The sequence below is a fragment of the Snodgrassella sp. ESL0253 genome (genome assembly GCF_013344965.1).
GTDB lineage: Bacteria > Pseudomonadota > Gammaproteobacteria > Burkholderiales > Neisseriaceae > Snodgrassella > Snodgrassella alvi_B.
Map to the genome: position 1 here is coordinate 1 of NZ_JAAEDQ010000013.1, position 57,190 is coordinate 57,190.

Below are 57,190 nucleotides of genomic sequence, written 5' to 3' on the forward strand. Positions count from 1 at the left end.
GGTAACCGAAGAATGGCTAACCATTTATAACACCGAAAGACCTCATGAAGCACTAAATAATATGACGCCGATTGAGTATAAAACACTAAAACAAGCAGCATGATTTTCTACGTCAGTTTTGTACTAAGTTTTGGGGTATTTACAAACCTGTAAATACCCCAAAACTTAGTACAAAACTGACGTAGAAAATTACGCAGCCGGTTTCAACGTGTTTATTGTTTAGTGCTTCATAAGGTCTTTCAGTATTACAAATCATTAGCTATTCCTCGGTTACTCTCCTGCTTGTGCCAAATTATTAACAAGATATAAATCTAATACTTTTTTGAAATACTGTAAATACCTCATTGTTAATACACACATAATGTGGGACTGTACTATTTCAGGGGGGTAGTTACAGATGCTTTTTTCGGTTCTGAGGCCGTTATGTTCAAAACGTTATCTGTGATGCTTCATATAATCTCGATAGTAAGGATTTTCCACGGGGTGATCAGTAAGATTACCATTTTCATCTATATAACGTCCGCGTTCATCTACAAGATATTGAGCTGGAATTTGTGCGTATTTCTCGTTAGCGGGATAAACTATTACTTTGCTGCTGGTATACCCATTGGCTTCCAGTTGTTTCTGGTAAGCAGGGATATTGGTACCGCATCCACATAATGCGATAAAACTTGCCATCGCTAAAAATTTCATCTTGTTTTCCATCATTTTCTTTCCTTATACCTGGTTAAAATCTTTGCTTGAATCTAAAACCCTTTTCTTTTCATGCATTCTCTATTAGCGGGATCATATACCTGACTTAACCAATCCTGCATTTCTTTTGAACCAGGACTTTTATTTTGAGGTTCAGGAATAGATTCAAGTTCCTCAAAGCACTCGGAATAAGCTTTATTTTTTTCTTTCGACCACGTATCCCAACCTGGTCCATTCCAAAAACGGACTACTGATTCATAACAGCCGGATAGTCCAACACAAAAAATACCTATTAATAAAATATTAATTTTACGTTTCATTTTACCTCACTCCTTGCCTTGGTCTTGAGGGTTTGACTAAAACCGGTAAAGAAGGATTATTGCGATTTTGATTATGATTTGTACCAGATGTTATGGTGTAGTAGTTGGGTAAAAACACTCGGGAAGTTCGACTACAAAACCCAAGCAGTATAGTCTCTGCTTGAATCTAAAATCCTTTTCTTTTCATGCATTCTCTTTCAGCAGGATCATATACCTGACTTAACCAATCCTGCATTTCTTTAGATCCAATATATTCATTCTTAGGTCGCGGAAGTGAACGCAATTCTTCAAAGCATTCATCATAGGCCTCACTCTCAGCCCTAGACATATGAGGTCCTCCATTCCAAAAACGTACTACAGATTCATAACAGCCGGATAGTCCAACACAAAAAATACCTATTAATAAAATATTAATTTTACGTTTCATTTTACCTCACTCCTTGCCTTGCTCTTGAGGGTTTGACTAAAACCGGTAAAGAAGGATTATTGCAATTTAGATTATGATTTGTACCAGATGTTATGGTGTAGTAGTTGGGTAAAAACACTCGGGAAGTTCGACTACAAAACCAAAGCATTAAAATCTCTGCTTGAATCTAAAACCCTTTTCTTTTCATGCATTCTCTTTCAGCAGGACCATATACTTTATTTAACCAATCCTGCATTTCTTTAGATCCAATATATGCTTTTGGTTCTTTAATAGATTCAAGTTCTTTAAAACATTCTTCATGAGCTTTATGTTCAGCTTTCGATATATAAGGCCCTCCATTCCAGAATCGAACTCCCTTCTCATAACATCCAGATAGTCCAACACAAAAAATACTTATTAATAAAATATTAATTTTACGTTTCATTTTACCTCACTCATTGCCTTGCTCTTGAGGGTTTGACTAAAACCGGTAAAGAGGGGTTATCGCGATTTAGATTATGATTTGTACCAGATGTTATGGTGTAGCGGTTGTGTAAAACACTAGTGGGTTTCGACTACAAAACCCAAGCAGTATAGTCTCTGCTTGAATCTAAAATCCTTTTCTTTTCATGCATTCTCTTTCAGCAGGATCATATACCTGACTTAACCAATCCTGCATTTCTTTTGATCCAATATATTCATTTTTAGGTCGCGGAAGTGAACGCAATTCTTCAAAGCATTCTTCTCTAGCTTTTTTTTCTGCTTTAGACGAAAAATCCCAACCGGGACCATTCCAAAAACGGACTACAGATTCATAACATCCAGATAGTCCAACACAAAAAACACCTATTAATAAAATATTAATTTTACGTTTCATTTTACCTCACTCCTTGCCTTGGTCTTGAAGGTAGCACTAAAACCGATTAAGACGGATTATTGCGATTTTGATTATGATTTGTACCAGATGTTATGGTGTAGTAGTTGGGTAAAAACACTCGGGAAGTTCGACTACAAAACCAAAGCATTAAAATCTCTGCTTGAATCTAAAACCCTTTTCTTTTCATGCATTCTCTTTCAGCAGGACCATATACTTTATTTAACCAATCCTGCATTTCTTTAGACCCAATATATGCTTTTGGTTCTTTAATGGATTCAAGTTCTTCAAAGCATTCTTCTCTAGCTTTTTTTTTAGCTGGAGGGGGTTCCCAACCATCATTATTCCAAAACCGGACTACAGATTCATAACAGCCAGATAGTCCAATACAAAAAATACCTATTAATAAAATATTAATGCTGCGTCTCATTTTATTTCACTCCTTGCCTTGGTCTTGAAGGTGGCACTAAAACCGGTAAAGAGGGATTATCGCGATTTAGATTATGATTTGTACCAGATGTTATCGAAACTCAGGAACTATTTCTCCGAGCGCTCTTCTTTCTTCTCGCCGTTTTTCCGCTTGCCTTGATTCATAAGTATTAAAAGTAGGGGTTCCGCGTTTTTCCATACATCCATCATACATTGCTGAATTAAAAACTCCATTTTCATAACCTTTCCTTGCAACCCGATTTTCCGGCTTCGAGGCTAACTCCCTACAATATACATCATTTTTTTTCCTCAGTTCCTTTATTTCTGGTGATTCAGCATCGTAGTAAGCTGCACTTCTTTTTTGTTCTTTTATAATAGAGGCTCTTTCCACATAATAGCCATTATACCAGTCGGATATGCTACAGCCAGTTAATAGCAGGATGAAGCCTGTTAGAAGCAGTAATCTTGTCTTAGCGCGGTGGATCTGCATGATATCTCTTTCCTTCAAAGTTAAAATAACGTTTGCCATGGATTTCATGTATCGGTATCTGGGTGGTTTTAATATGCTACCCAATACTCTAACCAGCCACTAAACTTATTTTTACTGATTTTCAGGTACTATCTCTCCTCGCGCTCTGCGCTCTGCGCGCCGTTTTTCGGCTTGCATTGAGGCATAAATTCCATATGGTGGTGTGCCTCGTTCTTCCATGCATCTGTTATACATTCCTTCATTAAATACCCCATTCGGATAACCAGTCCTTGACTCCCGATTCTCTGGTTTGGATGCTAACTCTGTGCAATAGGCATCATTTTGCTTTCTCAATGCTTTCATTTGCGGTGATTCAGCCTCATAATAAGCATGACTGTCTTTTTGATCCTTTATAATGGCAGCTCTCTCTGCATAATAGCCATTATACCAGTCGGATATGCTACAGGCATTTAATGCTAGGGTAAGGCTGGTTACTATTAGTAATTTTGGTTTAGCGCGGTGGATCTGCATGATATCTCTTTATTTATAAGATAAAAAATGATGCTACTATCACACGCGCTTTACCAATACTCAGGTATTATTTCTCCGCGCGCTCTTCGCTCAGCGCGGCGTTTTTCCTCTTGCCTTGCCTCATAAGTACCAAAAGTAGGAGTCCCTCGTCTTTCCATACAACCTGTATACATTGGTTCATTAAAAACTCGGTTTTCATAACCTATCTCCACAACCCGATTTTCCGGCCTTGAGGCTAATTCCGTACAATAAGCATCATTTTTTTTCCTCAGTTCCTTCATTTCTGGTGATTCAGCATCGTAGTAAGCTACACTATCTTTCTGCCCTTTTATAATAGCTGCTCTTTCCACATAATAGCCATTATACCAATCGGATATACTGCATCCGGTTAATAGTATACTTAAGCCGGTTAGAAGCAGTAATTTTAGTTTAGCGTGGTGGATCTGCATGATATCTCTTTCCTTCAAAATTAAAATAACGTTTGCCATGGATTTCATGTATCGGTATCTGGGTGGTTTTAATATGCTACCCAATACTACTAACCAGCCACTAAACTTATTTTTACTAGCCCCCAGGTACTATCTCTCCTCGCGCTCTGCGCTCGGCACGCCGTTTTTCGGCTTGCATTGAGGAATAATCGTCATATGTTGGTGTGCCTCGTTCTCTCATGCATGTTTCATACATAGGTTCATTAAATACCCCATTCGGATAACCAGCCCTTGGTTCCCGATTCTCTGGTTTGGATGCTAATTCTGTGCAATAGGTATCATTTTGCTTTCTCAATGCTTTCATTTGCGGTGATTCAGCATCATAGTAAGCTGCACTTCTTTTTTGTTCTTTTATAATAGAGGCCCTTTCCACATAATAGCCATTATACCAGTCAGATATGCTACAGGCATTTAGTGCTAGGGTAAGGCTGGTTACTATTAGTAATTTTGGTTTAGCGCGGTGGATCTGCATGATATCTCTTTCTTTATAAAATAAAAAAGATGCCACTATCACACGTGCTTTACTGAAACTCTGGTACTATTTCTCCGCGCGCTCTTCGCTCAGCTCGCTGTTTTTCATCTTGCCTTGATTCATAAGTACCAAAAGTGGGGGTTCCGCCTTTTTCCATACATACAGAATACATTGGTTCATTAAAAACCCCATTTTCATAACCTATTTTTGCAATCCGATTTTCCGGCCTTGAGGCCAGATCAGAGCAATATGCTTGATTTTTTTTCCTCAGTTCCTTCATTTCTGGGGATTCAGCATCGTAGTAAGCTGCACGATCTTTCTGCCCTTTTATAATAGCTGCTCTTTCCACATAATAGCCATTATACCAATCGGATATACTGCAGCCGGTTAATAGTATACTTAAGACGGTTAGAAGCAGGAATTTTGGTTTAGCGCGGTGGATCTGCATGATATCTCTTTCCTTCAAAATTAAAATAACGTTTGCCATTAACTTCATGTATCGGTATCTGGGTGGTTCTAATTGGTCTATGTGTCCATTTATCTAAGGTGGTCATCTTACCTTGTCTATCAACCAGATTGATATACCCATCTGCATCGATGACCACTGCCTGAGCGACGGTTGGATTGATATTTCGTCCGTTTTCATCCTTTTTGGGTTTGACTACGGTATCTCTAATTTTATCAAATTCTGGATTTGGAATCGGTTTACCGGTGTTTTTATCAATATATTCGTTACCATCTAGATCCTGCAAATACTCGTTAAGATAGTAGTCACCATTATAACTGCTGTGGCTGTAACATGAGCCCAAGGGGTTGCCGACACATTTTCCGGCGGTTACTGGGTTAAAACCGACTATTCCGCCAACAAAGTCGGTATTGTTGTTGCCTAGGAATAAGGTGCTGTTGATGCCATCTGCATCGATATAACCATTTTTCTGGAGCATTTCATATTCGCCTCTTATGTGTGCTGCCGGACCGACATATTTGTTTTTTACGATGGGGGTACCGATTTCGTCCTTTTTATTCTGCAGGTAAGCGGTGCTGACTTTATCGGTCATTGAGCCACGACTGTGGTTATTTCCCATGATTTCTGTGCCAGTCTGCTTGGCCAGTAATCTCAATGCAGCATTAGTTTTTTCTGCATTGGTTAATGGCAGTCTGCCTCCGAGCCATTCGTTGAGTTTGTCGTAGAATGCATAAAAGCCGACTTCGCCTAAGCCGGGGATAACTTCTACGGTGGGGTTGTTGACCACGACATAGAGGTTGCCTTTGGCCGCTGCTTCGGGGTTTTGTTTGATGGCATTTCTGAATGCGGCATCTTCGTTGTTGTAGATGCCCGGATTAGAAATCAATATTGATTTGCCATCCATGATTTCGCCGTAATCATAAATCTGGATTGCGGTTCCTTCAAATGGGGCATTTTTATTTTCTTCTTTAGTTAATTTACTTTGTTCACCGGCTGCTATGGCATCGTTAACGTTATTGATGTCTTTACACTGGTATTGAGCCGCGGCACCTGAGCAGGTGATTTTGTAAACTTTTCCGGCCGTTATGTGTTTGGCTGCGTTTTTGGCATAGTCGGCATGCAACGCAGCAGTTTCTAATGCTGCGGTACCAATATCACCTGCCCATAATATGCCGAGGGCGGTATCCAGATAGGCTATATTCTGTTCCATTCTGCGCCCTTCTTTTTCTAATTCGATGCTTTTTTCGGTTCTGAGGCCGCCATTTTTTCTCCGCTCTTCTTCAGCTTCTTCGTATTTTTTGCGCGCCTGTTGTAGTAGTTCTTTTTTCAGTTCCTGCCGGTTTTGGTCAAATTCCTGACTCACTTCGCGCTGTAAATCCAGCTCTTCCTGTACTTTGTCTTTGTCAAAGTTGTTGGCCAGATAGCCGGCTTTGTCGGCATAGTTGTCGCTGGTGATGTCGGTATGGATACCGGCGATGGTTTGGGCGGCGTTTTTGCCGGTTTTCTGCTGCTGGGCGGTTTCATCGGTGATGATAATGTTGTTGGTGTTGATGCCGCTGTGGGTGGTGCTGCTGTCATGGCCGCTGTCGTGTCCAAAGCCCAGTGATTTGTTTACGCCGTCTTTGCTCTGTCCTGTCCAGCCGCCGCCATAGTTTCCGCTGGCTCCGATGCCGATGCTGCTGCCTTTGTAGTCACTGTGGTTTTTGATATCGCTGCTGGTGAGACTACCAGTAATAAGCTGGTTTTTACCCGCCGCTTCGGCTGCCTGGGTTGAGGTGATGATGGCGCCCTTGAGGTCGGTATTGCCTTTGACTTTGATCTGGTAGCCGTTGTCGCCGGCAATGATGCCGCTCTGTTCGGTGACGCCGGCATAATCGGCTTTGATTTTGCTTTTGTTGTAGTTGGCTGTGCCGGATACGCCATAGCCTACGGTTATCTGGCCGCCGATGCTCTGCTGTTTGCTGTCGTATTTGGCTGTGTCTTGCAGGCTTTCAATGTTTAGTTCGGCTGCATCAATGCTGACACCTTTGCCGGTTACCTGAGCGCCTTTGATGTTGGTGGCACCACCGCTAATCAGGCTGGTGTTGCCACTGAGGCTGCCGATATGGCTGTTGCGGTAGCTGGTTTCGTCGCCGTTAGCATGGCCTTTGCCGCGGTTGGCTCCTGCGGTAACGCCGAAGGAGGCGCCACCGGAGCCGTAGTTGATGGCTACGCCGGCATTCCAGCCGCTGGATTTGTTTTTGCTGCGCTCGCTGTGGCTTTGTTCGGCAGCCAGCAGGTTGATTTGGTTATCTGCCTGTAAGTGGGTGCCTTGGTTACCACTAACGTCGGAACCGATGATGTTGATGTTGGAATCTTGGCCGGCGCCGGTGGCCAGCAGGTTAACTTGTCCGCCGGCATGGATGTTGCTGGCTGAGGCGACGTTGTCTACGCTATGGCTTTCGCTGCGGCTTTTTTGTTGGCCAACAGTGATGCTAACGCTAACGTTTTGAGCAGCAGATTGAGGATTTTTACCAGCATCGGCTATGGCCTGACCGGCTTTGTAGCTATCCATGCCGGCGTTAAAGGCGGCCATGGCGTTGACGCGGTCGTTTTTGCTTTTGCCTACGCGTTTGATGGCAGTATTGGCATCTTGAATGGCGCTGACAATAGGCACGTTGACGGCAACGGTGAGGCCACTCTTTTCAAAGGTATGGATGTTGTCGCGTTTGTGCTGGTCCTCAGCTGCGCTGATGTCGATTTGTTTGGCGATGACGTTAACATCGCCTTTGGGTGAGGACACGCTGCTGCCGCTCTGGCTGTAGTGGTTGCCGGCAATGATGTTGGTGTTGCCGCTGAGGCTGCCGATGCTGCTGCCACTATGGATATGGGATGTGTTGGTGGTGTCGTCGCTTTCTTTCTGGCTGCCGATGCTAAAGCCGATGCCGCCGCTACCCATAAGGCCGGATTTGGTTTCTTTGTGGTACTGGCGGTCGGTGTAGTGGTTTTCGGCTGCGCTGATGTTGACATCATGACCGGCAAGCAGGGTGGTGCCGTTGTCGGAGATGATGTTGCTGCCGCGCACGTTGATGTCTTTATCGCTGCGGATGTTGACTCTGGCACCGGTAATGTTGCTGCTTACGGCTTCGTCATAGTTGGCCTGATACTGATCCAGTGTGGTTTTTTTGGACAGGAAGCCGCTGGATTTGTCGTAGGTGGAATGATCCAGCTCGGTTTGTTGCCGCCCTTCGCTGATGTTGACGCCGTTTTTGCCATACAGGTTGACGCTGCCGTTGTAACTGTCGATGTCGCTCTGACGGATGTTCAGTTGGTCACCGGCCAGTAGGTTGATGTCCCCTACTGCGGTGATGTTGGTGCCTACTTCGCTTTGATAGTGGTTTATCCAGTGGTTTTTGTCGCTGCGCTCACCTGCTGTCATATGGGTGGCGGTGGTGACGGTACCGAGGTTGATGCTTCCGTCACTGGCGCTAAGCTGGGTGATGCCGTTGGCGCCGGTATTGATGATGTCGGCGCCGTGGGTGTTGATGCCATGGGTGCCGGATACGCTGAGGATGCTGTCTTTGGCGCCAGTTACGTACAGGCCGGCGCTGCGGTCGATAACGGTACCACCATTGCGGTTGTCGCCATAGCTGGCGGTGGTGGTGGTGAGGTTAATTTGGTCGGCTTTGAGGCTGAGCAGGTTTTGGGCGATGGCTACGCCACCGTTGAAGTTGATGCTGTTATCGGCTTTAAGAGCCATTTTGTTGGCGCTGAGGGTGCCGCTGTTGTTGATGTTCTGGGCGCCAAGGTTGACGATGTTCTGCGCTGCCAAGGTACCTTGGTTGTCTATGTTGCCGCTGTTTTGCAGGTTGATGTTGCGCGCGCTGATCAGGCTGCCGGCACTGTTGACGTCGCTGGCGCGGGCAATCAGGTAAACTTTGGGCACGAGGACGGTTTGCTGGCTGCCATCGGCCAGGGTGACGGTCTGGTTAACCAGCCAGACGATGTCGCTGGTCAGTTGCGCCATCTGTTCGGCGCTCAGGGCGATGCCGGGGGTCAGCTTATACTGTTGCGCATAGGTGATGCCGGCATTCATCAGGGCTTTGTATTGTTCTTCGTTGTTCTGATAGCCCTCCAGACGGCGATAGCCGGTCAGGTTGGCGATTTGTTCGTTAATCAGGTATTGTTCGTAATAGCCGTCGCCCAGCCGTTTCTGCATTTTGCTCGGGTCCTGGCCGAGAGCACTGAGCATGTAGTCGCTGCCCAGCCATTTGTGCTTGTTGGTAAAGGCGGGATCGGTTTCTACCAGATAGCCGTTATTATTGGGGTTGATATGGTACAGGCTGTTGTTGGGCAGTCTGGCGTTGGCATTGGTGTTGGTGTTGATATCAGTCAGGGTTTTGATTTGTTGCTGCTGTTGGGCAATGTTGTTGTTGCTGGTATTGGTTTGGTTGTTGCTATTTATGTTACCAACTTCATGGCCGGTTGGATTGGCTGCGCTGGCTACGCCCTGATTACTACCAGTAGTTACGTGTTGCTGGATGGTGCTGGCCGGGGTATCGAATTCGTGGCTGGTGATGATGGTGCGATCATATGAAGTTTCACCAGTGGTTTTTATTTTACCTTTGGATAGTTTGGGATTTTTGTATTTATATCCTCCCTGCTCACCATGCTCTTCAATCCGCTGCTGCCCTTTGGTTTCGCGGTTTTCAAGATTCAGGTTTTCTGCACCTTTAAGTGTGCCTCCTACGAGGATGCGGCTGTTGTGATTGAGCCAGTGATCGCCGCTGATGGTTAAATCTCCGCCGATGATGATTTCACCCGGGTCGGTTTCGGTGACTTTTTGTTTGTAGATTTTGCGGTTGAAATCCCACCAGTGTACGTTGCTGGCTGAGTATTTTTCCCAGACTTTTTTGCTGCCGTCGTTGAAGGTGAAGCTAAGTTTTTTTCTTTCTCTTTTAAAATTGCCGTCTACGCCATGTTCCCAGATTTCGGGGTTACCTTTTTCTTGATATTGTTTTACTCCTTTGTCACTCTCTAGGTATTCTTCTACTTTGAAGTGGTTATTGAGGTTGTGTAATTCTTTGACGGCGATGTTGCCATCGCGCTGCGCTTCGATGCGCGCGCTACCATTAATCAGGCTATCAGCCATGCCTGTGGCCTGATGCTGTTCGTTTAAGGCACCGCCAATGGCGATATCACCTCCGCTCGACAGGAGGGCATGTTCTTTGTTGATGATGTTGGCAGCACCGATGTCCAGCCGCTCACGCGCAGCAATAACCGCGGCTTTGGTTTCGCTGCCGATGGTTTCTTCCTGGTTGATTAGGTTATGGGTGCCGATGGCAACATGGTTGCCATAGATGCGCCCGCTGCCGATGTTGTTGATGCTGTTGCCAGACTGTACCAGGGTGGTGCCGTTACTGTTGATCAGGCCACGGTTAGTGATGCTGTCTTGTGCCTGTAGTTCGGTATTGTTGTTACTCTGGATGATGCCACTAGCCTGGTTGTCGATATTGGCGGCGTTAAGGATTACGCTGTCGCCACCGCTAAGGGTATGGTTGTTGCTGATATTGCCCTGGCTGCTCAGTTGCAGGCGTCCGCCAGCTTTGATGTCGGCATCGACGTTGAAGTTATCATGCAGCTGGATGGTGGCGTGACGGCCGGCACCGATGCTGCCTGGGTTGTTGAGCTGTTTGCTTTGGATGGTCAAGTCGTTGCCAGCCAGTATTTTGCCGTTATCGCTGTTGTCGATGCTCAGGCTTTGTTGGTTCTGGTCGTGAATCTGGACGTCTTTGGCGCTGCTGATTTGTCCCTGCCGGTTGTCTAGCTGCTGGTTAATCTGCGCCGTCAGTTGTTGGTTGGCGCGGATGGCACCGCTGTGGTTATTGATTGTATCTGTGTGTAGCTGAATGCTATCGGCATCAATGCTGCCTTGCTGGTTGTTGAGGCTGTGGTTATGGATGCTGGCTTGTTTGCCGGCAATGATTTTGCCTTGGGCGCTGTTGTCTAGGGTGTTGCTGTTGAGTTGTAGTTCGCCAGCACTGCTGATTTGCCCTTGAAGGTTGTTGATGTGTTGGCTGATCTGCGCACTCAGGTGCTGGTTGCTGCGGATGGCTCCGGCATTGTTGTTCAGGCTATCGGTTGTTAGGTCGATGCTATCGGCATCGATGCTGCCCTGCTGGTTATTGAGTGCGCGGGTGTGCAGCTCGGCCTGTTTGCCGGCGCTGATTTTACCCTGGCTGTTATCTATATCACCGGCGGTTATGTTGAGGTCGCTGTTGCTGCCGATTTGGCCGTTCTGGTTCTGTAGTTGGTTGCGCACGCTAAGTTGCTGTTTGCCCGCACTGCGGATGGCGCCGTGTTGGTTGTTGAGCTCGTCGCTAGTTAGTTGCAGGCTATCGCTGTCGATGGCGCCGCTGCTGTTGTTCAGGCTGCCGGTTTGTACTTCGCTCTGGCCACCACTCCACAACTGGCCGCTGTTGCTATTGTCTAGCTGGTTGCTGTGGATTTGCAGTTGTTGCTGCGCGGCAATGGTGCCTTGGTCGCTGTTGTTCACTTGAGCACTGTCGATGGCGATGCGCTCGGCTGATTGGATGCGTCCTTGGCGGTTGTCTAGCTGGCTGCTGTGGATTTGCAGTTGTTGCTGCGCGGCGATAAGGCCATGATCGCTGTTGTTCAGTCCGGCACTGTCGATAGCCATGCGCTCGGCTGACTGGATACGGCCCTGGCGGTTGTCCAGCTGGTTGCTGTGGATTTGCAGTTGTTGCTGCGCGGCGATAAGGCCATGATCGCTGTTGTTCAGTTCGGCACTGTCGATAGCCATGCGCTCGGCTGACTGGATGCGGCCTTGGCGGTTGTCTAGCTGGCTGCTGTGGATTTGTAGCTGGCCGCTGCTGCTGATCTGTCCTGCGCGGTTGTCCAGCCGGGTGGTGTGGATATCAGCCTGTTTGGTATTCAGGGTGCCTTGATGGTTGTCTAGCAGTTCGCCGCTGACTTGCAGTTTGTTGAGATTCAGGGTGCCCTGATTGCTCAGGCCATTATGAGTAGTCAGGTCGATGCCGCCGTTGGCAATGATCTGGCCGTTTTGGTTATCAATGTCGTTATGGCTGATGATTTGCCCGGCGCTGAATGTTTTGTTGGTGGGTGTGGGCGCTGCTATGGTCTGGCCGGCACCTTCGGCGATGCTCGGCGCTTTGCTCTGCTTGTCTGCTTCCACTGGCGGCTGCGCTGGTTTATCTGGCTGCGCCGGGTTTTGTTCTGGTACGGTTGGTTGTGGCGCATAGCCAATCAGGCTGTTTTTTTGGTTGTTGAGCCGATCCAGTTCCAGATTTAATCCTTGTTGTCCGCTCTGGATGATTTTACCATTCTGGTTGTGGATGCTGCCGCTGATGATGTCAAGGCGGCCGCCGTTGATTTCGCCACGGTTGCTCAGGCTGTTTTGGTTGCGGATATGCACTTCGTCGGCGCTGGTTAGCAGGCCGCTGTTGCTCAGTTGCTGGCTCTGTAGTTGCAGTTTGCCCTGGCTGGAAAGGGTGCCACTGTTATTGATGCTGTTGGTTTTAATGGTGGTGGCTGCTTTGTCGGCTGCATTGGTGCTTTTATCGGCTGCGATGATGCTGCCGCTGTTGCTCAGATGGCCATCGGCGCTGATGGTGACACTGCCAGCACCGGCAAAAATTTGGCCAGCGTTATTGATACCAACGCCTTTGTCGTTGCTGATCAGGACGATTTTACCGGCATACATGCCGCCCAGTTTGCCGGTATCAATGGCGATGCCGGGCTTGGTGTCGCTGTTGCTTTGGGTGGGGGTGATGTGCTGAGTTTCGGCATCAATATGATTGCTGCCGCTGATAATGTTGAGGTTATTAGCCCAGATGCCGGCGTTGATTTGCGCTGCTTTGCTGAGGATGTGGGTGTAGTCGCTGTCTCTGCTGTCAAGGCCTTTGCCGTTGATGCTGATGTTGCCCTGATTGATTTGGATGCCGTTGATTTGACCGTCGCTGATTTGAGGTTTGCCAGTAGTTAAGGTGACGCCGGCAGCATTGATAAAGCCGCCACCGTTGATGTTGATGCCGGCCGGATTGGCCATGATGACTTCGGCACGCCGTCCGGCTACTTCGATGTAGCCGTTAAGCTGACTTGGGTTGCTGCTGTTAATCTGGTTGACGATGATGCGAGCTTCGCCAGACGCTAACCACGGGTTGCCCTGTATCCAGCCAGCCTGACGGGTTTGGGTGCTTTTGCGGCTGTTGTTGAGGATGGCACCTTTCTGGTCGACGTCCATCTGCCGGTATTGGTTGATAGATACGCCGCGTTTGCTCGGGGTGCGGATGTTGATCTGCGGGGTGCCATTAGCACTTGGCAGGATGGTCGGCTGCTGGTTTTTAGGGGCGGATGGGTCGGCATGAATTTCGGCTGCTATGACATTGTTATTTACCAATACGCATAAGCCCAGTCCGAGCAGGATGGAACCGGTTAAAATGGGTAATTTGGCCAACAGGCTGATGATGATGTTGCTGCCGCTGCTCGTGCGGTCGGCACTGGTTTTGCCGGCACTGGTGGTGTTTTCGGCAACGGCTACCATTTGGCCACGGTGTTTGTTGTAGATAACTTTGTAGCGGTTTTTGTTCATTTTTATACCTATTTTGATAATTTAAAATGTTGACTGATGAGTGTGGTTTTTTGTTAACACTGCCTGTAATAAAGTGATTAATCTTTAATTAAACTGGCAAAATTCAGTGCCGACAGTGCTGCAAGCTGTTGAGATACAGTTAATCTGGCGTCACTGAATTGATGGTAAAACTGATTTTTGAATATTTTTAAAACACAACGAGTAAATGGCATAAATAACTAATTAGCCATATACTCTTAGCCCTGAGACTACGCAGCTAATAGTAAATTCTTTGTAGCTGTTTGTAATTAAGTAATATTTATAGCAAATTAAACACATTCATAAGCAGGTGATTTCACCTAAATCAACGTTCATTAATATCTCCTATTGAAATACTAAACAACTGAATTGATTAATTTTTGCAAGCTATGACTGTAAATGTTTTATAATTATAATTACTAATCTAGTTCTTTGCCATTATTATTTATTAACAGTTTTCTGTTTTAAATAAATAAAATATATCGGGTATGATTAAAGCATCAGGAAATTATAAATAGGGTGCTGTTGAAAGATAGCAGGTAAACTGGCTCGAAACTTTAAGCAGCAGTCTATGCTGTACCCAGTAGTTTAGGTATATGTATTAATATCATTGCGTGCTCAATAAAAGCTGTTTAGTAAATATAAAAAAATCTATATTTTGGTAAGCGTATATCACTACAAAACTATTTATAGTTAATCATTATTTAAGCATTGATACCAGATTTAATTATCAATGTATTCATATATTTATCCTTGTACAAAATATTGATTGCTGTAAGCCAGAATGCTAGACATTTCTGTTCAGGTCAGCTACAACTGAAGGTATCTGTTTAATTGTATTGTTGATATTAATATGCCCTACTTAATCGTTATCGGCTTGCTCACTGCTTCCAATCTGGTGATGACTATTGCGTGGTACTGGCACATTAAACCCAGTAACTACAGTTTTCCGCTCTGGCAGATTATTCTGATTAGCTGGGGAATTGCTCTGTTTGAATATTGTCTGGCTGTGCCGGCCAATCATCTGGGCGCGCATTGGGGTATCAAGCCGTTTCAACTAAAAATTATTCAGGAAGTAGTCACGCTGGTGGTGTTTACTCTGTTTGCTATTCTTTATCTGAAAGATGAATTTCGTTTTAATTATCTTATGAGCTTTGGCTTTATACTTGGTGCGGTGTATTTTGCTTTTAAACGTTAATTGGCCAAAGAAAAAGGACGCTGCTGCGTCCTTTTATGATGATAGTTATCAGGCTTTCGGTAAAGTAACGCCGGTTTGCCCCATATATTTGCCAGCACGGTCTTTATAGGAAGTGGCGCATTCTTCGTCACTTTCAAAAAACAGTACTTGTGCTACACCTTCGTTGGCATAGATTTTTGCTGGCAGCGGTGTGGTGTTGGAAAATTCCAGTGTCACATAACCCTCCCATTCGGGTTCAAACGGGGTAACATTCACAATAATACCGCAGCGTGCATAGGTTGATTTACCCAAGCACACCGTTAGAACATTACGCGGAATACGGAAATATTCCACGGTACGTGCCAAAGCAAAAGAGTTTGGTGGAATAATGCAATAATCGTCTTCAACAGTGACAAAATTGCGTGTATCAAAATTTTTCGGGTCAACAATGGTGCTGTTGATGTTGGTAAAAATTTTAAATTCGCGTGCGCAGCGGATATCATAGCCGTAGCTGGAAGTGCCATAGGAAATGATTTTTTCACCGTTTACCTGTTTAATCTGATTCGGCTCAAACGGTTCAATCATGCCGTGCTCTTCGCTCATGCGGCGTATCCATTTGTCTGATTTAATACTCATGACAATACCCTTGATAAATTTAGCGCATTATACCGAAGCCTATGTCGCCGTTGCAGGCAAATTGCGGCAATTTACGCCAGCTTATGCCATTATTCGGGTAACCAGCCACCCAGATGATGAACTAGCTCAGCCAGCAGATCACCTAATGCTTCAGCCATCAGAATCTGCGAGGCAAAGGTGATGCTCTGCATATCATCGCCCTGTCCGGCTGCTTCTTCCTGAATCACATCCAGAAACTGAATACGCTTCAGGGTAAAATCCTGCGTCAGCACGAAGCGCACTCTATCCTGCCAGCACAGCCCCAACTGGGTCACAACCTTGCCGTTTTTCACCAGATTTACTACTTCCTCAGCAGTTAAATCCTGATGGCTGATACGCACTACCGGTGCTGCATCGCCCAGGCCTTTAAGTTCACAATCACTATCCAGCTCAAAATGGCCGGCAGCCGCACCATTTAACAGCCATTCGGTCATCAGGCTTCCCGGCGACTGCTGGGTGCGCGGTAATTTTGCTTCCAGCCCGCCAAGTGCATCACGCAATTTGGTAAGCAGCATTTCTGCCCGATTGGCATTGGCCTGATTAATCAATAATAATCCGCGCTGGGTATCAATGATTGCTTCTGTCTTGCCGCTTTTGGTAAATGCACGTGGTAGCAAGTCATCGGTGATGGTTTCTTTCAGCTCCATCTTTTCTTTGCGACCAACATTGCGGCCTTCGGCTTCACGGATTTCATTGATTTTTTCTTCCAGAATATCGCGCACTACCGCTGCCGGTAATACCTTTTCTTCTTTTTTCAGCGCAATGCGCCAGGTATTTTGCGCCGGAAATACCATTTCCGGACTAAACGATACCGGGCTGGCAAAGCCAATACTGTCCCAGTCCAATCCCATACAGGGTTTGAATTCAGCTTCGGCCAGCTTGTCTACCAGTGTTTCCAGCTCTGGCAAATTTTCTTTATTTAGCGGATAAATACTTAATTGCTTAAACCACATGCGTTATTTCTTTCACATCCAACAGGGAAAGAAGTGATTATACGGCAGCCTGAGCATAAGTGTACTACCCATACAGTCTTGCAAAATCAATAATCATTCATCGGTATGATTAGATCACCGGTATTAAGTGTATTTAACACTTTTCAATGGTTATTGCTGTTAACAATATTTATTAGTTAATGTTTCTGGTGATGTAAATGTACAGAAAACAACACCAGCTCTGCAAATATTCGATTTTCAGCTTTGAAATCGACAATATATTTGGCTTATGCATAAATACTGTCGTACTATCTGAGGATATGTTTGCAATCATTTTGTATTTTCCGGTTAATTTTTTATCAAGCTGTTATGTTCAATTGAGATAGTTTTTTTAACCTTTGGATTAAAGTGGAATGGCGTTTTTTAAAATGGCGTTTTTTACTTGTATTGTGATTATTGGTATTTTAATGGTGATATTCTCCAGTAAAAAAAACCATATACAGCCAGCACCTAAGCCACGCAATCGTACGAATAAAAATAAAGCTACAGCCACACTCCACAACGCTGGCAATAAACCAGAAAATCCAGCAAATAACAGCCTGCCACAACAATCTTCTGCCCAAGCTAATGTTAGTACGGTCATTGCTGAGTTAATGGCACAGGATAATGAAAATAAACAGTCTGCTGACACAGCAGTAGATGATGAACTGGCAACTTTTACGATTACCTCTGGCAGCCGCACCAAAATTTCTGGTTCTGAGAATACTGAGGAAGGCCGATGGCTGGCACCAGATACATCTATTACTATCCACAACCGAAAATTAGCCAGAGGATTTATTTTCTATGGTAACAGGCTGAAAGGATTAAATGGTTACAGTTTAGAAGATTGTCTGATTGACCCGGCTCTGCCTGCATTCAGGCCAATGGGTATTGAAAACTATACTGAATTTTATACCGATGCCTCATTGTGCTACTGGCCAAGTTATACTGGACTGTCACAACAATGTCGTGGTGTATACCTTGACTGGCTGGCATCAGACCGCTCTCACCAAAATATGCCAATAGGATATGTATTCCTGTATTTTTATGGGCTGGAGCGGCGCATTATTGCCAATAAAGATGCCATCCATTCGATAGAGGTAAAGGAATATCTTGAAATCTTTCATGAAATAGTACGTTTGCGGCAGATTTATGGCAGTAATAATTCTTTCAATAATTATTCAGGTAATTTACTGGCCTTAATGATTTATTTACGCCCAAGTATCACTAAACACCTGAAAAATGAATTGTTTCAGTTTTCCAATGAATTGTTTTTTAAATTGATACTGGCGGTAACGGTAAAAAATGAAAAGCCAATAAAAGCGAGTCTGGCACTAGACTGGTTGCGCTACTCACCTGAATATTATTTCAGATCAGCCGCACGGCGCTGTAAAGAGGAATTTCAACAGCTTTTCTTTCTTAAATTTAAAGAATATTTTGCTGACGGAATGTTGATTAAGCCAAATAAAACCAGGTTAAAAATAGATTATCAGGCTGCCAATCGTTCCGCTGGCTATTATCAATGGGATAATACCAATCTACCAGACCCAAGCATATTAAAAACACCCTTAAAAAATTTAATTGCTATTGCTGAACAATGCACGGATCAACTGGGCGACTATAGTCGATATTTAGCCAGAGAAAATTCTTCCCGCGACGATTTTGACGCTTTAATGCTGTTACCGGTTGAATTGCTCAATGCAAACAATTCGCCTGTTATTAGCCAGTTCAGGCAATGGGTTAACCATGTTTTGCTGGAGCAGAATGGATTGGCTTCGGTACGAGATTTCTGGAAAAATATCCGTACTGATTTACCCAAAGCAATCAATAAAAAAGAAAATGCGCTGATGCAGCGGGTAGTAAGCAAATTCGGACTGGCTATGGTTCCTGATAGTCGAATTCAGCAGATTAAAATCAATCCCGATGGTTTTGTTGTATTGTATCAATTGCAGAATATAGCAAATTTGCTGCCAAGTCAGGAATTCCGCTCTATCGAGCTGCTGTTAAGACTGGGCGTGCTTGTAGCAAATATTGATGGCTTTATTCATGATAAAGAAAAAGAGCTGCTAAGATATTTTATTGATTCTAATAAATACTTGCAGGATGCAGAAAAACAGTACTTGCATGCTTTTCTTATCTGGTGCCTTAATAACACTTATGGCATGCAGGGTTTGAAAGACAAAATAGAAAAACTGGATTCCAGCCAGAAAAAAATCATCAGTAATCTGCTTATTTACATTGCGCTGGCAGATGGTGTGGTTGAAACCAGGGAAATCAAACAGATTGAGAAATTATATACAGCTTTAGGATTGGATAAATCCACAGTTGCCAGTGATATTCATACATTGTCTGTTTCTACTGCCCAATCTGTGCAAACGCAGCCGGTAACAATATCTGAACATACCAAAACTGCCGCAGACAAACCAGAAAACTTAATTCTTGATGCTGCTGTTCTCAAATTACATGAAAGCCAAACCAGTGATGTGCAGTCGCTATTAGGTGCAATTTTTGCTGATAATGAAAAAGAGGAGCAGCAACCTCCACAGACCGAAATACACGATAGTCAAAAGCTCGACAACACGCATCAACAGCTCTTTGACATTTTAATTACTCAGGAGCACTGGACGCATGACGAATATCTAGAGCGATGCAAACAGCTTAATTTATTGCCAGACGGCGCCATTGAAACCATCAATGAATGGGCATATGCATGCGTGGATGCACCGCTGATAGAAGAAGATGATGATATTTATATAGATTTTGAAATACTGGCCGAGCTGCAAGGATAAGATGATGACAGAAAAAAGAATCAGAGCAAAAGAAAGAGACGCGATTATTCAATCCCTGAAATCAGGCGTTACCCCGAAAATTGGTATACAGCATATTCAGGTAGGCCGCGTTAATGAACTGAAAGCCATGATACAGGATATCAAACGCATTGAAGACGGTGGCGCCGCTTTCAGGTTGATTATTGGAGATTATGGTTCTGGTAAAACGTTTTTTATGAGCGTGGTGCGTGCAATTGCTCTGGAACAGAAATTTGTAACTCTGCATGCCGATTTATCCCCAGACCGGCGTGTGCATGGAACCAACGGACAGGCTAAAAGTCTCTATTCTGAATTAATGAAAAATATGTCTACGCGCAACAAGCCGGATGGTAATGCTCTGACCAGCGTTGTAGAAAAATTCGTTACTCAGGTTCAAAAAGAAGCTGATAGCATCGGCAACAGTGTGGAACAAATCATTCATCAGAGACTCGCCGCTATTTCGGAAATGGTTGGCGGCTATGATTTCGCCAAAGTCATTGAAGCCTACTGGAAAGCCAGTGAACAGGATGATGAGCAACTAAAAGCCTGTGCGATTAAATGGCTGAGAGCTGAATACAGTACCAAAACCGAGGCACGTAATGATTTGGGTGTCAGAACCATTATTGCTGATGCTTCTTTTTATGATGCTTTAAAAATCATGAGCCTGTTTGTGCGACAGGCCGGTTATAGCGGATTACTGGTTAATCTGGACGAAATGGTCAATCTGTATAAACTTACCAATACACAGGCCAGAAAATCCAACTATGAGCAAATACTACGCATATTAAATGACTGCTTGCAGGGAAATGCTGAATACATTGGCTTTTTATTGGGCGGAACGCCAGAATTTCTGCTTGATCCCCGCAAGGGTTTGTACAGTTATGAAGCGTTGCAAACACGGCTGGCAGATAATAATTTTGCCAAACAGGCCGGGGTAATCGACTACTCATCCCCAGCCTTGCATCTGGCCAATCTGACACCAGAAGAATTGTATATTTTACTCAAGAATCTGCGCCATGTTTACGCTTCCGGAGACAGCAGTAAGTATCTTGTACCGGATGATTCTTTAACTGCATTTCTGGTTCATTGCAGCCAGATAATCGGCGATGCCTATTTCAGAACCCCACGCAATACTATCAAGGCTTTTCTGGATATGCTTGCTGTAATTGAACAGAATCCGGAGATTTCATGGCAACAACTGCTTGAATCTGTGGAGGTGGAAGAAGAAAAAGCTTCTGATATTGAAATTGAATGCGAAGATGATGATGACCTGACTGGTTTCAGACTGTAATGGAAGGCTATCATTTACTTAACCAGCAGGTAAAAAAATGGATTTACCAGCAAGGCTGGAGCAACCTGCGCGAAATTCAGCAACTTGCCATTGCACCCATACTGGCAGGAAAAACCGATGTTTTAATCAGCGCTTCAACAGCAGCAGGTAAAACAGAAGCAGCGTTTTTGCCTGCCTGTAGCCGGTGCATGGATATTCAGGATGGTGTAAGTATTTTATGCATCAGCCCTTTAAAAGCATTGATTAATGACCAGTACCGCCGTCTGCACAGTTTGGCAGAAATCGTATCCATGCAGCTTACCCCATGGCATGGTGATATTCCTGCAAATCAGAAAAACAAACTAAAAAAATCCCCTGCGGGCATCATCCTGATTACGCCAGAATCGCTAGAGGCGATGCTTATTAATGATGCAGGCTGGTTTCGAACTGCTTTTCAGCCATTACAATATATCATCATTGATGAATTTCATGCTTTTGTTGGCCGGGAAAGAGGCCAGCAATTATTATCACTGTTAACCCGTGTTGAGCACCTTCTGGGGAAACTAAAAGACCCCATTCCCCGTATTGCCTTAAGTGCCACGCTAGGCAATTTAAGCAGCGTTCCATTATCGCTACGCCCAAACCAGCGGCTCAAATGCCAGATTATCCGCGAAACACATACCCGTTCGCTAATCAATTTGCAGGTACGCGGCTATCTGGAACCCAAACAGCAGGTTCGGGCAAAAGATGATCCGGCCAAAATCATCAAAACCACCGCCTTTAACCAGATTTGTCTGGATATATTTCGTTTTTGCCGTGGCAGTAATCATCTTGTATTTGCCAATAGCCGCGCAAAAAGCGAGGCAATCTCGGTACACCTGAGTGATATGTGTGAACAGAAAAATCTGCCTAATGAATTTTTTCCACATCACGGCTCTCTAGACAAATCACTGCGGGAATCATTGGAAAAACGCTTACAGAAAGACACTCTCCCTACTACAGCAGTCTGTACCATGACACTGGAGCTGGGTATTGATATCGGTAAAGTTAATTCAATTTTACAGGTAGGTTGTCCACATTCGGTATCTAGCTTACGACAGCGGGTTGGGCGCAGTGGCCGGCGTGGTAATGCCGCTGTTTTACGTATGTTAATAGCCGAACGGGAAATAACAGAAAAATCCGATTTAATTGATTTGTTACACCTGGAGCTGATTCAGTCACTGGCTATGGTGCGCCTGTTAATCGGCAGTAAATGGTTTGAGCCAGCCGATCCCGGTTTGCTACATTTCTCTACCCTCTTGCATCAGATTCTGGCCATACTTGCCCAATGGGGCGGCATCAGAATAGAACAACTTTATCAATTGTTATGCAAAGAAGGCCCTTTCCAGAACATCACCACCAACCAGTTTAAAGCCCTGCTCAGCCATATGGGTTTACAACAATTAATTACCCAAACACACAATAATATTCTGGTTTTAGGTGAACATGGCGAAGCACTCGTTAATCATTATACTTTTTATAGTGTTTTTTATACGCCAGAAGAATACCGGGTAATATCAGAAAATAAAATACTTGGTTCAATACCGATAACGGGATTGCTTACCATCGGGCAAAATATTATTTTGGCCGGACAACGCTGGCAAATAATTGATATAAATACCGAAGAGAAAATCATTCTGGTTCGGCATGCTGGAGGCGGAACGCCACCTATATTTGAAAGTAATAGTCTAAATATTCATGATGTTCTTCGTGAAGAAATGTATCGAATATTATGTGATGAAGATTTCAGAATACCGGTTGCCCATAAAAAAGCAGACTTTACTGATAATAACGCTAAAAAGCTGTTTAAAGAAAGCTGCTATGTATTCAAGGCTTTTAAACTGGCAACAGAGAAATTAATTCAGTTTGGTGATACAGTTTATTTATTGCCATGGAAAGGCGATAAAATTGTTAATACCCTTTTTACCTTACTACTGCGGGAGAAACTATCAGTAGATATCAATGCAGGAATCATTACTATAGCTGATACTTCTATTGAACAGGTGAAAGCCGTATTGCAACAACTTGCTCAAGCCCAATTGGGTGAAGCCTGGACACTTGCAGAAATTGTGCCAGAAAGAAAACTGGAAAAATATGATTCTTATCTGCCTGAAAATCTGCAATTGATGAGTTATGCAAGTCAGGCTTTTGATATACCGGCAACCCAAGAATGGTTACAACAATTTGCAGATACCAAGTCTGAATTCAGCCAAACATAAATATTAACGATTCAAATCACAGCTAAAATGGCCATCCGGCAGCTTATATTACAATCAAATCCTGAAAATCATTTCTGCCGGCACGGTGCAAACAAATCCAGTTGTGTCTGGTATTCGCTGGTTTTCACATCCATTAATCCCAATACCGAATGAAAAATATTATCGTGTGAAAACGCCTGCCGCCGCGCATGCTGGCGCAGACAATGTATATCCAGCTTGCTTGTGCGGGCAAAATCATGATTGACCCACAACAGCATGGGTATATGGGTTTGTTCCGCTGGTGCAATAGCATAAGGTGTAGCGTGCAGATACATACCATTTTCTCCCAGTGATTCACCGTGGTCAGAAAAATACCACATCGCACTGGCCAAACCAGTTTGGCTTTGCAATAGTCTAATAATTTCTGCCAGTATATGGTCTGCGTATAGCACTGTATTATCGTAGGTATTGCGTAACTGTTCAGTCGTACACTGCTGAATCTGGTTGGTATCACAGGTAGGCATAAAATGCCGGAATGCATCTGGATAACGCTGGTAATAAGCCGGCCCATGGCTGCCCATCGTATGCAACACCAGCACTGCATCATCAGGTAATCTGGCCATTACGGTACGCAAATTAATCAATAGACTTTCATCCAGACAGCCATCACCAGTGCATTTTAAATCAGGTGCCCAATCCCGCATATCCACATGACGGATACGCTCGCATACTCCCTTGCAGCCACCATCATTATCACGCCAGAGCACATCCACACCTGCGCGTTGCAAAATATCCAGTAAACCTTCCTGATGTTTGGCCAGATTGGCTTTATAGTGCTGGCGTGGCATATTGGAAAACAGACACGGTAAAGAAACTGCTGTGGCAGTACCACAGGAAGTTACCTGCGGAAAATTAATTATATTCTCTCCCATTGCTGCCAGTTCTGGCGTGGTCTGACGCTGATAGCCATTCAGCCCCCAGCTCTGCGCCCGCGTGGTTTCACCCACCACCAGCACCAGCAAACGCTTTTGCCCACGGCGCTGATGGCTGGCATCCAGCCCAATCCGCTGTAAAGGCCGATGCGCATCATATGCGTTATAAGCAGTTTTCAGCGCAGCACCAATTATATTCGTTGGCACAATTAAATGATTAACAGCTTTATTATTACGGAAAAAAGAAATATAGCTACCGTAGGCCAGCAGAATTATAGTAACCACTATAGCCAGAGAAGCAGCTATAGCAACCACCCGCCTACCCAGCTCACGATACCATGGGCGTGCATAGCAGATGCTCACTCCCCAGCAATACCACTGTGCCGGTAACAACCCCGTAATGCCCAACCACATCCAGAATTGCGGCGTTAACCAGGCACCCGCCTCACCTAGATTAGTCTGAAGAATATTTTGCAGCATATTGGCATCAAAATAAACATTCTGCATCATCACTGCATAGCTCACCGCGGAACTCAGTAATAACAGCAGTGGCACCATCAGCCGATGCAGATATGGCCAGAACAGCAATTGCATACAGAAATTCATTGCAGCCAGCATCAATATGGGCACAGTTAACCAAAAAATGACATTATTATTATTCAGGCTCACATGCTGGAACAGATAATGCCAGAAACCCATATTCAGTATCACTAAAAGATAAGCGCTCAGCAATAACACTATCCGATTACTGCTTATTACCCACTTAGACTGCATCACCAGCCCCTGTTAACCAAACAGAAACAAGTGTAAAAAAACAGCCTTAAGTGAAGCTTAAGGTAAAACGCGCCAACAGCCAGTGACGTTGTGATACGGTAGCATTATATTTCTGCAAAGTACCATTTTGTACTTATCAGGAGTCTGAAATGAGTCAATCATGGCATCATGAACAGCATTTTTCCAATCGTAATAACTGGTTACGTGCCTGCGTTCTGGGCGCAAACGATGGCCTGATTTCTACCGCCAGCCTGCTCATGGGGCTGGCTGCCGCCGAACCAAATCAGCATACACTACTTATATCGGGCATAGCCGCACTCGTTTCCGGAGCAGCCTCGATGGCGGCCGGAGAATACGTTTCTGTTTCCAGCCAGCGCGATACTGAAGCAGCGGACTTACGTAAAGAACAGGACTCTCTTATCCGCTATCCGGAAATAGAACTGGAAGAACTCACCGATATTTATCGTCAGCGCGGATTGAACGAAACTCTGGCGCAACAGGTTGCAGAAGCCTTAACCAAGCACAACGCTCTTGAAGCCCATGCCCGTGAAGAAATCGGTATCACCGAAGTAAGCAAAGCCAATCCCCTACAGGCAGCACTGGCCTCAGCCCTGTCCTTTGCTTGCGGTGCCTTACTACCAGTATTACTATCCCTATTAAGCTCAACCGTATGGCTGATGAGTACACTGGCTATCACTACCATAATCGGCCTTGGTATTCTTGGCTGCATCTCAGCCTATCTGGGTGGCGCGCCCAAACGTCCGGCAGTGACCCGGATAGTTGTACTGGGTGCTCTTGCTCTGGCATTAACCAGTATGATAGGACGAATTATCGGTATTATTATCTGAAAAAAGTATGCGTATACTGATTCTTGAAGACGACAACGATATCGCAGATGGCCTCAAGGCCGGCCTGAGCCAGCATGGCATGGCCTGTGATGTCTTTGCGTCTGGCCGATTGGGAGAGCAGGCCTTAAGTGCTGCGCCATACGATGCTGTAATTCTTGATTTAAGTCTGGCAGAAACAGATGGCATGGAGGTACTCAGCCATTGGCGCAATCAAGGTATTAGCACCCCCGTACTGATCCTCACTGCACGGGATGCCCTGCCCGACAGACTGGCCGGCCTTAATGCCGGCGCTGACGACTATCTAGGCAAACCCTTTGCCCTCGACGAAGTAATTGCCCGCTTGCACGCTCTTATGCGTCGCAGTCAGGGCATTAGTTGTGCCGAAATCAGCTTTGGCCAGCTTAGCATTAATCTGAATAGCTGTAGTGCCAGCCTGTACGGCCAGCCTCTGAATCTTACCCAGCGCGAATGGTTACTTTTACAACTATTTGTAACCCATCCACAACGCGTATTCAGCCGCGCCCAGATTGAAGACAACCTGTATAACTGGGAGCAGGAAGTCGAAAGCAATGCCGTAGAAGTCCACGTACACCATTTACGCAAAAAAATCGGTGCCACTATCATCCGTACCCGCCGCGGGCTTGGCTACCAGCTCGGAGAGGCGCCATGAAAGCAACCACAGCCATTAGTCGGCGTTTACTTATCTATCTTGGCCTCACCTTACCCATTCTGTGGATAGTCACCGCCTTTATCAGCGCGGCAGCCGTTATGCATGAAATAAACGAAGCCGGCGATACCCAGATGAGCCAGCTGGCACAGCGCCTCATGCATACCCCGATTAACCTCGACAGCAACTACAACCCAAATTTACCACCTATACCCAAATCACAGCGTGGACTTATCGACAGCAAAGAATCTGGCTATGCTATCTGGTATAAAGGGCGGCTAATTAATGCCGATGAAACCGGCCAGACCATTGCCTATAAAAGCAATTATCAGGGCTTTATCAATCAGGGATACTGGTGGCAAAGCCATGCATGGCGTATCTTTTACCTGCATGATGCTCGGTTACAACTGGAAGTTGCCGTAGCATTCAGCATGCATGAACGCCTGCAAACCGTATTACGCGCCGTGTGGTCACAACTGGCCGTATCCATCCTTGCCCTGCCCTTACTGCTCTGGCTAATCGCATGGGGTGTACGCCGTGGTACCAAACCGCTCCAGACTTTAGCGCAAACCCTATACCAGCGCGACCCGCATAGCGTTAGCCCGATATCCGGCGCCGTGCCAACCGAAATCCAGCCCATAATTACCGCACTGAACGACTTACTCCAGCGCATCGAACAAACCCGCACACGCGAATTACGCTTCACCGCCGATGCCGCCCATGAACTGCGCAGCCCGCTGGCTGCACTCAAAGTACAAACCGAAGTCCTTGCCCTAACCAATCTGGACGACGCCCAGCAACAGCGCGTACGCAATATTGAGCACAGCATAAACCGCACCACCCACCTGGTCGATCAGCTCCTCACCCTCTCCCGTCTTGACCCCCTTACTGAACCGCCCTACACCGCCGCAGTAAACTGGACAGACATCACTAGCGAGGCCATAGAAAGCGTAAACCTGTATGCACGCGAACGCCATTGCCGCATCCAGCGCCAGTTTCAAACTGAGCCAGCAGCCGTACTACCACTATCCGGTGACCATACCCTGCTTACCATCCTTATCCGCAATCTGCTCGACAACGCCATCCGCTACAGCCCTGAACACAACACCATTAACATAACACTGGCTGCCGACACTATCACCATCACCAACCCCGGCAACGGCGTTACTCCCGAAAACCTGCAACGCCTGCGTGAACGCTTTTTCCGCCCGGCCGGACAGGAAAGTAGTGGCAGCGGATTGGGATTGTCTATTGTAGATAGTGTTGCGCAGTTGCATGGGCTCAAAGTAGAAATTAACAATCTTAAGAATAAGCTGGGGCAAAGGATTGGGTTTCAAGTAGAGATACATAACCAAATGAATCCACTTAGAAACTTTATTGCCACATGCACATACAGTTAAATTATTTTTAAGAAAACAACTCCCCCCTTAAATATCCCCCGAGTAAATAAGCACAGATCAATAAGTACATAGATAACTAGAGCACCAAATAAAATTCATAAGAATTTGTATTGGTTAAAATTTTATTATATTATATTACAATATATATTACAATTCGAATCAAAAAAAATAAATTTAAATTACATTTCGATGTATTTTTTAATAAAAAATACTGCAATTGTAGAAACATCTTTTTAATATTAATACCAAAATTTTGTGCTAAATTAAATGTATATGAATAAGGAGCAGCTATGAATAATAGTGAAATTATTAATATGGAAAACAAGGATTTACACATGGAAAATTCAAATCCAGAAGTCGACAGCCAACTAAAGGGGCATGCTATTGAAAAAAGATCAAGGAAATCTTTAAGAGAGCGTTTAGAGCAAAAATTTAAAGAAACTGATATTAAATCTTATGAAGAAAAGGATTATTGGGATCGAAAAACAATGAATGGTTTTGCCACTATTCCAAGAGTATTACCTATTACGATGCAAATTTTGGATGTCTTAACTAAAGGGAAGCCCATTGGGCATACATATTTTTGCTTATGGGCCAGACAACCAGATTTCAGCTTTATGAAAATTGATAATCCAACAGCATTTGCTATTGAGGCAGGTTTCACTCGTGAAAGAGCAAAAGATACATGGAAAACAAGAATGGCTAAATTAGTTGAATACGGCCTAATAAAAAGCTATGAAGGACATACAGGCCCATACCATTATATATTGCTAAGAGACCCAGTAAAGGTAATGAATGAATTAAATGAAAAAGGAGAATTTCAACAAACTTGTTTAAAACATTTATATGCACGATTTAAAGAAAGAGCTGAAGAAGTAGGGGCAAGTTATGAATAATTGCCCCACCCCAATTGAAACTTTAGTAAAAAAGAAAGGAAGTAAATATGTTGATACAAATCCTTATTGAATTAGGAAAACTCTTCAATTCAATCAGTAATTTTATATCATTTTTAATTTACATATTCAGTAAGTTCTCTTAAGTACTAACAACAACGACAGGGTGCTGCAACACCTTGTCGTTCTGTTTCACTAGCAGTTTAAACAAATTATTTCTTTTTATCCAGCTTTTTAAATTATTGCTCCAACTCGCTTAACAGCAACATTGAAAATATCTAGCAAGCTGGATGATTTGTATAATTTGCCATTTAGAAATGAAATAAATCTAAATAATGTCAGTAATAATTGTATTAAACTAATCACTTTGTATGACAACTTGTGATTTACTATATTCGCAAAAAATTTAAATGCATTATTGAATTGTAATCAAGGATAAACATAGCCACAACAGACAAAATCACATGATAAATAAAACAATTTAAGCTCAACTGCCAATTTGTAGTAGCAAATAATAGCGGGATTGATAAACCGGAACTAAAACTAGCAGAACGAAGCCTCACTGCTATTGATCATCATTTGAAAGCTCATTAATAGCATATACACATGAGACCACATAAAATACAAAGCATTCACGCTTGACTTGTCTAGTTCTTCGGGCTGCTGAACCCATGTAGTCTATTGAAACCAACAGCATATTTAGCAGTAAAATTGCACCAAACTTACAACGCAATAGGCTTTCAGTAGCACATTATTTGGTAGCTTAGTAGTCTGATTGGCCTGATCAGGCTGCGATTAATACCTAGCTTTCCAAACAAAAATTTAAAAATTACTGTTCATGTATTACCCGGTAGGTGGGCTGATTTTCCTCAATTTCGATTTTTTTCAGCCTATCACAACTGGGCGTACCGACGAAGTCTTTAAACGGTGACTCCTGCTCGTTTTTACAACTCTGTTTCAGGCGTATTTTATCAAACTGAGAGGGTTTATATGCAAATACATTGCTAATTGAAAATAAAAACAATAGTGTCATTACAATGTAAGTTAAATCAGTTTTCATTTTTCTTTATTCCTCATCAAAAAGATAAAAATTTAACCTGTATAGCCTTTCTTTACTTGTTCAAAGCAGTCTGAATGCTAGATAAGCTATCCCGAACTGCATAGTGATTAGTATCACTTCCTTGATATATGGCACGATAGGAACCATAATCAATCACTTTATTAATCATATTACCATTAATAATTGCCTTATTACCATCAGCTGCGGTAACTATAAAATAAGCCATATTTTCCACCTTTGAAAATTAATATTTATATATTAATATTATAGTAACAAACCTATACTAATAAGCCAAACTTTAATTTAAAATAAATTTAATTTATATTTACTTCATCGATTGATTTGCTTCTACAAGACAATTATTAAAAATTAATTTGTGAAAATAGAATTTATTTAAATATGATTTTTAAATTATACATTTTGCCTTAAAGATAAAATGAATAGCACCAAAATCTGCAAAATGACACTATAGTAATTCTATTGAAAGCTATTTATTGTAGCCATTAAACCTGCTAAAATTGTCTACTCTATGTGAGATTTGTAGATATAAGCCCGCTCACATAAATTGACACCTATATGCGCACTGAGGGAATAATCCACACTCATTTGCTATTTATGCGCCTATCGTCTAGTGGCCGAGGACACTGCCCTTTCACGGCGGCAACCGGGGTTCGAATCCCTGTAGGCGTGCCAAAATCGAATTAAACTGGATTTTATTTTTTCACTAAGTATTGATATTCTTTTCAAGACCAAAAATAATTGAATTGATAACACTATTTGTGCAAATGGATAGAGCAGTATATAAATTAATATTTGAAATGTTTTATTATTGAAATAACTGCTTGAATTAATGGATTTTTGCATGGAACAATAAAATAAAAAAACAGCGCTTTAAAAGCGCTGTTTTTTTATTTTAAATAACACAATTATTTTTTCAGAATTTGTCTAACTAGAATCATTATGGCTGAAACAAAGAAAACCAGTCCTAATACCTGACTCATTGTATCCCAGTTGTGCAGATTCAATGCCAGAGGCGCTTCACCCTCTCCTAGAGCAATAGAAGCAACAATTATCATCGCCATTACTACGCCAACGATACTTTCACCAACGATCAGGCCAGCTGCTAATAAAGTACCGCGACGGTCTGTGGCTTTCAGTTCACGCGCCTGAATTTTTGGATCTGTATGACGTTTTCTGATATGGCGCATACAAAAGTATGAAAGTACGGTGCCGATAAAAATTGGCATATTTACAGAAGCAGGCAGATAAATACCCATGCCTACAGCCAGTGGAGGAATACTCAAGCCCGGACGAAGACGTTTTACTACTATATCCAGAACAATCAGGAATATACCTAAACATACACCAGCCATGATGTAGGTCCATTCCAGATTATGCGAAAAAATGCCTTTGGCGATTGTGGTCATCAGGGTTGCCTGAGGAGCAGAGAGCGCCTGAGTGGCATCCATACCAGAGCGTGGCAAGGCTCCGGTAAAACCGTAAGCGTTGTAGAGCAGTTCCAGTACAGGTGAAATAACGAGGGCACCAACAATACTGCCAATAATCAGTGCTACCTGCTGCCGCCACGGTGTGGCCTGTATCAGATGGCCAGTTTTTAAATCCTGTAGATTATCATTGGAAATGGTGGAAATAGCCATGACTACTGAAGCGGTAAACAGCGCCAGTGCGGTCATAAACTGATTGCCACCAGCCATGGAAAAAATACCACTGGACTGACCGATTACCATAAATACCAGAGATATGATAACGATGGAGACAATACCGATACTGGATATCGGGCTGGAAGAGGAACCAATCAGGCCGGCCATATAGCCACTGGCTGCGGCCACGAGAAAACCAATGATAAAAGCCATAATAGTGGCACATGCGACCAAAGCACAGGCCATACCGAAAGAAATCGGTGCGCTGGCAATAAAACTGTAGAAGGTAGCAATCAGAATAATCAGAGTTATCAGAATTATCAGCAACATGGTTTTGGGCGATAAATCCTGATTTACCCGTTGTTGTGATTGGCTAGTATCCGAACCGGAGCTAAAGGCCTGAAAAGATAATTTCATGCCTTCAAGCATGGGTTTGAACAGGGTTATTAATGTCCATATTGCGGCCACAGCGATGGCACCGGCACCAATATAGCGGACTTTGGTAACCCATAGATTAATGGCGAAATCCACCATCTGAGCATTTTCCGGCATGGGAGTGGTACTGGTGAAATACGGTACCGCTATTCCCCATGAGAAAAACATACCCAGTAATACGGCAATACCGCCGGTAATGCCAACCAGCCAGCCGGCTCCCAATAAAGCCAGAGAGAATCCCATTGGTACCTGAAACACTGCACCGCCTACTTTAAACCAGGCACTGGCACTTTCGCTGACTACACGCAACCCACTAACCAGAAAGCTGAAAATACCTGACAATATGCCGCCGGTAACAATCTGTTTAACCCCGCTTTGCGGTGTGTCGTCTTCGCTTTCCTGTGGTTGATTGTGGTCACCAGCCTTCAGAATTTCAGCGGCCGCCAGACCTTCCGGATAGGGTAAATCACTGTTGACTACGAGCACATGGCGTAATGGCACGGTGAAGATGACACCAAGAATACCACCGGCAATACAAATAAGAGTTGTTTGCCAGAATGGAAACCCCTGCCAGTAGCCAATCATTAACAGGCCGGGTAAAACAAAGATTATTGACGACAGGGTGCCGGCAGCGGATGCCTGTGTTTGCACCATGTTATTTTCAAGAATATTTGAACCCCGAAAACATTTCAGTACAGCCATGGATATCACGGCAGCAGGTATGGATGATGCGAATGTCAGGCCAACTTTCAGCCCCAGATACACGTTAGATGCAGTGAATATTACTGTGATTAATGCACCTAAGATCATGCCGCGAATGGTAAGTTCCCGGTATTGATCGACCGCCGATGAGGTGGTTGAGGGGTGTTGCATGTAATAACTCCATAAAGATGCGACCCAGAATGATAGCAATAATATTAAAATTTCTGGATATTAATTTATCCTTGCACGACCGCCATTTTGGACAAAAAGCAGCATTGTACAAACTGGTTTGTGTTTTTTCTTTAGATTTTAAGAATATAGTGTAAATTATGTTTTTTTATTTTTTTATTATGTTAATTAAATTTAAATTTATCCGCATTATCTTTCTTCTTTTTCGATGGTGATTTCTTTTCTGGCTGTTTATTGTCAACCATGATGCCGGTGTCTATACTAGCTATTTTTGTCAAGCTGTGTATTTGTCATGTCTTTAGTTCTGGTTTTACAAAATGCTGCTTTGCGCCAGTGTAATTTATCCGCTTTACATACGATTATCCCGCCAACACCAGAGTATACATTTGATGATTCTGTACTGCGGCTGCCAGTTAGTGCGGATTTTCAGCTAGCTGAATCAGTGCAGGCTCAATTACTTGAGCAGCAGATTGATTTTGCCATTGTGCCAGACCAGAGTTTTGCTGATTTGGGCTTGATTATCAGCGATATGGATTCCACGCTGATTACGATTGAATGTGTGGATGAAATTGCTGCCGGTGTGGGCTTGCAGTCACAGGTTGCGGCTATAACCGAACGTTCCATGCGTGGTGAAATTGATTTTGAGCAGTCATTACGTGCGCGGGTAGCGCTGTTAAAAGGTTTACCGGTTACTGAACTACAGCGTGTATATGAAGAGGTGCTGAAATTGTCACCGGGTGCGGAATGGCTGTTACAGCAGTGTCATGAGTATGGCGTTAAGTTTATGCTTGTTTCCGGTGGTTTCACCTATTTTACTGAACGGTTACAACAGCAATACGGGCTTGACTATACTTTTGCCAATCAGCTGGTTGTCAAAAATGATGTGCTAACCGGCGAACTGGCTGGCAGAATTATCGATGCACAGGCCAAAGCCGATTTACTGGCTGAATATAAGGATAAACTTGGACTGGACAATTTGCAGGTTGTAGCAATGGGTGATGGTGCCAATGATATTCCGATGTTACAGGCCGCTGGCTTTGGTGTGGCCTATCATGCGAAGCCGAAAACACAAGCGGCTACTTCAATCAGTGTACGCTTTGGTGGCCTTGATACTGTGCGCAAGTGGTTCCGCTGATTACCACGGTTATCTTTCAGCACATTTACTATTAGAAATATCTTTACATCTTTAGCAGTATTGCTGAATAAGATTAAATAACTTCAGACTATGCTGTCTTGTTTTTGTTACCCTTTTTTTCTTTGACTATCCCTGAAACAGAGGGCACACCATACAAAGTAATATAGCCTAAATAATCCATTTGCGCATATTCTGCTGATTTTTTCACAGCTTGCAGAAAATTATTGATAAGAAAATAATTTTCTAATTTAAAATTCTCTTCTGGCTGCCCAACAGTCATACTTACTGGTATTTTTTATTTTTCAGTTTATCCCCTTTGGAAGCATAAGCAAATTGATAACTGAATATCTGATCAAACCAGATTTTTAAAATGGCTGGCATATTAAACCAATATATCGGGTACTGGTGGATAATAAGTTTGTGCCTGAGTAAGGCTGCCTGTTCGGCGCTGATATCAATCTGATAATCAGGGTATAAATGATGAATACTCCTGATTTCAAGGTCAGGCATTTTTAAGGCTAAATCTGTACTGATTGCCTTATTCGCTACTGAATGGTCAAAATCCGGGTGAACAAGAATCATCAGTACCATGATTATCCCCTCTTTGAACGAGCACTATAAAAGTTTTATCTACTCCAATTAGTTCAGTAGTATTTTAAAAAAGGCTATAACTCTTTATTATTTGCGTAACAAGCAAAAAAATTTGGTGAGCTCAGAAGAAACATGCCCGATATTACGGAGATAACGTTAAGCTTACAACTCAAACAACTGGAAAGAGATGGTTTGATTTCCCAAACAGTAAAAACAGTAAAAGGGAATAAACCGCCGATGCAGGTTAGCTATGCGCTTGCTGATAAAGGCCAGTCGCTTAGCCCGATTTTGATGGCATTATCCGAATGGACAAAAGAGATTAACTACTCCGGTTAAATGGCTTTATCAGGCTATAACAGGTAAATCATCAGGCCAGTATTATCGTCTAAAGTATTTTAACCGGCATAGGTTGTCTGGTATTCAGTATATTTTATTTATTCTGGATAAGGTTAAATCTAGCATAATTCCTTGATTTACCCATGAATAAAGTTGACTAAAATTGTCGGGTATTAGATAATTCACCTATTGTCAATCTATTTCGGGTTTTGTCATGCGTTTAACCACCAAGGGGCGCTTTGCTGTCATTGCCATGCTGGATTTAGCCATGCATGCGCAATCTGGTGCGGTAAACCTGACTGCAATTAGCGAACGCCAGCGCATTTCCCTGTCCTATCTTGAGCAGCTGTTTGGCAAATTACGCCGTGCCGGGCTGGTAGAAAGTATTCGTGGTCCGGGTGGTGGCTATGTTTTAAGTCATGATGCTGCCCAAATCAATATTGCCGACATTATTGCTGCGGCAGAAGACACTCTGGATGCTACGTTATGTGGCGGCAACGCTGATTGTCAGGATGGTACGCCCTGTCTGACGCATGACTTATGGGCCAACTTGAATAAAACCATAGACGGCTATCTGCGTGGGATTACTTTGCAATGTATTCTGAACCAGCAAACCTACCGTAATAACAGTAACGAACAAAAAAGCAGCCTTGAGCAGCCGATCACTCTGATAAATCTGCATTAACTCCTGCGCTGCCATGGATATTAAATTAAAGAGAACACGACAATGACCGTAAAACTTCCTATTTATCTGGATTATTCAGCTACTACGCCGGTTGACCCGCGCGTGGCAGAAAAAATGATTCCGTACCTGACTGAGTTATTTGGCAATCCGGCCTCCAACAGCCATGGTTTTGGCTGGCAGGCAGAAGAAGCAGTTGAAAATGCGCGTAATGAAATTGCAGCGTTAATTGGTGCTGATTCAAAAGAAATTATTTTCACTTCTGGCGCAACTGAATCCGATAATCTGGCCATAAAAGGTGCCGCACAATTTTATGCCAGTAAAGGTAAACATCTGATTACGGTCAAAACCGAACATAAGGCCGTACTGGACACCATGCGCGAGCTTGAGCGCGAAGGTTTTGAAGTTACCTATCTGGGTGTACAGGAAAATGGCCTGATTGATCTGGCTGAACTAGAGGCAGCTATTCGCCCGGATACGACTCTGGTTAGCGTAATGTGGGTGAATAATGAAATTGGCGTGATTCAGGATATTGCGGCCATTGGTGCTATCTGCGCCGAAAAAGGCATTATTTTTCATGTTGACGCAGCACAGGCTACCGGCAAGGTGCATATCGACGTAAAAGCCAATCAGATTGGTTTATTGAGCATGTCGGCACACAAAACCTACGGGCCTAAAGGTATCGGTGCTTTATACGTACGGCGCAAGCCGCGTGTTCGCCTGAATGCCCAGATGCATGGTGGCGGGCATGAGCGCGGTTTCCGCTCCGGTACGCTGGCCACTCATCAGATTGTCGGCATGGGCGAAGCATTCCGGCTGGCACGGCTGGAAATGGATAAGGACAATGCTCATGCCAAGGCACTGCACGAGCGCTTTCTGAATGCTATTAAAGATGTCGAAGAAGTGTATATCAATGGCGACCTGCAACATCGTGTTTATCAGAATCTGAATATCAGTTTCAACTTTGTTGAAGGTGAAAGCCTGATTATGGCGGTTAAGGACATTGCCGTTTCCAGTGGTTCTGCCTGTACATCAGCCAGTCTGGAACCGAGCTACGTACTGCGTGCACTTGGGCGCAATGATGAACTGGCTCACAGTTCACTGCGAATTACTTTCGGGCGCTTTACCACTGAAGCCGAAGTGGATTACGCCGCAGAACTGATTAAATCCAAAATTGGTAAACTACGTGAGCTGTCACCGCTATGGGAAATGCATCAGGAAGGCATTGATCTGAGCAGTGTAGAATGGGCAGCCCATTAATCCGTCTACACGGAAACAATCTTCTTCTGCCCTGTTGGCAAAGCAGGGCAGTACACTACAATATAGGTTATTTGCTGCGAAGATAGAAAAGATTTTATTTTCTCGAGCATCAAAATAATTGTAAAAGGAACACATCATGGCCTACAGCGATAAAGTCATTGATCATTATGAAAATCCACGCAACGTCGGTTCTTTTGAAAAGGGCGACCAGAATGTGGGCACAGGGATGGTGGGCGCACCAGCCTGTGGAGACGTTATGAAATTGCAAATCAAGGTAAGTGATAACGGTATCATTGAAGATGCCAAATTCAAAACCTATGGCTGTGGTTCTGCCATTGCCTCCTCCAGCCTGATTACTGAATGGGTAAAGGGTAAAAGTCTGGATGAAGCACTGGCTATTAAAAACAGTGCCATTGCTGAAGAGCTAGCCTTACCTCCGGTAAAAATCCACTGCTCTATTCTGGCCGAAGACGCTATTAAGGCTGCTGTAGCTGATTATCGAAAAAAACATAACGAGTAACATGATGATTTTTGGTAGTACCGCAAATAATGACGAATCCACTACTGAAAATAATGATAATCATCAGGTTAATGCAGTACGCCTAAACAATATCAAAATGTGTACCAGACAATATTGTCTGGAATGTAGTGAACCAATATCACTCGAGCGCCAGACTCAGTACACTGGCACGCGTTTTTGCGTTAATTGTGAAGAGAAAATAGAAATCAAACGCTGTTTTCTCTCTTCATATAAACGCCGTTTTAACCGTAACAAATCCTGAATATGCCTTGCGCTAAATTCAGGAGAAGTTTAAACAGGAGAGAACATGATTTCTCTGACTGAAAAAGCTGCCCAGCACATTAGTAACTATCTGACCAAACGTGGTAAAGGCGAAGGCATTCGTCTTGGTGTCAGAAACAGTGGTTGTTCGGGCATGGCTTATACTCTGGAATTTGTCGACCATATCCAGCCAGAAGATTTACTTTTTGAGCAACATGGTGTCAAAGTATTTGTTGACCCCAAAAGCCATGTCTATCTGGATGGCACCGAACTTGATTTTGTCAAAGAAGGTTTGCAGGAAGGTTTTAAATTTGCCAATCCCAATGCCAAAGACGAATGTGGCTGTGGTGAAAGCTTTCACGTTTAAGCAGTAGCCGTTTTTGTCTGAAAGCTATAAATTTGCTGGCAAATACCGCAGCCGAGGTCAAAACAGCCAAATTTTATTTTTCTGAAAAAGCAGAATACCGGTAAAAACTCGGTTTACACCGTCTGGCCATCTCTGCTTCAACCCTGTTGTCACCCTAAGGTGAGCTGCATGAACCAATACTTTGCACTTTTTCAATTACCCGAACAGTTTAATATTGACGACAAACAGCTTGAGCAGAATTATCGTCTGCTGGCCGCACAATGTCACCCGGATAAATTTGCGGCCAAAAGTGCTTTCGAACAAAAACAGGCAATGATGTTGGCAACCACGGTAAACGAAGCTTATCGTATCCTGAGCAATCCATTAGATCGTGCAGCGTATTTGTTACAACAGCAGAATATTGATGCAGACGCACCTGAACACACCCATTTTCCAGCCGATTTCTTAATGCAACAAATGCAATGGCGTGAAACACTGGAAGATGCCCGTGCCGAAGCTGATGCGGCAACCCTACAGGAGCTGGCCGCAACCATTCAGCTGCAACAAGACAGATTGTATCGGGAGCTGAATACTGCTTTCACGCAGAATCAAACGGAAAAAGCGGCCGAGCTGGTACGTCAGGGGCGTTTTTTACAGAAATTACAGACAGAAATTCAGGCAGCACTGCCCTGATACCATCAACGTTATAGCAGCAAACATGGTTTGAGAAAAAATCAAATCGTTAAGTAATTTTTAAAATCAGGACAAAATTCAGATTATGGCCTTATTGCAAATTGCCGAACCCGGCCTATCCGCCGCCCCGCATGAACACCGCCGTGCCGTTGGTATTGATCTGGGTACAACCAATAGTCTGGTAGCCACCGTACGCAGTGGCCATGCAGAATGTCTGGCAGATGAACAGGGGCAGATTGCACTGCCCTCAGTTGTACGTTATCAACAGGATTGTCCCCCGGAAGTAGGCACAGATGCATTAAAAGCCCAGCGCATTGATCCAACCAACACCATCAGTTCCGCTAAACGTCTGATTGGCCGTACCCTTGACGACATCAGAAATCAATCTGAAACCCGCTATTTGCCTTATCATTTTACTAATGATGAGCGCATCATCAATATTCACACCCGCGCCGGTAATAAAACCCCGATAGAAGTTTCTGCTGATATCCTGCGCGTACTGAAAACACGGGCAGAAAACAGCCTGGGCGGTGAACTTGCCGGTGCTGTTATTACCGTACCAGCCTATTTTGACGATGCACAGCGTCAGGCAACCAAAGATGCCGCCCGGCTGGCCGGTTTGCATGTTCTGCGGTTACTGAATGAGCCAACCGCAGCCGCCATTGCCTATGGTCTGGATAATGCAGCAGAAGGAACATTCATCGTTTACGACCTCGGTGGCGGAACATTTGATGTATCGGTTTTAATCTTAAGCCGCGGCCTATTTGAAGTTAAGGCAACTAACGGCAATAGCGCCTTGGGTGGTGACGATTTCGATCAACGCCTGTTCTGCTGGTTACTGGAACAGAATAAACTATCACAGTTAAATGCGCAGGATAGTGCACTATTACAATCGCTCTCGCGGGCAGCTAAAGAAACCCTGACCAATGAAGCATCAACCACTATTGCAGCTACCCTTTCCGACGGCCAGCAGATTCTCACTGATATCAGTCGCGATACCTTCCATCAGTTAACGCAGCCACTGGTAGCCAAAACACTGGAACCAGTTAAACAGGCCATGCGTGATGCCAATATCAGCAAAACTGATATCAAAGGCGTAATCATGGTGGGTGGTGCTACCCGCATGCTGCATGTGCAGCAGGCAGTAGCCACCTTCTTTGGCCAAACGCCGCTGAATAACCTCAATCCCGATGAAGTAGTGGCACTAGGAGCTGCCATGCAGGCTAATGTGCTGGCAGGCAACAAAAATGATGATGAATGGCTGCTGCTGGACGTAACCCCATTATCACTGGGTCTGGAAACTTATGGCGGGCTGGTAGAGAAAGTGATTCCGCGTAACAGCACCCTGCCAACTGCGCGTGCACAGGATTTTACTACCTTTAAAGACGGGCAAACAGCCATGATGATTCATGTGCTACAGGGAGAACGTGAGCTGGTAGCCGATTGTCGCAGTTTGGCACAATTTACCCTGCGCGGTATTCCGCCGATGGCAGCCGGAGCTGCTCGCATACGGGTTACATTTCAGGTAGATGCTGATGGCTTGCTATCGGTATCTGCCCGCGAGCAAACCACAGGCGTACAAGCTCATATTGAAGTGAAACCTTCCTATGGGCTAGACGATACCGTTATTACCCAAATGCTGAAAGACAGTTTTACCCATGCACAGACTGATGCCCAGCAGCGTGCCCGTGCCGAAGCCACAGTAGAAGCAGAAAGCATTATTGCAGCGGTTAACGGCGCCCTGACACTGGATGCTGATTTACTCAGCACCGATGAACAGCAGGCCATTCAGACAGCGCTAGAACAAACCCAACACCAGATTGAGCATGGCAATGCACAGGATATCCGCGATGCCATACATAGCCTGAGTCACGCAACTGATGAATTTGCTGCCAGACGCATGAACCGCAATATCCAGCGTGCCTTACAGGGTAAAAACGTCAGTGAAATCTAAAATTTTAACCGCAGACACATTAAAATGTTTGCCTATACACAGGAGATAACAAAATGTTAAAACTATATTACATAGCCGGTACCTGTTCATTCGTACCACACGTAGCCCTGCAATGGAGCGGGCTGGAATACACTGCTGAAGAAGTAGGTCGCGACAAAGTTAAATCCGCCGAATATCTGGCCTTGAATCCACAAGGCCAAGTACCTTTACTCACAGACGGTAACTGGGCACTTAGCCAGAACATTGCCATTATCGATTACATTAATGACCTTGCGCCCAACAAAGGCATTTATGGTGCCACGGCTGACAATGATCCTAAAGCACGTGCCAAAGCACGCCAGTGGTTAGCTTTTGCCAATAGTGACTTGCATTCAGGATTTAAGCCTATTTTTGGTGCAGCCAGAATGATTGAGGGCGAAGAAGCACAAAGCAAACTTCAGGCCAATGCCTGTGCCGCAGTAGCCAAAATGTTTGCTTCGGTTGATACCGTTCTGGCTCAACAGGATTACTTAACCGGTAACAGCATCAGTATTGCCGATGTTTACGTTTATATAGAAATGCGCTGGGCACAAAGATGTAAAATTGACCTGAGCCAATACCATAACCTGAATGCATTTTATCAGCGCGTAGAAGCAGACGCCGGCGTTGCTGCTGTAGTGAAAGCTCAAAGACTGATTTAATACCAACCTCGGCGTGGCTGATTTCACTTCTTAAAGCCAGCCACGCCTGCATTATTTAGAAATACGGAACCACCATGCCCAAAATTACTGTACTGCCTCATCCTCAACTCTGTCCTGAAGGAAAAGTACTAGACAATATTCCCTCAGGAACCAGCATTTGTGATGCATTACTTGAGCATGATATTGAAATTGAACACGCCTGCGAACAATCCTGTGCCTGTACAACCTGTCATGTTGTTATTCGAGAAGGATACGACAGCCTGCCTGAACCAACCGAGCAGGAAGAAGATTTACTTGATCAGGCTTGGGGGCTGGAAGCAGATTCACGCCTGAGCTGTCAGGCACGACTGGCTAACAGTGATGTTACTATCGAAATTCCCAAATACACCATTAACCACGCGCGTGAAGAGCACTAATATCAGACAGTACTGATCAACCATACTGAAACTCTTTTATATTCTTTTGCCAATCACCCTCATTAAATACAGATTTACACCATGAAATGGACTGATATACACCGCATTGCCGAAGAACTGGCAGACCGCCATGAAGACATTGACCCTGTCAACATTCGCTTTACCCAACTGCGCGAGCTGATACTGGCCTTACCAGAATTTGATGACAAGCCTGAACACTGTGGCGAGCGCATACTCGAAGCAGTTCAGCAGGCATGGATTGACGAAACTGCCTGAGTCAATATACATCAAACCACCAAGATGCCAGAAACAATTTAGACTCAGCAACAGTACTCAACTATTTGCTGCCAAACCGGTTGGCCATTCTACGGAGTAAACATTAGCTTTAGTGAATCGAAAAAAAGGAAATAATCATGAGCCTTAAAAACAGATTAATTGAACACACTCATACTTTGAATGATGTGCAAACTGATCATCCGTTTAAGAAATTTCCTGATTATAAAGTACTTCGACATAAAAGTAATGGCAAATGGTTTGGTTTAATTATGGTAGTTGAGAAAAATAAATTGGGCATTAATTCTAATAATATGGTGGAAATAATTAATGTAAAATCCGATCCAGAATTGATTTTTACAATAAAAAATAGTTCTGGATTATTTCCAGCTTATCATATGAATAAAAAAAACTGGCTTACAATAATGTTGGACGGTTCGGTACCATTCGAACAAATAACAAGTTTATTAGATTATAGCTATAATTTAACTCTTTAAACTTTACGAATAATACACCGCACCAATTAATCAATTTTAGTTTAAATTAAAAATAAAAAAACATTGATCCATTTCTTATGGCCAAGCAGCTTATCCAACTTAAAAACTGAAAAATCTAAACCTTTTCCGTTTTACGGCGTTGCAGACGCCAGCTACAAAACTGCCAGCAACGACTAAATACATGGCGATAGACCAAAACCGCACATAATAAACAGCCGCCAGCCGAACCGGCACAAATCAGAAACATAGTTAGCAACTGAAAGCGAATCGCCTGATCCGGCGAAGCACCAGCCAGAATCTGGCCGGTAATCATGCCCGGCAGGCTCACCAGCCCTACCACACTCAACTGATTAATCGTTGGCAACATACCGGCTACTACGGCTGCGCGCGCAGTATCTCTATAGGCTTCCCAGCCTGTGGCACCCATAGACAGCATCACTTCTACCCGCGCCTGTTGTTGGCGTAAATCCTGCGTTAACCGATCCAGACACAACGCTACAGCCGTCAGACAATTACCCAGCACCATGCCTAAAATAGGAATTACATACTGCGGTGAATACCACGGCCGGATATGCAGTACCGCATACAGCCCTACTGCCGCACTCAGCCATGAAGCCAGCCATACCGAGGATAAAGCATCCTGAGTCAGACCATGGTAAACATAGCTACCACGCGAACGCGCCGAAAAACCGGCTATCACAGTCATTACAACAATAATCAGCAGTACCCAATACCATTGATTGGCCGCAAATATCCATTTCAGCAGCAAACCAACAATAGATAATTGCACCACAGCCCGTATTGCCGACACCAGAATCCGTTTAGTCAGCCCCAGCTTCAGCCATAATGAAACACCGGCACTCACCAGAATCAGCAGCGAAGCCAAAGCCAATTCTGCAATGCTAATATAATTAGTCCCTTGCATCATTGCCTCCCAGCTTGTGGTGATTTTCTGGTATGGGTGATCCTACCGGTATCTAGATACCAAATTTCATCACCCACTTCCATCACCTGCTGCTCACTATGCGAAATCCACATATAAGCTGCCTCAGGATTAGCCTGTTGCCACTGATTGACCAGCTTTTGTACCGCACGGGCAGAATCTTCATCCAGCGAAGCGGTTGGTTCATCCAGCAGCAAAACCGGCGGCTTTAATTGCAATATGCGCAACAAACACACCAGCTGTGCTTCCCCACCAGACAAATCCGTTACATCACGTTCCAGAAAATTCTCATCCTTGCCCAAACCCTGCAATATCTGTTGTACATAATCTGGCTGGAACGTTTTATGCTGATAATGATGCAAACTAAAAGGCAACAGCAGATTATCACGCACCGTGCCCGGTATCAGTACAGCTTGCTGCCGCACATAGGCAATCTGGCTGCGATGGCGCGCAATACACTGCGCATTCAAGCGCACAGGCTGATCATGACAGTACAAGGTACCCGCAGCAGGTAAATCCAGCAAAGAAATCGTACGTAAAAAAACCGATTTTCCTGCCCCTGATGCACCACTGATAGCCACACGCGCGCCAGCCATAAGCTGAAAATCGATATCCTGCAATAACATCCTGCCATCATCATGAGCGCGCTGACACACACCCTTACCGGATAAAACAGGCGTATTCATGATGCACTACGCAATTCTTTCGGCAGAACAAACATAATATTTTCCTCCACACCAGCACCTTCGGTAACTGTAGGATATCCCCAGGAAACAATAGTCTGTACAACATCATTCACCAGCACCTCCGGTGCTGAAGCACCGGCAGTAATGCCTACCCGTTGCTTCCCGCTGAACCACTGCATTTGCAGACAACCGGCATTGTCAACCATATAAGCATCAACACCAAGTAAAGCTGCAACTTCACGCAAACGATTACTGTTCGAACTATTGGGAGACCCCACCACGATCACCACATCACAGGTAGCAGCAAGCTTCTTTACCGCTTCCTGACGATTAGTGGTTGCATAACAAATATCCTCTTTGTGCGGACTTTTAATATTAGGAAAACGCTGTTTCAGCGCGGCAATAATCCCACTGGTTTCATCAACCGAAAGCGTTGTCTGGCTCACATGCGCCAGCTTGTCTTCATTGCGCACCTGTAAACCGGCCACATCAGCAACTGTTTCCACCAGTAACATCGCACCTGGCGGCAATTGCCCCATCGTTCCTTCAACCTCAGGATGGCCTTTATGGCCAATCATCACAATCTGATAGCCCTGCTCATCAAGCCGTGATACCTGCTTATGTACCTTGGTTACCAAAGGACAGGTAGCATCAAAAATGCGAAAACCACGTGCCACTGCCTCCTGCTGTACAGCCTGCGATACACCATGAGCCGAATAAATCAACGTAGCATCCGGCGGCACATCATCCAGATTTTCAATAAATACCGCGCCCTTATTGCGCAGATTATCAACCACAAACTTATTATGTACCACTTCATGTCGTACATAAATTGGTGCACCATATTCTTCCAGTGCCCGTTCCACAATGCTGATAGCACGGTCAACACCAGCACAAAATCCACGCGGATTAGCCAGCAAAATCTTTTTGTCACTCATTAAATTTCCCGTTACTTGGCTGATTTCACCATAGGACGAATCAATCAGACTGCCTTTTGCTTTTGATGAAAAATACTTTCCAGCACCAGCAACACCGCCCCGACGCAAATCAGGCTATCAGCAACATTAAATGCCGGATAAAACCAATTATGGTAGTAAAATAACAGAAAATCAACCACATGCCCATGCATTAGCCGGTCAGCCACATTACCAGTAGCACCGCCGATAACCAGCGCAGCAGCAATCTTACCCATCGTCCCGAATTCATCCCGAATAATGGCACGCAACAAGTAAATACAGATTACCAGCGCCAGCCCCATAAAAAAGAACTTTTGCCAGCCACCCGCATCAGCAAGGAAGCTAAACGCTGCGCCCGGGTTGTAGGCCAGAGTCAAATCAAAAAAGCCCGGTATTACCGGAATTCTTTCCAGATATTGCACATGGTGCAAAACCGCGTACTTCGACAACTGATCAGCTATCAAGCCCAGAACGATAATTGCACCATACAAAAACATTTTTTTACGTTGCATAACTTTCCCTAAAACCACAACAGGCGTGGCCGACCAAATCTGCCACGCCTGAGTCTTTCAAATCATGCCAGCATAAGCGGCAACAAAAGAATCATCATCTTGCGTCAAGCATACAGCCGTTGTTCACCAGCACCATCAATATTAAGCGCACAACGGCCACAGATAGTCGGGTGCTGCGGGTCTGTACCGACATCATCAGTATAATGCCAGCAACGTTCACATTTAGTGCCCTGATCCACAGTCACAGTAGCGGATAGCTCAGCACCCTCTTCCACCGTTACCTTAGCCACCATCAGCACAAAACGTAACTCATCACCCAAGGCACTAACAAAAGGCAGAATTTCCGCCGGCACCCGAATGGCTACATCTGCCTGCAATGAAGACCCAACACTCTTGTCAGCACGCAACGACTCAATTGCCGCATTCACCGTATCCCGTACCGCACGGACAGCCTCCCATTTCTGCATCAGATCGGCTACCTCAGCTTCAGCCATAGACGGGAACACATGCGTAGTATGGTACAGCACACTATCCTCATCATTACCCGTCAATACCGCCCAGGCTTCCTCAGCCGTAAAGCAAAGAATCGGGCTCAGTAACAACACCAGATTACGCGTAATATGATACAGCGCAGTCTGAGCACTACGACGGCCATGACTATCAGCCTGCATCGTGTACAAACGGTCTTTCAGAATATCCAGATAGAAAGCGCCCATGTCCTCGGAGCAGAAATGCACAATATCCTGTACCGCAAAATGGAAGGCATAGCGAGCAAAATAATCACCAGCCACACGTTCCTGTAGCTGCTGTGCCAGTACTAGAGCATAACGATCCAGTTCCAGCATATCCGCAGCAGCCACAGCATCCGTATCCGGATTAAAATCACTCAGATTAGCCAGCAAAAAGCGCAACGTATTACGCAAACGACGGTAGCTTTCAGAAACCCGTTTCAGAATTTCATCAGAAATCGCCAGCTCGCCAGAATAATCCGTAGAAGCCACCCACAAACGCAGAATATCCGCGCCCAGACTGTCATTCACTTTTTGCGGTGCGACCACATTACCCACGGATTTAGACATTTTCTGCCCATTACCGTCCACCACAAAACCATGAGTCAACAACTGTTTATACGGAGCACTACCAACCGTAGCACAGGCAGTCAGCAGCGAAGACTGGAACCAGCCACGATGCTGATCCGAGCCCTCCAGATACAAATCAGCCGGCCAGGCCAATTCTGGACGCTGGCGCAATACCGCATAATGTGTACTGCCAGAATCAAACCATACATCCAGCGTATCCGGCAACTTGTCATACTCATCCGCATCTGCGCCCAACAGTTCATGCTTGTCCAGCGCAAACCATGCCTCAATCCCGTGCTGCTCAATCCGTTTAGCTACCTCTTCCAGCAACTCAGCCGAACGCGGATGTAGCTGGCCGGTTTCCTTATGTGCAAAAAACGCCATCGGTGTGCCCCAGTAACGCTGGCGAGACACCACCCAGTCCGGACGTCCTTCAATCATCGCTTCCAGACGCGCGCGTCCCCAAGCCGGAAAAAACTCAGTTGCTTCAACCGCATCCATGGCCTTATTACGCAGCGTTTTCCCATCTGCGCCATCCTTATCCATACCGATAAACCACTGACCGGTTGCCCGATAAATCAAAGGCGTTTTATGGCGCCAGCAATGCGCATAGCTATGCGTAATTTTACCGTTAGAGAGCAACTTACCCTCTTCGGCCACCCAGTCAATCACCACCGGATTACCTTCCCAGACCGTCATACCTGCCACACGTGGCATATCACTGATATAGCGTCCTTCAGCATTCACCGGGTTATACAACTGAATTCCATAACGCAGACAGGCAAAATAGTCATCCAGACCATGCGCCGGTGCCGTGTGCACCATGCCGGTACCAGCTTCAGTAGTCACATGCTCACCCAGCAACACCGGAATATCCCGATCCAGAAATGGGTGATTCAAATGCAGATTTTCCAGTTGCCGCCCAGCCACCTCAGCCAGTACCGCCGTATCATCAGCACCAAAACCATATCGACCCAAAGCAGCTTCTGCCAGCTCTTTAGCCAGCACCAGCTTACCTTTAGGCGTATCAATCAGCTGATAAACCACCTCCGGCCCAACACAAATCGCCTGACTGGCAGGCAAAGTCCACGGTGTTGTCGTCCAGATAACACCATAAGCCTCACCCAATACCTCATTTAATCCAAAAGCCTGAGCCAAAGCAGCGTTATCCTTAAACTGATACGCCACATCAATCGCAAAAGACACCTTATCCTTATACTCTACTTCGGCCTCCGCCAGAGAAGAACCACAATCCAGACAGAACTGCACTGGTTTTTCACCACGGTACAAATAGCCACCCTGCTGAATCCGGCCCAGAGTACGCACAATATCTGCCTCAGTTTGATAGTCCATAGTCAGATAAGGATGTTCCCAGTCACCCAGCACACCCAGACGCATAAAATCCTGTTTCTGCCGGGCAATCTGTTCGTGCGCATATTCACGGCATAACTCACGGAACTTTGCCGCCGGAATATTCTTGCCATGCTTCTTCTCAACCATCAGCTCAATCGGCAAACCATGACAATCCCAGCCCGGTACATACGGCGCATCAAATCCGGCCAGCGTCTTACTGCGAATAATAATATCCTTCAACACTTTATTCACTGCATGGCCAATATGAATATCACCATTAGCATATGGAGGACCATCATGCAGAATAAACTTCGGCCGTCCGGCAGCCAGCTTGCGCAGCTTCTGATAACGCTTCTGTTCATACCATGATTTCAACCAGCCACCTTCACGCTTGGCCAGATTACCGCGCATCGGAAACGGCGTATCCAACAAATTTACAGTTTTACTATAGTCAGTCATGACCTTCTCTTCAAAATATATCTAATTATCTGATAATACAATAACAATACAATTCAACAATTTTTTACGGCCACCCAAACACCTCCCGGCAATTCAGGTAGCCTGCCATATTCGTGCCGCGTCCATATCGGCAAAAATCTGCGCCTGCAACGCCGTCAGCGAATCAAACTTCAACTCATCACGCAACTTGTGCAAAAAATGCACCTGCAAACGCTGCCCGTATAAATCATCAGCACAATTAAAAATATGCACCTCAAGCTTCTGCTGACTACCCGCACATACCGTCGGGTTTTTACCAAAACTGGCCACGCCCCGCTTACGCCCGAAAGCACCAACCACATCCACCACAAACACCCCGTTCAGAGCATAATGCAAAGCTGGCAAATGTATATTGGCTGTCGGACAGCCCAGCTCACGTCCCAGCTTGGCACCGTGTTTCACCCGACCGCTGAGCGTATACTCATGCCCCAGCAACAACTGCGCATAAGCCAGATTACCAGCGACCAGCGCCATCCGCACCGCCGTACTGGATGCGCGCACATCCTCAACCAGCACAGACGACGTATGCTCCGTCACAAAACTGGTCTGAGCCTGCAACAAAGCAAAATCGCCACTGCGGTGTGCGCCAAAGCGAAAATCATCACCTACCAGCAAATAGCGCGCAGATAACTGTTCCACCAGCATCTGCCTGATAAAATCCATCGGCTGCATGGATGCAAACTGCTGGTTGAAACGCAAAACATACACCGCATCCACACAGCCACTTTCAGCAAGCAAATTCAATTTGTCACGCAGAGGCGTCAACCGGAAAGGCAAAGCTTTTCCTGCCTGCTGCGCAAAAAATTCCTGAGGTTGCGGCTCAAATATCATCACCACCGAACCAAGCCCGCGCTGACAGGCTTCCTGGCGTAAACGCAGTAAAATATGCCGGTGCCCACAGTGCACCCCATCAAAATTACCGATTGTTACTGCCGTACCACCAGACCAATCCGGCTGCTGCCCGCTCCCCAACCAAACTTGCATACAATTCTTGAATAAATCAAATAATAAAACACATCATTGTAAACATTTCAGCCAACCTTAGCCAGCGCAATTAATCAGCATTTTCCCGCCCCATCAACCAGCAAATCCGCTTTATTCTCAACAGCAAACAAAATTTAATACAGTAACAACAGCATTTCTTGCTAAAATAGCGCCCACTTAACGCTAAGGCTTACCATAGCCAGCTGCAACACCTCAAAAACCACATTAGGTAACACAATGGCCTTTCGTTTCGACATCATCTACGAATACCGCGAAATGTTTTATTACGGTGCGCTCACCACCCTTGGCGTCACCCTGATTTCCACAATCATGGGCACCTTGCTCGGCCTGATATTCGCCCTTGCCCGCGTCATCCGCATCGAAAAAGGCGGCTTACCCATGCGTGCACTGGTATGGGCATTTCGCCAGATTTCACTACTGTATGTCACCATCTTTCGCGGCACCCCCTTATTTGTCCAGATTTTCATCTGGTACTTCGTCTGGTTTCCGCTCCTTATCAACCCCACCGATGGCCTGATTATCAGCGGCGATCTGGCCATCGAACTGCGCCGCAGCTACGGCGCACTCATTGCCGGTATACTAGCACTTTCCGTTAACTCCGGTGCCTACATCACCGAAATCTTCCGCGCAGGTATTCAATCAATAGATCGCGGCCAGTTTGAAGCTTCACGCTCCCTTGGCCTCAGCTACACACAAGCCATGCGCTACGTTATCCTGCCTCAGGCCATTCGCCGCATGCTGCCGCCGATTGGTAACGAATTCATCACCCTCCTTAAAGACAGCTCCCTGCTTTCCGCCATCGCCGTAGCTGAGCTGGCCTTTGCTGCCCGTGCCGCAGCCGGACGTTACCTTAACTATGACACCCCACTCTATACCATCGCCATCATTTATCTGATTATGACCATAGCTCTAAGCTGGTTCTTCTCATGGCTGGAGAAAAAATACAATAAAGGCTATCAGCATTAACTCATAGCAGTTGCAGAAAACAGATAAAACCAATCAGACAGGGCTGCCGGAACTATCCGGCAGCCCTGTTTTTATTCAACGCCCACCCAAACATCCATCAGACAAAATCAGAAGCATCACACTTATTAAGTAAGCACAAACTCAACAAAATTCAATCAGAATAAAACCAAAGAAAAATCCTTTACTTAAACACCAAAACACAACCAAACACCCACTTATCAGCAATAAAAATAATTATCCGCCCTCTGTCAATAGTAAGCACATTAAATATAACCAGTACAATTATTCAATACTTGACTTTAATTAAAGAAATTGCTTAACTAATTATCTACATACATATCTCAATAAGATGAAAGAGAGAAACCATGAAAGCCGTCAGATTACACGCCAAAAATGATATACGTATAGACGAAATCGAAAAACCAAAGCCCAAAGCTGGTGAAATACTGATTAAAATCGGCGCAGCAGGTGTTTGTCATTCCGATTTACATCTGATTCATATGGGCATACCTGACGGAGCACCGCCATTTACCCTCGGGCATGAAAACGCCGGCTGGATTGCCGAGCTGGGCGAAGGCGTTACAGACTTTCAAATAGGTGAAGCCGTCATGGTCTATGGACCGTGGGGCTGCGGCCACTGTGCACCCTGTCAGCAATCCATGGAAAACTACTGTGAACACCAGTCCGAATCTCCCATTCTCGGCGGTGGTCTGGGTACCAATGGCGGCATGGCCGAATACATGATTGTACCGTCCAGTCGTTTACTGATTCCCCTGCATGAATTGCAACCAGAACAAGTTGCCCCCCTTTCCGATGCAGCATTAACCCCATACCATGCAATCAAACGTTCCGGCAGCAAAATAACCCCCTCATCCTTCGTCTTTGTCATTGGCATTGGCGGTTTAGGACATATGGCCGTACAAATCCTGAAAAAAGTATATTCTGCCACCATTATTGCTGGTGATATTGCCGACGACAAACTGGAATTAGCCAAAAAATACGGTGCAGATTACGTAGTTCGCACCGATAGAGACACCAATAGCGTTGTCGAAGAAATTACCCACATCACTGGCGTCAAAAAATGTGCCGTTGTCCTCGACTTTGTGGGTAATAATCCAACGCTGACCTTAGGTGCACAAACAGTCGGCTTAAACGGAGACTGGACTGTAGTCGGACTGGGAGGCGGCAAACTTGATTGGCACTGCATGAACCAGCCATGGGGCGCATCACTCTGTACCCCTTACTGGGGTTCACGCGTCGAACTGATGGAAGTACTGGATTTGAAAAGAAAAGGCCTTATCGACATCGAATACACCACCTATCCCCTGTCTCAAGCCTTGGAAATATACGACAAACTCTCTAAAGGGCAAATCAAAGGCAGAGCAGTACTGATTCCTTAACCTCCTTAACAACAAACGGGCTGAGGGATTTTATCAACCTCAGCCCGTTTTACATACAAAACATCCACCCGCTTATAACCATTTAAACTGAATCATTTACCATTCACCATCCAAAAAATCATCCAGTGCATCTTGTATAGAAGGAAACCATGGCAGAAAAGGCGAGTCCATTTCCGCAATAACCTGTTCGGAATAATATTTTTTCTAATCTAATATATTCTTAATCACATTATCTTCATAAATATGATCCAGCGTCACCACAGCAAACTGGTGCTCACCTAATCGTTCAATAATATTTGCTCGACATAAAAAATTATTATATTTCAATAAAACCTTATGTTCCATAAACATAGCTCACCCGCAGTCACATAATTTGTTCATTCAACTCCAAATAAACTACACATCTATCCGTTCATAACACCACTGATTGAACTCATCCCAAAAGCCAGAGCAAATTGCAGATATTCCCGTTTATTTGAATCCACATACCGCATAAACTTCTTATCATCATTAACAATATCCGAAACACATTGCAGCACCTGCATATGGCTGCCACTTGTCAAAGCATGTATTATCTCCGTAATAAAATCAATATCAGTAACATCAATAAATGGAAAACCAAAATGACGAACAAAACCAGCCAGACCAGTAAGTTTCTAAGCTACATATTAAGACACCAGCCCGAAGCTATAGGTCTTACCCTGAATCCAGATGGGTGGGTAAACATCGACACCTTAATCAAACAGGCAAATCTACACGGAAAAACATTAAACAGAGAAATAATTGACCAAATAGTACAGACCAGCGATAAAAAACGTTTTACCATTTCCGAAAATGGCCAGAACATCCGCGCAGCGCAAGGACACTCCACCAAACAGGTTGATATAGCATATAGCGAGCAGAAACCCCCTGAATTTCTATATCACGGTACAGCTACAAGATTCTTAAACTCAATAAACCAGCAAGGGCTGCTACCGGGGAGCCGTCACTACGTACATCTGTCTACCGATGCCGAAACCGCAACCACAGTCGGCGCGCGTCATGGAAAACCCGTTATTTTGCAAATAAACGCTTTAACCATGTTTCAAGCAGGCTATAAATTCTATCTGGCCGACAATGGCGTATGGCTAACCCAAACCATACCGGCAAAATATTTCCATTTATATCAGCACAGAAATCAGCCTGATGCAACAGTATCAGATTTATAAATAGCCCTAAAAAGAATACAACTACAGAATAAGAGCAGAAAATATTAACCTATTCAATATCAAAATTTTTAAAACAAAGCGATTCAAATACTATCCCTTTATCGCCCCAGTAAACATAAATCTCAGAATTCATGCCAAATAAAATACTCATATCAAACATATTTCAAAAACTTATAATTTTGATTTTAAATTTTCCAAAATTTCAATCGAAGTATTCAACTCATCGAAAGGTTCAAACTGATCCCTTATTTTATAAAGCACAGGCAATAAAGCAATATCACCCAAATCTCCTGCCGCCTCAACCAAGTCATCATATACCGGTTCCTTACCTAATTCATTCATCAATACCTGAGTTACCCGTTTATCACGCAACTTAGCCAGACCAACCATTGCATCAAAGCGAACATCAAAATCACCATCCTGCAACAATAAAACCAGGCAGTTTCTAATCTTAGGAGTATCATATCCGTTCATATGAACAGCAAATACAGCCCAATCTCTTACTGAGCTATGACTATCGTTCAATAGCTTGATTAACAACGGTATTGATGCCTTACTCTTAAAAGTTGATAAAGCAAAAGCCGTACTTTCTCTCACATTTACAGATTTATCCAATACCGTGTTTTTAGCCAATTCCAATAACAAACCAGCATTTTTATTATTCCGGCGACAACGATGCCCGAAAGACGACACCGCATAAGAGCGGACTAAAGCAGATTTATCAGTTAAAGCTAAATGACCAAGTATTTCAAGAGATACTTTTTCCTCAAGCGTAGATAACTTAATTTGGCCTAAAATAAAAGCAGCTAATGCTCTGCGCTTATAATTACCATCTGAACAATCCATCTGAGCCAGCTTGATAACCCTGCGCCCACCCTCTAGCTGTAACATTTTTGCAGCTTCCATAGCCAGCATAAAATCATTATGACCCAGCAAAGCAATCAACTTATCTTCCGGCAGACTTCGACATTGCTGCCAATACTGAAACTCAATATCCTCTTTCTTCTTACTATAAGCAGATCTTGCCATTAAAATACTCCAGAACTTTTACAACACATTCTCATCCCGTATTTCATCATAAGCACAAAATTTAATTTCTAACTTTGCCCAATCTTCACCAATAAGCACAACATATCAAATTCAATTTTTATCTAACAACATAAATTTTATAAAGCATATTCATCACAACCCAAAACATAACTACAACTTAAAACTCAAAACTAAAAAATTGAAAAATCATTGCCAGCAAATCTTAAAAATAACCATTCATTCATAACTCATCCTTATTTTCATTATTAGATAAATACAAATATTTAAATTTCTTATTTCTGGCTAAATTGATATTTTCATCATTTAAATAAATAAACTTAACAACCTCCCCGCTCATCAACCTCTTCACCTCATCAAATGACTTCACCTTATACCGAGAACTTATAATCAAATCTCCGTCCTCAAAAGGTACCTTCTCCTTATCGTTCCTTTGCGATGATTGCCATGATAAAGGCAATATTTTTCTTATTCCCAATACCTTGCAGACCCCGAGACCATCACCATACCAACATCTTTCATATGTACCCGGAGAATCATTACCAATTTCTCTTCGAGTTTCCGAATTAAAAAATGCACATCCAGCTCCGTTAGCCAAGCTCACATTCTTTTTTATCTGTCGATAAAGCTGTCTTCTGCTATTTGCATAAATTAAACAGAATTCCTCATCAATAGAAAAATCCTTCTGCTGTTTATTATCTTCCGCAGCTAACATAGTACTAACCATATCAATCACAAACCACCCCATTACATCATCTCCATTGCTTTGGCCAGATAATCATTACCATAATCATAATAATCCAACTCTACCTCATCGCCCTGCGCAAACCTTGCCGCATTTTTCAGACTATCTGTATAAAATAATGAATAAGCCAGTTCACAACCACTATCTGAAACACCATCGAAAACACCATCTACTTTAGTTGTTATCGAACAAAATTTTCTAGTACCAAGTAATACTTTCCTGACTTTCTTATGCTGCCGAATAATAATTTGTTGATTTTGCTGCTTAAGAAAATCTATTTTTGCCATTACCTTTTCCCTGAGTTCATCATTATCCCTAAATTTAAAATAGTAGTATTCCTCTTCCAGAATAAATTCACCTTGTTCTTCCAATCTTGTTCCATCTTCTACCATCAAAAAAATAAAACTTACTGAGCCAGCTTCCATTAATACCTCTCAACACCATAGTAAACAAAACATTTTTAACTTAAAAATCATGTCAATCAATTTACCAATCACACCATCCATTTACACCTGAGCAGCTTATTATTACAACATCAGCAACTAACACAGCCTATTTTTTTCACTGGCACATACTTTCACAAACAGCACATACAAACAGCACATACAAACAGCACATACAAACAGCACATACAAACAGCACATACAAACAGCACATACAAACAGATACCAGAACAGCATCTTCTTAATAATTTCAGATATATACTAAATATATCCATTGCCACTCTAAATAGCTATCTCAATAAAACTAATCAATATCACTTAGTTCAGGATATTGCTCATATATCAGGTCTAAAATATTTACCTGAAGTTCCCCGATTGTCATCCCCACAGCTCTTTTCAGCATTTTATATTCAGCTTCAGATAATTGCCCCTCAGTTTCCAGAAGCAATTTAGACAATAACCTTACTATCACCATTGATACATCATTTATCCTAATCGCCGTAGCCTTTTGTATAATAGATGCCCCGCTATTCAAACCACTATACTTACCAGAAAGACTCAATTAAAATATAACTGCCCACCAGAAAATCGTAAGACCCAACATAGCCATTCACTTGGCAAAATCAACTACGTATTTAACCTTTACCATAAAGCTCATCAATCAACTGATTGTATTCTAAATAATAATCTCTAAACCTTTCCTTATCATACAAACGTTTATATAGATATGTTCTTCTGTAAATTGCATATAAAGTATCTTTTCCACTATATCTATCCATCTCCCAATCTTTAATGTCTATTTCCCATTGTTTGAGTGTAAATAATTGAATTTTTTCATAGTCAGACAAAAAATTTAATTTTTTTATTAATACAGTTTCTCTCAATCGCGCAATAGTCATATAACGATAAATATATTCATTGCTCAGTTTATTTTTATCCAGATTAGTCTTGAATTTTTCATTTCTCAAAATCCTGAATGCATGCCGAGCCAGACAAAAACGATGGGGGCTTTTCCAGTCAACAGGCCTGCCTAACTGCTTCAAATGATTATCAGCTCTGATAACACATTCTTTCTTATCCGGTTTTTCAATATAAAAGTCAAAAAAAGAATAAGCCTCAAGAGTATCTAATCTATAAACAACAATAGCGACTTTAATGCCATTATCAACATCGTCTACATCCATAGTATATGCTTCAAAATATTCATTTTTTCCTACACGCACAGATACTAATTGCCAATATTTGTGATTTAAATATCTATTACACATGCATCACTCCATTAATTTACAAAGAAAATCAATTAAAAATAACACAACCCATTATAATAAATAGCCATATCGATAATCCTACCCCAATAACATAAAATCATCCTGCTTAACTGGATTAATATCTGTTACATATAATCTTAGCCAAATTTCCCCCAGCTAAAAAACCTACTAGTCAAACTATAAACACACAATTAAACCTAACCAATATAAAACTATGTCATAACATTATATAATGGCATATTTTTGGCCAGCCTTTAAACCTAAACTTATTTACATAAAAATCTTAATTAATCAAGTTCTTTAGGTTTAAGATGCGGGTGTCTGATATATATATATTTTAAAACATCCCAATATATAATACTCATTAATTGAGCAACAACCTTACGATAAGCAATAAATTCGTTTTCAGAACAACACTCTTGTACCTGCAATAATGATTCATCTAACTCACGCGTTGTTTTTAAAAGCAAATCACTAATATTTTGAGCAACTACTTGATTTTCTATCATATAAGTACCCCTTAGCAGTCATTGTATTCTCAATGCCTTCTTCCGCAAATCCAAAACTTAAATCCATTATTTCCACTGAATAAAGCTGCTTCCAAACGCCTTTCTCAGCCCATCTTCCTAACTATACAGCATCATTGCTCTTCAAACTCTTCTCAATTCTCCTCATTCCCATCAATAAAACCATAATATAAAACAAGCTCCCTCCCAGTCCAACGGCAATACCCTTTATCCCCCATCACTGCCGGTTTTATAGCACTGCCTACAGCCTCTCCCATTGCCGCGTCTGTTACGCCACAGCTAACTTTCCCACACCAGACAATACCAAGTGTAACTATCCCCTAAAATAGTACAGTCCCAAAGTAGAAAATTCTCTTCATTAACCCACAGAGGATTTAAACATGAAAAAGATGACTGAACATCAGATCGTATCTATTTTAAAAGAAGCTGAAGCCG

General features: G+C 43.9%; 56 protein-coding genes, 1 tRNA gene and 1 pseudogene. 26 read left to right on the forward strand and 32 right to left on the reverse strand.

What is annotated here, in order from left to right; all coding sequences use genetic code 11:
* Window positions 1-103, forward strand: a 103-nt coding sequence (locus GYX26_RS11720) for an integrase core domain-containing protein (RefSeq protein WP_174829091.1), incomplete at its 5' end; no start/stop codon positions are given.
* A 332-nt stretch (window positions 104-435) separates the two neighbouring features.
* Here the strand turns inward: GYX26_RS11720 and GYX26_RS09725 are convergent.
* The 12 genes from GYX26_RS09725 to GYX26_RS09780 form a co-directional block, all read right to left on the reverse strand.
* Window positions 436-708 carry a hypothetical protein gene (locus GYX26_RS09725; RefSeq protein ID WP_174829092.1) on the reverse strand — a complete coding sequence of 91 codons (273 nt, stop codon included), beginning with the start codon at window positions 706-708 and terminating at the stop codon, window positions 436-438.
* A 38-nt stretch (window positions 709-746) separates the two neighbouring features.
* On the reverse strand, window positions 747-1,013 hold the full coding sequence (locus GYX26_RS09730; RefSeq protein ID WP_174829093.1) for a hypothetical protein: 267 nt from the start codon (window positions 1,011-1,013) through the stop codon (window positions 747-749).
* Window positions 1,014-1,179: 166 nt separating this feature from the next.
* Window positions 1,180-1,440, reverse strand: a complete 261-nt coding sequence (locus GYX26_RS09735; protein WP_174829094.1) for a hypothetical protein — start codon at window positions 1,438-1,440, stop codon at window positions 1,180-1,182.
* Between the two features lie 166 nt (window positions 1,441-1,606).
* Window positions 1,607-1,864, reverse strand: coding sequence for a hypothetical protein (locus GYX26_RS09740; RefSeq protein ID WP_174829095.1), 258 nt, complete (start codon window positions 1,862-1,864; stop codon window positions 1,607-1,609).
* Window positions 1,865-2,029: 165 nt separating this feature from the next.
* Entirely contained in the window at window positions 2,030-2,296 is a 267-nt protein-coding gene (locus GYX26_RS09745; protein ID WP_174829096.1) for a hypothetical protein, read from the reverse strand.
* A gap of 166 nt (window positions 2,297-2,462) precedes the next feature.
* A complete protein-coding gene (locus GYX26_RS09750; protein ID WP_174829097.1) occupies window positions 2,463-2,723 on the reverse strand; it encodes a hypothetical protein in 261 nt (86 codons plus the stop codon).
* Between the two features lie 90 nt (window positions 2,724-2,813).
* A complete protein-coding gene (locus GYX26_RS09755; RefSeq protein WP_174829098.1) occupies window positions 2,814-3,251 on the reverse strand; it encodes a hypothetical protein in 438 nt (145 codons plus the stop codon).
* A 72-nt stretch (window positions 3,252-3,323) separates the two neighbouring features.
* Window positions 3,324-3,722: a hypothetical protein gene (locus tag GYX26_RS09760; RefSeq protein ID WP_174829099.1), complete on the reverse strand. Its 399-nt coding sequence runs from the start codon at window positions 3,720-3,722 to the stop codon at window positions 3,324-3,326.
* A gap of 50 nt (window positions 3,723-3,772) precedes the next feature.
* Window positions 3,773-4,210: a hypothetical protein gene (locus GYX26_RS09765; RefSeq protein ID WP_174829100.1), complete on the reverse strand. Its 438-nt coding sequence runs from the start codon at window positions 4,208-4,210 to the stop codon at window positions 3,773-3,775.
* A 76-nt stretch (window positions 4,211-4,286) separates the two neighbouring features.
* Window positions 4,287-4,514 (reverse strand): hypothetical protein, encoded by a 228-nt coding sequence (locus GYX26_RS09770; RefSeq protein ID WP_174829101.1) that lies wholly within the window; start codon window positions 4,512-4,514, stop codon window positions 4,287-4,289.
* Between the two features lie 217 nt (window positions 4,515-4,731).
* Window positions 4,732-5,130 carry a hypothetical protein gene (locus GYX26_RS09775; RefSeq protein WP_174829102.1) on the reverse strand — a complete coding sequence of 133 codons (399 nt, stop codon included), beginning with the start codon at window positions 5,128-5,130 and terminating at the stop codon, window positions 4,732-4,734.
* Window positions 5,111-13,759 (reverse strand): hemagglutinin repeat-containing protein, encoded by an 8,649-nt coding sequence (locus GYX26_RS09780; RefSeq protein ID WP_174829103.1) that lies wholly within the window; start codon window positions 13,757-13,759, stop codon window positions 5,111-5,113. The genes GYX26_RS09775 and GYX26_RS09780 overlap by 20 nt, the downstream gene beginning before the upstream one ends.
* A gap of 871 nt (window positions 13,760-14,630) precedes the next feature.
* On the opposite strand from GYX26_RS09780, the gene GYX26_RS09785 reads away from it, so the two are divergent.
* Window positions 14,631-14,975 (forward strand): DMT family protein, encoded by a 345-nt coding sequence (locus GYX26_RS09785; RefSeq protein ID WP_174829104.1) that lies wholly within the window; start codon window positions 14,631-14,633, stop codon window positions 14,973-14,975.
* Window positions 14,976-15,023: 48 nt separating this feature from the next.
* Here the strand turns inward: GYX26_RS09785 and dcd are convergent, their stop codons facing one another.
* Window positions 15,024-15,590: a dCTP deaminase gene (gene dcd / locus GYX26_RS09790; protein WP_100090444.1), complete on the reverse strand. Its 567-nt coding sequence runs from the start codon at window positions 15,588-15,590 to the stop codon at window positions 15,024-15,026.
* Window positions 15,591-15,679: 89 nt separating this feature from the next.
* Window positions 15,680-16,582 (reverse strand): recombination-associated protein RdgC, encoded by a 903-nt coding sequence (locus GYX26_RS09795; RefSeq protein ID WP_100090445.1) that lies wholly within the window; start codon window positions 16,580-16,582, stop codon window positions 15,680-15,682.
* 407 nt (window positions 16,583-16,989) lie between these two features.
* On the opposite strand from GYX26_RS09795, the gene GYX26_RS09800 reads away from it, so the two are divergent.
* Genes GYX26_RS09800 through GYX26_RS09810 form a run of 3 tightly spaced genes read left to right on the forward strand, consistent with a single transcriptional unit; the run spans window position 16,990 to window position 22,935 of the window.
* Window positions 16,990-19,389 (forward strand): TerB N-terminal domain-containing protein, encoded by a 2,400-nt coding sequence (locus tag GYX26_RS09800; RefSeq protein WP_174829105.1) that lies wholly within the window; start codon window positions 16,990-16,992, stop codon window positions 19,387-19,389.
* A gap of 4 nt (window positions 19,390-19,393) precedes the next feature.
* Entirely contained in the window at window positions 19,394-20,698 is a 1,305-nt protein-coding gene (locus GYX26_RS09805) for an ATP-binding protein (protein WP_174829106.1), read from the forward strand.
* The gene (locus tag GYX26_RS09810) at window positions 20,698-22,935 is read left to right on the forward strand and encodes a DEAD/DEAH box helicase (protein ID WP_174829107.1); all 2,238 of its coding nucleotides are present in this window, start codon (window positions 20,698-20,700) and stop codon (window positions 22,933-22,935) included. The genes GYX26_RS09805 and GYX26_RS09810 overlap by 1 nt, the downstream gene beginning before the upstream one ends.
* Before the next feature lie 68 nt (window positions 22,936-23,003).
* On the opposite strand, the gene GYX26_RS09815 is transcribed toward GYX26_RS09810, so the two are convergent.
* Window positions 23,004-24,620: a phosphoethanolamine transferase gene (locus GYX26_RS09815; protein ID WP_174829108.1), complete on the reverse strand. Its 1,617-nt coding sequence runs from the start codon at window positions 24,618-24,620 to the stop codon at window positions 23,004-23,006.
* Between the two features lie 149 nt (window positions 24,621-24,769).
* Here GYX26_RS09815 and GYX26_RS09820 point away from each other — a divergent pair, with 149 nt between their 5' ends.
* The 4 genes from GYX26_RS09820 (at window position 24,770) to GYX26_RS09835 (ending at window position 28,431) form a co-directional block, all read left to right on the forward strand.
* On the forward strand, window positions 24,770-25,468 hold the full coding sequence (locus GYX26_RS09820) for a VIT family protein (protein ID WP_174829109.1): 699 nt from the start codon (window positions 24,770-24,772) through the stop codon (window positions 25,466-25,468).
* A gap of 7 nt (window positions 25,469-25,475) precedes the next feature.
* The gene (locus GYX26_RS09825) at window positions 25,476-26,138 is read left to right on the forward strand and encodes a response regulator (protein ID WP_174829110.1); all 663 of its coding nucleotides are present in this window, start codon (window positions 25,476-25,478) and stop codon (window positions 26,136-26,138) included.
* Complete coding sequence (locus GYX26_RS09830) at window positions 26,135-27,535, forward strand: ATP-binding protein (RefSeq protein ID WP_174829111.1); 1,401 nt, start codon at window positions 26,135-26,137, stop codon at window positions 27,533-27,535. The genes GYX26_RS09825 and GYX26_RS09830 overlap by 4 nt, the downstream gene beginning before the upstream one ends.
* A 290-nt stretch (window positions 27,536-27,825) precedes the next feature.
* Entirely contained in the window at window positions 27,826-28,431 is a 606-nt protein-coding gene (locus GYX26_RS09835; RefSeq protein WP_174829112.1) for a hypothetical protein, read from the forward strand.
* A gap of 826 nt (window positions 28,432-29,257) precedes the next feature.
* On the opposite strand, the gene GYX26_RS09840 is transcribed toward GYX26_RS09835, so the two are convergent.
* Together GYX26_RS09840 and GYX26_RS09845 are read right to left on the reverse strand one after the other, a co-directional pair.
* Window positions 29,258-29,488: a hypothetical protein gene (locus GYX26_RS09840; protein ID WP_100091406.1), complete on the reverse strand. Its 231-nt coding sequence runs from the start codon at window positions 29,486-29,488 to the stop codon at window positions 29,258-29,260.
* 52 nt (window positions 29,489-29,540) lie between these two features.
* The gene (locus GYX26_RS09845) at window positions 29,541-29,714 is read right to left on the reverse strand and encodes a hypothetical protein (protein ID WP_174829113.1); all 174 of its coding nucleotides are present in this window, start codon (window positions 29,712-29,714) and stop codon (window positions 29,541-29,543) included.
* Between the two features lie 391 nt (window positions 29,715-30,105).
* Here GYX26_RS09845 and GYX26_RS09850 point away from each other — a divergent pair.
* Window positions 30,106-30,181: transfer RNA gene (locus tag GYX26_RS09850), tRNA-Glu, on the forward strand.
* 233 nt (window positions 30,182-30,414) lie between these two features.
* On the opposite strand, the gene GYX26_RS09855 is transcribed toward GYX26_RS09850, so the two are convergent.
* Window positions 30,415-32,457 (reverse strand): OPT family oligopeptide transporter, encoded by a 2,043-nt coding sequence (locus GYX26_RS09855; RefSeq protein ID WP_174829114.1) that lies wholly within the window; start codon window positions 32,455-32,457, stop codon window positions 30,415-30,417.
* 310 nt (window positions 32,458-32,767) lie between these two features.
* On the opposite strand from GYX26_RS09855, the gene serB reads away from it, so the two are divergent.
* Window positions 32,768-33,610, forward strand: coding sequence for a phosphoserine phosphatase SerB (gene serB, locus GYX26_RS09860; protein ID WP_174829115.1), 843 nt, complete (start codon window positions 32,768-32,770; stop codon window positions 33,608-33,610).
* A gap of 88 nt (window positions 33,611-33,698) precedes the next feature.
* On the opposite strand, the gene GYX26_RS11300 is transcribed toward serB, so the two are convergent.
* Together GYX26_RS11300 and GYX26_RS11305 are read right to left on the reverse strand one after the other, a co-directional pair.
* A complete protein-coding gene (locus tag GYX26_RS11300; RefSeq protein ID WP_202984313.1) occupies window positions 33,699-33,890 on the reverse strand; it encodes a hypothetical protein in 192 nt (63 codons plus the stop codon).
* A gap of 2 nt (window positions 33,891-33,892) precedes the next feature.
* Window positions 33,893-34,201, reverse strand: a complete 309-nt coding sequence (locus GYX26_RS11305) for an NAD(P)H-dependent oxidoreductase (protein ID WP_202984314.1) — start codon at window positions 34,199-34,201, stop codon at window positions 33,893-33,895.
* A 117-nt stretch (window positions 34,202-34,318) separates the two neighbouring features.
* On the opposite strand from GYX26_RS11305, the pseudogene GYX26_RS09870 reads away from it, so the two are divergent.
* The 12 genes and pseudogenes from GYX26_RS09870 to GYX26_RS09925 all read left to right on the forward strand — a co-directional run.
* Window positions 34,319-34,537, forward strand: a pseudogene (locus GYX26_RS09870) (winged helix-turn-helix transcriptional regulator); the annotation flags it as partial.
* A gap of 214 nt (window positions 34,538-34,751) precedes the next feature.
* A complete protein-coding gene (locus tag GYX26_RS09875) occupies window positions 34,752-35,222 on the forward strand; it encodes an Rrf2 family transcriptional regulator (RefSeq protein ID WP_100091402.1) in 471 nt (156 codons plus the stop codon).
* A gap of 42 nt (window positions 35,223-35,264) precedes the next feature.
* A complete protein-coding gene (locus tag GYX26_RS09880; protein WP_100091401.1) occupies window positions 35,265-36,479 on the forward strand; it encodes an IscS subfamily cysteine desulfurase in 1,215 nt (404 codons plus the stop codon).
* A 136-nt stretch (window positions 36,480-36,615) separates the two neighbouring features.
* A complete protein-coding gene (gene iscU / locus GYX26_RS09885; RefSeq protein ID WP_100091400.1) occupies window positions 36,616-36,999 on the forward strand; it encodes a Fe-S cluster assembly scaffold IscU in 384 nt (127 codons plus the stop codon).
* Between the two features lies 1 nt (window position 37,000).
* Entirely contained in the window at window positions 37,001-37,261 is a 261-nt protein-coding gene (locus GYX26_RS09890; RefSeq protein WP_100091399.1) for a hypothetical protein, read from the forward strand.
* 45 nt (window positions 37,262-37,306) lie between these two features.
* Window positions 37,307-37,627, forward strand: a complete 321-nt coding sequence (gene iscA, locus GYX26_RS09895) for an iron-sulfur cluster assembly protein IscA (RefSeq protein WP_100091398.1) — start codon at window positions 37,307-37,309, stop codon at window positions 37,625-37,627.
* A 168-nt stretch (window positions 37,628-37,795) separates the two neighbouring features.
* The gene (hscB, locus tag GYX26_RS09900; RefSeq protein ID WP_100113569.1) at window positions 37,796-38,299 is read left to right on the forward strand and encodes a Fe-S protein assembly co-chaperone HscB; all 504 of its coding nucleotides are present in this window, start codon (window positions 37,796-37,798) and stop codon (window positions 38,297-38,299) included.
* 85 nt (window positions 38,300-38,384) lie between these two features.
* Complete coding sequence (gene hscA, locus GYX26_RS09905; protein WP_174829117.1) at window positions 38,385-40,253, forward strand: Fe-S protein assembly chaperone HscA; 1,869 nt, start codon at window positions 38,385-38,387, stop codon at window positions 40,251-40,253.
* A 53-nt stretch (window positions 40,254-40,306) separates the two neighbouring features.
* Window positions 40,307-40,933, forward strand: coding sequence for a glutathione S-transferase family protein (locus GYX26_RS09910; RefSeq protein WP_174829118.1), 627 nt, complete (start codon window positions 40,307-40,309; stop codon window positions 40,931-40,933).
* Between the two features lie 74 nt (window positions 40,934-41,007).
* Window positions 41,008-41,349 (forward strand): ISC system 2Fe-2S type ferredoxin, encoded by a 342-nt coding sequence (gene fdx, locus GYX26_RS09915; RefSeq protein WP_174829119.1) that lies wholly within the window; start codon window positions 41,008-41,010, stop codon window positions 41,347-41,349.
* Between the two features lie 81 nt (window positions 41,350-41,430).
* A complete protein-coding gene (gene iscX / locus GYX26_RS09920) occupies window positions 41,431-41,625 on the forward strand; it encodes a Fe-S cluster assembly protein IscX (RefSeq protein ID WP_100091393.1) in 195 nt (64 codons plus the stop codon).
* Window positions 41,626-41,762: 137 nt separating this feature from the next.
* Entirely contained in the window at window positions 41,763-42,119 is a 357-nt protein-coding gene (locus tag GYX26_RS09925) for an MmcQ/YjbR family DNA-binding protein (protein ID WP_174829120.1), read from the forward strand.
* A gap of 115 nt (window positions 42,120-42,234) precedes the next feature.
* Here GYX26_RS09925 and fetB read toward each other — a convergent pair whose 3' ends face one another.
* From fetB to ribF, 6 genes are all read right to left on the reverse strand, one after another.
* Window positions 42,235-43,044, reverse strand: a complete 810-nt coding sequence (gene fetB / locus GYX26_RS09930) for an iron export ABC transporter permease subunit FetB (RefSeq protein ID WP_174829121.1) — start codon at window positions 43,042-43,044, stop codon at window positions 42,235-42,237.
* Complete coding sequence (locus tag GYX26_RS09935; RefSeq protein WP_174829122.1) at window positions 43,044-43,748, reverse strand: ATP-binding cassette domain-containing protein; 705 nt, start codon at window positions 43,746-43,748, stop codon at window positions 43,044-43,046. The genes fetB and GYX26_RS09935 overlap by 1 nt, the downstream gene beginning before the upstream one ends.
* Entirely contained in the window at window positions 43,745-44,686 is a 942-nt protein-coding gene (ispH, locus tag GYX26_RS09940) for a 4-hydroxy-3-methylbut-2-enyl diphosphate reductase (protein WP_100091390.1), read from the reverse strand. The genes GYX26_RS09935 and ispH overlap by 4 nt, the downstream gene beginning before the upstream one ends.
* Before the next feature lie 44 nt (window positions 44,687-44,730).
* Window positions 44,731-45,216: a signal peptidase II gene (lspA, locus tag GYX26_RS09945; RefSeq protein ID WP_174829123.1), complete on the reverse strand. Its 486-nt coding sequence runs from the start codon at window positions 45,214-45,216 to the stop codon at window positions 44,731-44,733.
* A 104-nt stretch (window positions 45,217-45,320) separates the two neighbouring features.
* A complete protein-coding gene (ileS, locus tag GYX26_RS09950; protein ID WP_174829124.1) occupies window positions 45,321-48,107 on the reverse strand; it encodes an isoleucine--tRNA ligase in 2,787 nt (928 codons plus the stop codon).
* 93 nt (window positions 48,108-48,200) lie between these two features.
* Window positions 48,201-49,130: a bifunctional riboflavin kinase/FAD synthetase gene (gene ribF / locus GYX26_RS09955; RefSeq protein ID WP_174829125.1), complete on the reverse strand. Its 930-nt coding sequence runs from the start codon at window positions 49,128-49,130 to the stop codon at window positions 48,201-48,203.
* 237 nt (window positions 49,131-49,367) lie between these two features.
* Between ribF and GYX26_RS09960 the strand changes: the two genes are divergently transcribed.
* The 3 genes from GYX26_RS09960 to GYX26_RS09970 all read left to right on the forward strand — a co-directional run bounded on the left by GYX26_RS09960 (window position 49,368) and on the right by GYX26_RS09970 (window position 52,725).
* Entirely contained in the window at window positions 49,368-50,117 is a 750-nt protein-coding gene (locus GYX26_RS09960; RefSeq protein WP_174829126.1) for an amino acid ABC transporter permease, read from the forward strand.
* A 365-nt stretch (window positions 50,118-50,482) separates the two neighbouring features.
* Window positions 50,483-51,517, forward strand: a complete 1,035-nt coding sequence (locus GYX26_RS09965; RefSeq protein WP_174829127.1) for an NAD(P)-dependent alcohol dehydrogenase — start codon at window positions 50,483-50,485, stop codon at window positions 51,515-51,517.
* A 623-nt stretch (window positions 51,518-52,140) separates the two neighbouring features.
* Entirely contained in the window at window positions 52,141-52,725 is a 585-nt protein-coding gene (locus tag GYX26_RS09970) for an RNA 2'-phosphotransferase (protein WP_174829128.1), read from the forward strand.
* 171 nt (window positions 52,726-52,896) lie between these two features.
* Here GYX26_RS09970 and GYX26_RS09975 read toward each other — a convergent pair whose 3' ends face one another.
* The 6 genes from GYX26_RS09975 to GYX26_RS10000 form a co-directional block, all read right to left on the reverse strand.
* A complete protein-coding gene (locus GYX26_RS09975; RefSeq protein WP_174829129.1) occupies window positions 52,897-53,754 on the reverse strand; it encodes a HEAT repeat domain-containing protein in 858 nt (285 codons plus the stop codon).
* Between the two features lie 241 nt (window positions 53,755-53,995).
* Window positions 53,996-54,520 (reverse strand): hypothetical protein, encoded by a 525-nt coding sequence (locus tag GYX26_RS09980; RefSeq protein WP_174829130.1) that lies wholly within the window; start codon window positions 54,518-54,520, stop codon window positions 53,996-53,998.
* Complete coding sequence (locus GYX26_RS09985) at window positions 54,520-54,942, reverse strand: hypothetical protein (protein ID WP_174829131.1); 423 nt, start codon at window positions 54,940-54,942, stop codon at window positions 54,520-54,522. Before GYX26_RS09985 ends, GYX26_RS09980 begins: the two co-directional genes overlap by 1 nt.
* 322 nt (window positions 54,943-55,264) lie before the next feature.
* A complete protein-coding gene (locus GYX26_RS09990) occupies window positions 55,265-55,522 on the reverse strand; it encodes a hypothetical protein (protein ID WP_174829132.1) in 258 nt (85 codons plus the stop codon).
* A 73-nt stretch (window positions 55,523-55,595) separates the two neighbouring features.
* Window positions 55,596-56,228 carry a hypothetical protein gene (locus GYX26_RS09995; RefSeq protein ID WP_174829133.1) on the reverse strand — a complete coding sequence of 211 codons (633 nt, stop codon included), beginning with the start codon at window positions 56,226-56,228 and terminating at the stop codon, window positions 55,596-55,598.
* A 287-nt stretch (window positions 56,229-56,515) separates the two neighbouring features.
* On the reverse strand, window positions 56,516-56,737 hold the full coding sequence (locus GYX26_RS10000; RefSeq protein ID WP_174829134.1) for a hypothetical protein: 222 nt from the start codon (window positions 56,735-56,737) through the stop codon (window positions 56,516-56,518).
* Window positions 56,738-57,190: the final 453 nt, after the last annotated feature.

Bases quoted from the DNA above. Each gene is read 5' to 3' on its own strand.
- GYX26_RS09725 (WP_174829092.1), bottom strand. From the start codon at position 708: ATGATGGAAAACAAGATGAAATTTTTAGCGATGGCAAGTTTTATCGCA.
- GYX26_RS09730 (WP_174829093.1), bottom strand. From the start codon at position 1,013: ATGAAACGTAAAATTAATATTTTATTAATAGGTATTTTTTGTGTTGGA.
- GYX26_RS09735 (WP_174829094.1), bottom strand. From the start codon at position 1,440: ATGAAACGTAAAATTAATATTTTATTAATAGGTATTTTTTGTGTTGGA.
- GYX26_RS09740 (WP_174829095.1), bottom strand. From the start codon at position 1,864: ATGAAACGTAAAATTAATATTTTATTAATAAGTATTTTTTGTGTTGGA.
- GYX26_RS09745 (WP_174829096.1), bottom strand. From the start codon at position 2,296: ATGAAACGTAAAATTAATATTTTATTAATAGGTGTTTTTTGTGTTGGA.
- GYX26_RS09750 (WP_174829097.1), bottom strand. From the start codon at position 2,723: ATGAGACGCAGCATTAATATTTTATTAATAGGTATTTTTTGTATTGGA.
- GYX26_RS09755 (WP_174829098.1), bottom strand. From the start codon at position 3,251: ATGGCAAACGTTATTTTAACTTTGAAGGAAAGAGATATCATGCAGATC.
- GYX26_RS09760 (WP_174829099.1), bottom strand. From the start codon at position 3,722: ATGCAGATCCACCGCGCTAAACCAAAATTACTAATAGTAACCAGCCTT.
- GYX26_RS09765 (WP_174829100.1), bottom strand. From the start codon at position 4,210: ATGGCAAACGTTATTTTAATTTTGAAGGAAAGAGATATCATGCAGATC.
- GYX26_RS09770 (WP_174829101.1), bottom strand. From the start codon at position 4,514: ATGAAAGCATTGAGAAAGCAAAATGATACCTATTGCACAGAATTAGCA.
- GYX26_RS09775 (WP_174829102.1), bottom strand. From the start codon at position 5,130: ATGCAGATCCACCGCGCTAAACCAAAATTCCTGCTTCTAACCGTCTTA.
- GYX26_RS09780 (WP_174829103.1), bottom strand. From the start codon at position 13,759: ATGAACAAAAACCGCTACAAAGTTATCTACAACAAACACCGTGGCCAA.
- GYX26_RS09785 (WP_174829104.1), top strand. From the start codon at position 14,631: ATGCCCTACTTAATCGTTATCGGCTTGCTCACTGCTTCCAATCTGGTG.
- dcd (WP_100090444.1), bottom strand. From the start codon at position 15,590: ATGAGTATTAAATCAGACAAATGGATACGCCGCATGAGCGAAGAGCAC.
- GYX26_RS09795 (WP_100090445.1), bottom strand. From the start codon at position 16,582: ATGTGGTTTAAGCAATTAAGTATTTATCCGCTAAATAAAGAAAATTTG.
- GYX26_RS09800 (WP_174829105.1), top strand. From the start codon at position 16,990: ATGGCGTTTTTTACTTGTATTGTGATTATTGGTATTTTAATGGTGATA.
- GYX26_RS09805 (WP_174829106.1), top strand. From the start codon at position 19,394: ATGACAGAAAAAAGAATCAGAGCAAAAGAAAGAGACGCGATTATTCAA.
- GYX26_RS09810 (WP_174829107.1), top strand. From the start codon at position 20,698: ATGGAAGGCTATCATTTACTTAACCAGCAGGTAAAAAAATGGATTTAC.
- GYX26_RS09815 (WP_174829108.1), bottom strand. From the start codon at position 24,620: ATGCAGTCTAAGTGGGTAATAAGCAGTAATCGGATAGTGTTATTGCTG.
- GYX26_RS09820 (WP_174829109.1), top strand. From the start codon at position 24,770: ATGAGTCAATCATGGCATCATGAACAGCATTTTTCCAATCGTAATAAC.
- GYX26_RS09825 (WP_174829110.1), top strand. From the start codon at position 25,476: ATGCGTATACTGATTCTTGAAGACGACAACGATATCGCAGATGGCCTC.
- GYX26_RS09830 (WP_174829111.1), top strand. From the start codon at position 26,135: ATGAAAGCAACCACAGCCATTAGTCGGCGTTTACTTATCTATCTTGGC.
- GYX26_RS09835 (WP_174829112.1), top strand. From the start codon at position 27,826: ATGAATAATAGTGAAATTATTAATATGGAAAACAAGGATTTACACATG.
- GYX26_RS09840 (WP_100091406.1), bottom strand. From the start codon at position 29,488: ATGAAAACTGATTTAACTTACATTGTAATGACACTATTGTTTTTATTT.
- GYX26_RS09845 (WP_174829113.1), bottom strand. From the start codon at position 29,714: ATGGCTTATTTTATAGTTACCGCAGCTGATGGTAATAAGGCAATTATT.
- GYX26_RS09855 (WP_174829114.1), bottom strand. From the start codon at position 32,457: ATGCAACACCCCTCAACCACCTCATCGGCGGTCGATCAATACCGGGAA.
- serB (WP_174829115.1), top strand. From the start codon at position 32,768: ATGTCTTTAGTTCTGGTTTTACAAAATGCTGCTTTGCGCCAGTGTAAT.
- GYX26_RS11300 (WP_202984313.1), bottom strand. From the start codon at position 33,890: ATGACTGTTGGGCAGCCAGAAGAGAATTTTAAATTAGAAAATTATTTT.
- GYX26_RS11305 (WP_202984314.1), bottom strand. From the start codon at position 34,201: ATGGTACTGATGATTCTTGTTCACCCGGATTTTGACCATTCAGTAGCG.
- GYX26_RS09875 (WP_100091402.1), top strand. From the start codon at position 34,752: ATGCGTTTAACCACCAAGGGGCGCTTTGCTGTCATTGCCATGCTGGAT.
- GYX26_RS09880 (WP_100091401.1), top strand. From the start codon at position 35,265: ATGACCGTAAAACTTCCTATTTATCTGGATTATTCAGCTACTACGCCG.
- iscU (WP_100091400.1), top strand. From the start codon at position 36,616: ATGGCCTACAGCGATAAAGTCATTGATCATTATGAAAATCCACGCAAC.
- GYX26_RS09890 (WP_100091399.1), top strand. From the start codon at position 37,001: ATGATGATTTTTGGTAGTACCGCAAATAATGACGAATCCACTACTGAA.
- iscA (WP_100091398.1), top strand. From the start codon at position 37,307: ATGATTTCTCTGACTGAAAAAGCTGCCCAGCACATTAGTAACTATCTG.
- hscB (WP_100113569.1), top strand. From the start codon at position 37,796: ATGAACCAATACTTTGCACTTTTTCAATTACCCGAACAGTTTAATATT.
- hscA (WP_174829117.1), top strand. From the start codon at position 38,385: ATGGCCTTATTGCAAATTGCCGAACCCGGCCTATCCGCCGCCCCGCAT.
- GYX26_RS09910 (WP_174829118.1), top strand. From the start codon at position 40,307: ATGTTAAAACTATATTACATAGCCGGTACCTGTTCATTCGTACCACAC.
- fdx (WP_174829119.1), top strand. From the start codon at position 41,008: ATGCCCAAAATTACTGTACTGCCTCATCCTCAACTCTGTCCTGAAGGA.
- iscX (WP_100091393.1), top strand. From the start codon at position 41,431: ATGAAATGGACTGATATACACCGCATTGCCGAAGAACTGGCAGACCGC.
- GYX26_RS09925 (WP_174829120.1), top strand. From the start codon at position 41,763: ATGAGCCTTAAAAACAGATTAATTGAACACACTCATACTTTGAATGAT.
- fetB (WP_174829121.1), bottom strand. From the start codon at position 43,044: ATGCAAGGGACTAATTATATTAGCATTGCAGAATTGGCTTTGGCTTCG.
- GYX26_RS09935 (WP_174829122.1), bottom strand. From the start codon at position 43,748: ATGAATACGCCTGTTTTATCCGGTAAGGGTGTGTGTCAGCGCGCTCAT.
- ispH (WP_100091390.1), bottom strand. From the start codon at position 44,686: ATGAGTGACAAAAAGATTTTGCTGGCTAATCCGCGTGGATTTTGTGCT.
- lspA (WP_174829123.1), bottom strand. From the start codon at position 45,216: ATGCAACGTAAAAAAATGTTTTTGTATGGTGCAATTATCGTTCTGGGC.
- ileS (WP_174829124.1), bottom strand. From the start codon at position 48,107: ATGACTGACTATAGTAAAACTGTAAATTTGTTGGATACGCCGTTTCCG.
- ribF (WP_174829125.1), bottom strand. From the start codon at position 49,130: ATGCAAGTTTGGTTGGGGAGCGGGCAGCAGCCGGATTGGTCTGGTGGT.
- GYX26_RS09960 (WP_174829126.1), top strand. From the start codon at position 49,368: ATGGCCTTTCGTTTCGACATCATCTACGAATACCGCGAAATGTTTTAT.
- GYX26_RS09965 (WP_174829127.1), top strand. From the start codon at position 50,483: ATGAAAGCCGTCAGATTACACGCCAAAAATGATATACGTATAGACGAA.
- GYX26_RS09970 (WP_174829128.1), top strand. From the start codon at position 52,141: ATGACGAACAAAACCAGCCAGACCAGTAAGTTTCTAAGCTACATATTA.
- GYX26_RS09975 (WP_174829129.1), bottom strand. From the start codon at position 53,754: ATGGCAAGATCTGCTTATAGTAAGAAGAAAGAGGATATTGAGTTTCAG.
- GYX26_RS09980 (WP_174829130.1), bottom strand. From the start codon at position 54,520: ATGGGGTGGTTTGTGATTGATATGGTTAGTACTATGTTAGCTGCGGAA.
- GYX26_RS09985 (WP_174829131.1), bottom strand. From the start codon at position 54,942: ATGGAAGCTGGCTCAGTAAGTTTTATTTTTTTGATGGTAGAAGATGGA.
- GYX26_RS09995 (WP_174829133.1), bottom strand. From the start codon at position 56,228: ATGTGTAATAGATATTTAAATCACAAATATTGGCAATTAGTATCTGTG.
- GYX26_RS10000 (WP_174829134.1), bottom strand. From the start codon at position 56,737: ATGATAGAAAATCAAGTAGTTGCTCAAAATATTAGTGATTTGCTTTTA.